At 72.5% G+C, this 57,022-nt stretch carries 52 protein-coding genes, 1 pseudogene and 1 riboswitch (1 of these 54 cut by a window edge); of the genes and pseudogenes, 34 read left to right on the top strand and 19 right to left on the bottom strand.

Annotated features, from left to right (window positions below):
- Positions 1-402 (top strand): ROK family protein (locus AB0958_RS23560; protein ID WP_366892437.1); only part of this gene is annotated, 402 nt, incomplete at its 5' end.
- A gap of 17 nt (positions 403-419) precedes the next feature.
- Here the strand turns inward: AB0958_RS23560 and AB0958_RS23565 are convergent.
- Positions 420-1,154: an SDR family oxidoreductase gene (locus AB0958_RS23565; RefSeq protein WP_366892438.1), complete on the bottom strand. Its 735-nt coding sequence runs from the start codon at positions 1,152-1,154 to the stop codon at positions 420-422.
- 326 nt (positions 1,155-1,480) lie between these two features.
- A riboswitch (FMN riboswitch) is annotated at positions 1,481-1,611 on the top strand.
- A gap of 157 nt (positions 1,612-1,768) precedes the next feature.
- Between AB0958_RS23565 and AB0958_RS23570 the strand changes: the two genes are divergently transcribed.
- The 9 genes from AB0958_RS23570 (at position 1,769) to AB0958_RS23610 (ending at position 9,173) form a co-directional block, all read left to right on the top strand.
- Positions 1,769-2,374, top strand: coding sequence for a riboflavin synthase (locus AB0958_RS23570; RefSeq protein ID WP_366892439.1), 606 nt, complete (start codon positions 1,769-1,771; stop codon positions 2,372-2,374).
- Positions 2,371-3,012 (top strand): nicotinamide riboside transporter PnuC, encoded by a 642-nt coding sequence (pnuC, locus tag AB0958_RS23575; RefSeq protein ID WP_366892440.1) that lies wholly within the window; start codon positions 2,371-2,373, stop codon positions 3,010-3,012. The genes AB0958_RS23570 and pnuC overlap by 4 nt, the downstream gene beginning before the upstream one ends.
- On the top strand, positions 3,009-4,298 hold the full coding sequence (locus AB0958_RS23580; RefSeq protein WP_366892441.1) for a bifunctional 3,4-dihydroxy-2-butanone-4-phosphate synthase/GTP cyclohydrolase II: 1,290 nt from the start codon (positions 3,009-3,011) through the stop codon (positions 4,296-4,298). The genes pnuC and AB0958_RS23580 overlap by 4 nt, the downstream gene beginning before the upstream one ends.
- A 26-nt stretch (positions 4,299-4,324) precedes the next feature.
- A complete protein-coding gene (gene ribH / locus AB0958_RS23585; protein ID WP_366892442.1) occupies positions 4,325-4,810 on the top strand; it encodes a 6,7-dimethyl-8-ribityllumazine synthase in 486 nt (161 codons plus the stop codon).
- A gap of 34 nt (positions 4,811-4,844) precedes the next feature.
- Complete coding sequence (locus AB0958_RS23590) at positions 4,845-5,117, top strand: phosphoribosyl-ATP diphosphatase (protein WP_030946750.1); 273 nt, start codon at positions 4,845-4,847, stop codon at positions 5,115-5,117.
- A 68-nt stretch (positions 5,118-5,185) separates the two neighbouring features.
- The gene (hisG, locus tag AB0958_RS23595; protein ID WP_366892443.1) at positions 5,186-6,034 is read left to right on the top strand and encodes an ATP phosphoribosyltransferase; all 849 of its coding nucleotides are present in this window, start codon (positions 5,186-5,188) and stop codon (positions 6,032-6,034) included.
- Positions 6,035-6,047: 13 nt separating this feature from the next.
- A complete protein-coding gene (locus AB0958_RS23600; protein ID WP_366892444.1) occupies positions 6,048-6,503 on the top strand; it encodes a PH domain-containing protein in 456 nt (151 codons plus the stop codon).
- A 256-nt stretch (positions 6,504-6,759) separates the two neighbouring features.
- A complete protein-coding gene (locus AB0958_RS23605; RefSeq protein WP_366892445.1) occupies positions 6,760-8,088 on the top strand; it encodes a hemolysin family protein in 1,329 nt (442 codons plus the stop codon).
- Positions 8,085-9,173 carry a hemolysin family protein gene (locus AB0958_RS23610; RefSeq protein ID WP_366892446.1) on the top strand — a complete coding sequence of 363 codons (1,089 nt, stop codon included), beginning with the start codon at positions 8,085-8,087 and terminating at the stop codon, positions 9,171-9,173. The genes AB0958_RS23605 and AB0958_RS23610 overlap by 4 nt, the downstream gene beginning before the upstream one ends.
- Before the next feature lie 92 nt (positions 9,174-9,265).
- On the opposite strand, the gene AB0958_RS23615 is transcribed toward AB0958_RS23610, so the two are convergent.
- On the bottom strand, positions 9,266-11,128 hold the full coding sequence (locus AB0958_RS23615; protein ID WP_366892447.1) for an AAA family ATPase: 1,863 nt from the start codon (positions 11,126-11,128) through the stop codon (positions 9,266-9,268).
- A gap of 470 nt (positions 11,129-11,598) precedes the next feature.
- Positions 11,599-12,219, bottom strand: a complete 621-nt coding sequence (locus tag AB0958_RS23620) for a hypothetical protein (protein WP_366892498.1) — start codon at positions 12,217-12,219, stop codon at positions 11,599-11,601.
- Between the two features lie 247 nt (positions 12,220-12,466).
- On the opposite strand from AB0958_RS23620, the gene AB0958_RS23625 reads away from it, so the two are divergent.
- The 5 genes from AB0958_RS23625 to AB0958_RS23645 all read left to right on the top strand — a co-directional run bounded on the left by AB0958_RS23625 (position 12,467) and on the right by AB0958_RS23645 (position 17,522).
- Positions 12,467-13,417, top strand: coding sequence for a hypothetical protein (locus tag AB0958_RS23625; protein ID WP_366892448.1), 951 nt, complete (start codon positions 12,467-12,469; stop codon positions 13,415-13,417).
- A gap of 150 nt (positions 13,418-13,567) precedes the next feature.
- The gene (locus AB0958_RS23630; RefSeq protein ID WP_366892499.1) at positions 13,568-15,022 is read left to right on the top strand and encodes an amino acid permease; all 1,455 of its coding nucleotides are present in this window, start codon (positions 13,568-13,570) and stop codon (positions 15,020-15,022) included.
- 186 nt (positions 15,023-15,208) lie between these two features.
- Positions 15,209-16,594, top strand: a complete 1,386-nt coding sequence (locus tag AB0958_RS23635; protein ID WP_366892449.1) for a peptidase C39 family protein — start codon at positions 15,209-15,211, stop codon at positions 16,592-16,594.
- Between the two features lie 62 nt (positions 16,595-16,656).
- Complete coding sequence (locus AB0958_RS23640) at positions 16,657-16,797, top strand: SCO1431 family membrane protein (protein ID WP_366892450.1); 141 nt, start codon at positions 16,657-16,659, stop codon at positions 16,795-16,797.
- Positions 16,798-16,862: 65 nt separating this feature from the next.
- On the top strand, positions 16,863-17,522 hold the full coding sequence (locus tag AB0958_RS23645) for a TetR/AcrR family transcriptional regulator (protein WP_366892451.1): 660 nt from the start codon (positions 16,863-16,865) through the stop codon (positions 17,520-17,522).
- A gap of 58 nt (positions 17,523-17,580) precedes the next feature.
- Here the strand turns inward: AB0958_RS23645 and AB0958_RS23650 are convergent, their stop codons facing one another.
- Complete coding sequence (locus AB0958_RS23650) at positions 17,581-18,813, bottom strand: glycoside hydrolase family 18 protein (RefSeq protein ID WP_366892452.1); 1,233 nt, start codon at positions 18,811-18,813, stop codon at positions 17,581-17,583.
- Between the two features lie 327 nt (positions 18,814-19,140).
- On the opposite strand from AB0958_RS23650, the gene AB0958_RS23655 reads away from it, so the two are divergent.
- Positions 19,141-20,313, top strand: a complete 1,173-nt coding sequence (locus tag AB0958_RS23655) for an acyl-CoA dehydrogenase (RefSeq protein ID WP_366892453.1) — start codon at positions 19,141-19,143, stop codon at positions 20,311-20,313.
- Here AB0958_RS23655 and AB0958_RS23660 read toward each other — a convergent pair.
- Both AB0958_RS23660 and AB0958_RS23665 read right to left on the bottom strand, forming a co-directional pair.
- On the bottom strand, positions 20,276-20,518 hold the full coding sequence (locus AB0958_RS23660; RefSeq protein WP_165939559.1) for a hypothetical protein: 243 nt from the start codon (positions 20,516-20,518) through the stop codon (positions 20,276-20,278). The two genes, AB0958_RS23655 and AB0958_RS23660, sit on opposite strands and share 38 nt — an antisense overlap.
- Positions 20,519-20,674: 156 nt before the next feature.
- Positions 20,675-21,133 carry a hypothetical protein gene (locus AB0958_RS23665; protein ID WP_366892454.1) on the bottom strand — a complete coding sequence of 153 codons (459 nt, stop codon included), beginning with the start codon at positions 21,131-21,133 and terminating at the stop codon, positions 20,675-20,677.
- A gap of 267 nt (positions 21,134-21,400) precedes the next feature.
- On the opposite strand from AB0958_RS23665, the gene AB0958_RS23670 reads away from it, so the two are divergent.
- From AB0958_RS23670 to fxsA, 4 genes are all read left to right on the top strand, one after another.
- Positions 21,401-21,841, top strand: coding sequence for an Lrp/AsnC family transcriptional regulator (locus tag AB0958_RS23670; protein ID WP_355733233.1), 441 nt, complete (start codon positions 21,401-21,403; stop codon positions 21,839-21,841).
- 68 nt (positions 21,842-21,909) lie between these two features.
- On the top strand, positions 21,910-23,514 hold the full coding sequence (locus AB0958_RS23675) for an amidohydrolase (protein WP_366892455.1): 1,605 nt from the start codon (positions 21,910-21,912) through the stop codon (positions 23,512-23,514).
- A 608-nt stretch (positions 23,515-24,122) separates the two neighbouring features.
- Positions 24,123-24,917, top strand: coding sequence for a polyprenol monophosphomannose synthase (locus AB0958_RS23680; protein WP_366892456.1), 795 nt, complete (start codon positions 24,123-24,125; stop codon positions 24,915-24,917).
- A gap of 122 nt (positions 24,918-25,039) precedes the next feature.
- Positions 25,040-25,603, top strand: coding sequence for an FxsA family membrane protein (gene fxsA, locus AB0958_RS23685; protein ID WP_366892458.1), 564 nt, complete (start codon positions 25,040-25,042; stop codon positions 25,601-25,603).
- Between the two features lie 117 nt (positions 25,604-25,720).
- On the opposite strand, the gene AB0958_RS23690 is transcribed toward fxsA, so the two are convergent.
- The 4 genes from AB0958_RS23690 to AB0958_RS23705 form a co-directional block, all read right to left on the bottom strand.
- The gene (locus AB0958_RS23690; protein ID WP_003977404.1) at positions 25,721-26,095 is read right to left on the bottom strand and encodes an RNA polymerase-binding protein RbpA; all 375 of its coding nucleotides are present in this window, start codon (positions 26,093-26,095) and stop codon (positions 25,721-25,723) included.
- A gap of 294 nt (positions 26,096-26,389) precedes the next feature.
- Positions 26,390-27,736 carry an MFS transporter gene (locus AB0958_RS23695; RefSeq protein ID WP_366892460.1) on the bottom strand — a complete coding sequence of 449 codons (1,347 nt, stop codon included), beginning with the start codon at positions 27,734-27,736 and terminating at the stop codon, positions 26,390-26,392.
- A 36-nt stretch (positions 27,737-27,772) separates the two neighbouring features.
- Positions 27,773-28,540 (bottom strand): glycerophosphodiester phosphodiesterase, encoded by a 768-nt coding sequence (locus tag AB0958_RS23700; RefSeq protein ID WP_366892461.1) that lies wholly within the window; start codon positions 28,538-28,540, stop codon positions 27,773-27,775.
- On the bottom strand, positions 28,537-29,190 hold the full coding sequence (locus AB0958_RS23705; RefSeq protein ID WP_366892462.1) for a hypothetical protein: 654 nt from the start codon (positions 29,188-29,190) through the stop codon (positions 28,537-28,539). Before AB0958_RS23705 ends, AB0958_RS23700 begins: the two co-directional genes overlap by 4 nt.
- A gap of 109 nt (positions 29,191-29,299) precedes the next feature.
- On the opposite strand from AB0958_RS23705, the gene AB0958_RS23710 reads away from it, so the two are divergent.
- Positions 29,300-30,799 carry a PLP-dependent aminotransferase family protein gene (locus AB0958_RS23710; RefSeq protein WP_366892463.1) on the top strand — a complete coding sequence of 500 codons (1,500 nt, stop codon included), beginning with the start codon at positions 29,300-29,302 and terminating at the stop codon, positions 30,797-30,799.
- A 36-nt stretch (positions 30,800-30,835) separates the two neighbouring features.
- Here AB0958_RS23710 and AB0958_RS23715 read toward each other — a convergent pair whose 3' ends face one another.
- The gene (locus AB0958_RS23715; protein WP_366892464.1) at positions 30,836-32,398 is read right to left on the bottom strand and encodes an ABC transporter ATP-binding protein; all 1,563 of its coding nucleotides are present in this window, start codon (positions 32,396-32,398) and stop codon (positions 30,836-30,838) included.
- Between the two features lie 37 nt (positions 32,399-32,435).
- Entirely contained in the window at positions 32,436-32,630 is a 195-nt protein-coding gene (locus AB0958_RS23720; protein WP_046731976.1) for a hypothetical protein, read from the bottom strand.
- Positions 32,631-32,851: 221 nt separating this feature from the next.
- On the opposite strand from AB0958_RS23720, the gene AB0958_RS23725 reads away from it, so the two are divergent.
- Positions 32,852-33,244: an ankyrin repeat domain-containing protein gene (locus tag AB0958_RS23725; protein ID WP_366892465.1), complete on the top strand. Its 393-nt coding sequence runs from the start codon at positions 32,852-32,854 to the stop codon at positions 33,242-33,244.
- Between the two features lie 300 nt (positions 33,245-33,544).
- The gene (locus AB0958_RS23730; RefSeq protein WP_366892466.1) at positions 33,545-34,963 is read left to right on the top strand and encodes a HEAT repeat domain-containing protein; all 1,419 of its coding nucleotides are present in this window, start codon (positions 33,545-33,547) and stop codon (positions 34,961-34,963) included.
- 64 nt (positions 34,964-35,027) lie between these two features.
- Here AB0958_RS23730 and AB0958_RS23735 read toward each other — a convergent pair whose 3' ends face one another.
- A complete protein-coding gene (locus AB0958_RS23735) occupies positions 35,028-35,294 on the bottom strand; it encodes a hypothetical protein (protein WP_366892500.1) in 267 nt (88 codons plus the stop codon).
- Between AB0958_RS23735 and AB0958_RS23740 the strand changes: the two genes are divergently transcribed.
- From AB0958_RS23740 to AB0958_RS23750, 3 genes are read left to right on the top strand one after another with little or no spacing between them, the layout of a single operon-like run.
- Positions 35,196-36,326, top strand: coding sequence for a glycosyltransferase family 1 protein (locus tag AB0958_RS23740; protein ID WP_366892467.1), 1,131 nt, complete (start codon positions 35,196-35,198; stop codon positions 36,324-36,326). The genes AB0958_RS23735 and AB0958_RS23740 overlap by 99 nt on opposite strands.
- Entirely contained in the window at positions 36,323-37,537 is a 1,215-nt protein-coding gene (locus AB0958_RS23745) for a glycosyltransferase (RefSeq protein WP_366892468.1), read from the top strand. The genes AB0958_RS23740 and AB0958_RS23745 overlap by 4 nt, the downstream gene beginning before the upstream one ends.
- A complete protein-coding gene (locus AB0958_RS23750; protein ID WP_366892469.1) occupies positions 37,534-38,385 on the top strand; it encodes an SGNH/GDSL hydrolase family protein in 852 nt (283 codons plus the stop codon). Before AB0958_RS23745 ends, AB0958_RS23750 begins: the two co-directional genes overlap by 4 nt.
- 17 nt (positions 38,386-38,402) lie before the next feature.
- Here AB0958_RS23750 and AB0958_RS23755 read toward each other — a convergent pair whose 3' ends face one another.
- From AB0958_RS23755 to AB0958_RS23775, 5 genes are all read right to left on the bottom strand, one after another.
- A complete protein-coding gene (locus AB0958_RS23755) occupies positions 38,403-39,272 on the bottom strand; it encodes a biotin-dependent carboxyltransferase family protein (RefSeq protein ID WP_366892470.1) in 870 nt (289 codons plus the stop codon).
- A complete protein-coding gene (gene pxpB / locus AB0958_RS23760) occupies positions 39,269-39,886 on the bottom strand; it encodes a 5-oxoprolinase subunit PxpB (protein ID WP_366892471.1) in 618 nt (205 codons plus the stop codon). Before pxpB ends, AB0958_RS23755 begins: the two co-directional genes overlap by 4 nt.
- A gap of 68 nt (positions 39,887-39,954) precedes the next feature.
- Positions 39,955-40,713, bottom strand: coding sequence for a 5-oxoprolinase subunit PxpA (locus AB0958_RS23765; RefSeq protein ID WP_366892472.1), 759 nt, complete (start codon positions 40,711-40,713; stop codon positions 39,955-39,957).
- Positions 40,714-40,732: 19 nt separating this feature from the next.
- Positions 40,733-41,572 carry a putative hydro-lyase gene (locus AB0958_RS23770; RefSeq protein ID WP_366892473.1) on the bottom strand — a complete coding sequence of 280 codons (840 nt, stop codon included), beginning with the start codon at positions 41,570-41,572 and terminating at the stop codon, positions 40,733-40,735.
- On the bottom strand, positions 41,569-42,888 hold the full coding sequence (locus AB0958_RS23775) for an MFS transporter (protein ID WP_366892474.1): 1,320 nt from the start codon (positions 42,886-42,888) through the stop codon (positions 41,569-41,571). The genes AB0958_RS23770 and AB0958_RS23775 overlap by 4 nt, the downstream gene beginning before the upstream one ends.
- A 209-nt stretch (positions 42,889-43,097) precedes the next feature.
- Between AB0958_RS23775 and AB0958_RS23780 the strand changes: the two genes are divergently transcribed.
- From AB0958_RS23780 to AB0958_RS23795, 4 genes are all read left to right on the top strand, one after another.
- Complete coding sequence (locus tag AB0958_RS23780) at positions 43,098-43,793, top strand: GntR family transcriptional regulator (protein ID WP_366892475.1); 696 nt, start codon at positions 43,098-43,100, stop codon at positions 43,791-43,793.
- Between the two features lie 115 nt (positions 43,794-43,908).
- A complete protein-coding gene (locus AB0958_RS23785) occupies positions 43,909-45,435 on the top strand; it encodes a hypothetical protein (RefSeq protein WP_366892476.1) in 1,527 nt (508 codons plus the stop codon).
- Between the two features lie 64 nt (positions 45,436-45,499).
- A complete protein-coding gene (locus AB0958_RS23790) occupies positions 45,500-46,369 on the top strand; it encodes a hypothetical protein (RefSeq protein WP_366892478.1) in 870 nt (289 codons plus the stop codon).
- A 46-nt stretch (positions 46,370-46,415) separates the two neighbouring features.
- Positions 46,416-51,011, top strand: coding sequence for a hypothetical protein (locus AB0958_RS23795; RefSeq protein ID WP_366892479.1), 4,596 nt, complete (start codon positions 46,416-46,418; stop codon positions 51,009-51,011).
- 48 nt (positions 51,012-51,059) lie between these two features.
- On the opposite strand, the gene AB0958_RS23800 is transcribed toward AB0958_RS23795, so the two are convergent.
- A complete protein-coding gene (locus AB0958_RS23800; protein WP_366892480.1) occupies positions 51,060-51,485 on the bottom strand; it encodes a hypothetical protein in 426 nt (141 codons plus the stop codon).
- A gap of 485 nt (positions 51,486-51,970) precedes the next feature.
- Here AB0958_RS23800 and AB0958_RS23805 point away from each other — a divergent pair, with 485 nt between their 5' ends.
- The 4 genes and pseudogenes from AB0958_RS23805 to AB0958_RS23820 all read left to right on the top strand — a co-directional run.
- The gene (locus AB0958_RS23805; RefSeq protein ID WP_366892481.1) at positions 51,971-54,793 is read left to right on the top strand and encodes a nitrate- and nitrite sensing domain-containing protein; all 2,823 of its coding nucleotides are present in this window, start codon (positions 51,971-51,973) and stop codon (positions 54,791-54,793) included.
- Entirely contained in the window at positions 54,790-55,224 is a 435-nt protein-coding gene (locus AB0958_RS23810) for a roadblock/LC7 domain-containing protein (RefSeq protein WP_366892482.1), read from the top strand. The genes AB0958_RS23805 and AB0958_RS23810 overlap by 4 nt, the downstream gene beginning before the upstream one ends.
- Positions 55,225-55,233: 9 nt before the next feature.
- Positions 55,234-55,629, top strand: a complete 396-nt coding sequence (locus AB0958_RS23815) for a DUF742 domain-containing protein (protein WP_366892484.1) — start codon at positions 55,234-55,236, stop codon at positions 55,627-55,629.
- Between the two features lie 24 nt (positions 55,630-55,653).
- Positions 55,654-57,022, top strand: a pseudogene (locus AB0958_RS23820) (hydantoinase B/oxoprolinase family protein); it runs 2,322 nt beyond the window's last position.

Below are 57,022 nucleotides of genomic sequence, written 5' to 3' on the forward strand. Positions count from 1 at the left end.
CGCCCGTCGGGCTCCCTTGTCGACGCCGATGTGTCAGCGCCCGACAGGGGTGCGGGGAACGGCGCGAGCGGCCACGACGTGACCGCACTCGAACACCGGCTCCACCTGGCCCCCCTCGCGGCGTACTCCCGGTTTCTCGATGAGCTCGCCGACCGGATCGCCGTAGGTGTGGCCGCCGTCGTCGCCGTCCTCGACCCCGGCTGCGTGGTGCTCGGCGGAGAGGTCGGGCCGGCCGGCGGCGCGGCGCTCGCCGTACGCGTCGAGGCCCGGCTGCGCCGGATGTCCCCGATGGCCACGGAGGTGCGGGCAAGCACCCTCGGCGGCGCGGCCGTCCTGCGCGGCGCCCTGCTGACCGCCCGGGAGCACGCCCAGGACGACCTGTTCGCGCCCCCCGACCGCTGACCCCGGCCCGCGCACCGTCAGCGCCGGGCCAGGAACTCCTCGAACGTGCCCTTCCCCACGGCCCGTTCCGGCGCCAGATGACCACCGTCCCGCAAGGCCCGGTACACCCCGCCGAACAGTGGCACCCCGACCAGCGCCCGGCGCCGCCCGCTCGCCGCCAGGTACGCCCGCGCCAGCGACTCCAGCGACCGCACCTCGGGCCCGCCCATGTCGGCCACCCGCCCCGCCGGCCCCGCACCGGCCAACTCCGCCAGGCGGCCGGCGACTTCGCCCACCTCGATCGGCTGGCCGGCCACCCCGCGGGGCACCGGCAGCACCGGCGCCTTCGCAAGCCCCTCGAACAGCGTCACCAGCAGATCGTGGAACTGCGTCGTGCGCAGCACGGTCCAGCCCAGCCCTGACTCCTCGACCAGCCGTTCCACCGCGAGCTTCGCCCGGTAGTAGCCGAGCGGCACCCGGTCCACCCCCACGATCGAGATGTACAGGAGATGGCCCACCCCGGCCCGCCGCGCCGCCGCGACCAGGTTCGCCGCCGCCCGCTCGTCACCGCCCCCGGGGGTGCTCGCGCAGTGCACGACCGTTTCCACGCCGGTCAGCGCGGCGTCGAGACCGGCCCCACCTGCGCGCAGGTCCACGGCGTAGGGCCCGGCGTGCCGGCTGAGCACCCGCACCTCGTGGCCGTCCGCCCGCAGCCGCCCGACGACGAGCCTGCCCAGCGTTCCGGTTCCGCCGGTCACCAGGGTCGTGGTCATGTCGTTCCGTCCCTCCGGACACCGGGCGTTCCCGGCCGGAACGCCCCTCCGGCGAGTACGACCCCGCAGGTGCCGGGAGATGTGACATCGGCGCGACCCGGCGACGGGCAAGGGCCGTCGTCACCGCCGCCGGGCCGACCGCACCCTAAATGGACTAGACCAGCGGGGTCAATAGGGTGAATCAAAGTCAAGAATGCGGGCCGGTACGGCCGTTGAGCACATGGCGTCCCTGGTGAGAAGTCCAGCGACACCGACTGTGAGGCAGCCCACACGGTTCCCCTGTATGGACTACCATCGGGCGTGGCACACTGGCGGTGTACCAGAAGCAGCGCACTCCGGGGTCGGTGAAACTCCGAACCGGCGGTTACAGTCCGCGACCCGTCCGCTTCCAGCGGCCGGTTGACCAGGTGGAATTCCTGGACCGACGGTTAAAGTCCGGATGGGAGGCAGTGCGCGGCGGGCGAGCATGTACATGTGCGCGCCGCCGTATCTGGTCTCGTCCGATTACCGGGCGGGACCTTGTCGGCGTCGCCCCGGTGTGCTCACCCGTACATTCTGTCGTCCTTCGACAGGCCCCGGAGTCCGTGCCCCGTTGAGGCAGGAGGACCCGGGAAGTGTTCACCGGAATCGTCGAAGAGCTGGGTGAGATCACCGCCGTCGAGAACCTCGGCGACGCCTCCCGTTTCCGGCTCCGTGGCCCCGTAGTGACCCAGGGCGCACAGCACGGCGACTCCATCGCCGTGAACGGGGTCTGTCTGACCGTCGTGGAGCACGAGGGCGACGAGTTCACCGCCGACGTCATGGCGGAGACCCTCCAGCGTTCCTCCCTCGGCGCCCTGGGCGTCGGCTCCCGCGTCAACCTGGAGCGTCCCACCGCCGTCGGCTCCCGCCTCGGCGGCCACATCGTGCAGGGCCACGTCGACGGCACCGGCGAGGTGCTGGCGCGCACCCCCTCGGAGAACTGGGAGATCGTCAAGGTCTCGCTCCCGGCTCACCTCGCCCGCTACGTCGTGGAGAAGGGCTCCATCACGGTCGACGGCATCAGCCTCACCGTCGTGGAGGCGGCCCAGGACCACTTCACCGTCAGCCTCATCCCCACCACCCTCGACCTGACCACGCTCGGCCACAAGCAGCCCGGCGACCCGGTCAACCTCGAGGTCGACGTGGTCGCCAAGTACGTCGAGCGGCTGCTCGCGAACACGCGGGGAGCGGGCAAGTGAACTGGCTGAACTCCGAGGCGTTCACCCTCCTCCACCAGCGCATCATCTGGTCGGACATGATCGGCAACATCCTGGGCCTGATCACCCTCGCCCTCGGCTGGCGGCGCTCCCTGCTGACCTGGCCGGTGCAGTTCCTCTCCGGCCTGGTCCTGTTCGTCGCCTTCTACGGTCACCTGGCCGGCAGCGCGGGCAAGCAGGTCGTCGTCATGGTGGTCGCCCTGTACGGCTGGTGGCAGTGGAACCGGAACAAGGGCCGGTCCGGCGACGGTCACATCGTCCCCCGCTTCGCCACCTGGCGTGAGCGCGGCGCGATGCTCGTCGCCGCGGCCGTCGGCACGGTCGCCGTCGCCCTGCTCTTCAAGGCCTTCCCGTCCCTGTCCTGGGACCCCTGGCCGGACGCCTACATCTTCGTCGGCACGATCGTTGCGATGTACGCCCAGGCCCGCGGCATGGTCGAGTTCTGGATCGCCTGGCTCCTGGTCGACGTGGTCGGCGTCCCCCTGAACTTCGCCAACGGCTACGCCTTCTCCGGCTTCGTCTACGTCATCTACGGCGCGCTCGTCCTGTGGGGCATGCGCGACTGGTGGCTGCGCTCCCGCCAGGGCTCGCGGCCCGCTCTGGAAGGAGCACCCGCATGACCGCGGCACCCGTTCTCCACCGCACCCACGACATCGACGGACTCACCCTCGACCCGGTCGAGCAGGCCATCGCCGACATCGCCGCCGGCCGCCCGATCGTGGTGGTCGACGACGAGGACCGCGAGAACGAGGGCGACCTCGTCATCGCCGCGGAGAAGGCCACCCCCGAGATCATCGCCTTCATGATGAGCGAGTGCCGCGGCCTGATCTGCGCCCCCATGGAGGGCGACGAACTCGACCGGCTCCGGCTGCCGCAGATGGTCGAGGACAACACCGAGTCCATGAAGACCGCGTTCACCGTCTCCGTGGACGCCTCCGCCGCGCACGGGGTCACCACCGGCATCTCGGCCGCCGACCGCGCCACCACCCTCCAGCTGCTGGCGAGCGGTGCGGCCGAGCCCACCGACCTCGTCCGCCCCGGCCACGTCTTCCCGTTGCGCGCCCGCCCCGGCGGCGTCCTCACCCGCAACGGCCACACCGAGGCCGCCGTCGACCTCGCCCGCCTCGCGGGCCTGCGTCCCGCCGGTGCCATCGTGGAGATCGCCGGCGAGGACGGCCGGATGCTCCGCCTGCCCGAGCTGATCCCGTTCGCCCGCAAGCACGGCCTGACGATCATCTCCATCGCGGACCTGATCACCTACCGCCGGTCCGCCGAACCGGCCGTCCGCCGCGAGGCCGAGGTCAAGCTGCCCACCCGGCACGGCGCCTTCACGGCGTACGGCTACCGCTCCGTCACCGACGGCGTCGAGCACGTCGCCCTCGTGCACGGGGAGATCGGCGACGGCGAGGACGTCCTGGTCCGCGTCCACTCCGAGTGCCTCACCGGGGACGTCTTCGGCTCCGCCCGCTGCGACTGCGGCCCCCAGCTCGACGAGGCGCTCGACCGGATCCAGGCAGAGGGCCGCGGCATCGTCGTCTACCTGCGCGGACACGAGGGCCGCGGCATCGGGCTGCTGTCCAAGCTGCGCGCCTACGAACTCCAGGAACGCGGCCGCGACACCCTCGACGCCAACCTCGAACTCGGCCTGCCCGCCGACGCCCGCGACTACCGCGCGGGCGCCCGGATCCTGGCCGACCTCGGCGTCCACAGCGTCCGCCTGATGACCAACAACCCCGACAAGAGCGACGCGCTGCTCAGCCACGGTCTGAGGATCAGCGGGCGCGAGCCGATGCCCGTGCAGGCGGGCGAGCACAACCTCCGTTACCTGCGCACCAAGCGGGACCGGATGGGCCACGACCTGCCCTGGCTGGACACGGCGGCCGTGGCCACCTGCGCGAACCAGTAGAGACACAGCACTGAGGAGAGACGTACGTGAGCGGCAAGGGTGCACCGGAGTTGTCCGTACGCAATGTCAGCGACCTGCGGGTCGCCGTCATCGCGGCCCAGTGGCACGAGAAGGTGATGGACGGACTGGTGGACGGCGCCCTGCGCGCCCTGCGCGAGCTGGGGATCGACGAGCCCACCCTGCTCCGGGTCCCCGGCACCTGGGAACTCTCGGTCGCCGCGAAGGTCCTCGCCGGACGCGGCTACGACGCGGTGGTCGCCCTCGGCGTCGTCATCCGCGGCGGCACCCCGCACTTCGAGTTCGTGTGCCAGGGCGTCACCCAGGGCCTCACCCAGGTCTCCGTCGAGACCGGTGTCCCCGTCGGCTTCGGCGTGCTCACCTGCGACAACGAGGAGCAGGCCCTGGACCGCGCAGGCCTGCCCGGCTCGAACGAGGACAAGGGCCACGAGGCGGTGACCGCGGCGGTGGCGACGGCGGCCACCCTCCGCTCGGTATCCGAACCCTGGCACTGAGCGAGGCGGCGTTTGGCGTAGTCTGGCGCTCACCATGTCCAACAAGACTTTCGAGGAGCTCTTCACCGAGCTCCAGCACAAGGCCGCCCACGGCGACCCCGCCACGTCCCGCACCGCCGAGCTGGTCGGCAAGGGCGTCCATGCCATCGGCAAGAAGGTCGTCGAGGAGGCCGCCGAGGTCTGGATGGCCGCCGAGTACGAGGGCAAGGAGGCGGCCGCCGAGGAGATCTCGCAGCTGCTCTACCACGTCCAGGTGATGATGGTCGCCCGCGGGATCTCGCTGGACGACGTCTACGCCCACCTGTGAAACCCCTTTCGGACACCCCCCTTTCAACCCTCTTTCAGCCCTCTTTCGAAGCGAAGGAAGCCGACCTCATGCTGCGCATCGCCGTCCCCAACAAGGGTTCCCTCTCAGGCCCTGCGGCGGACATGCTGCATGAGGCCGGCTACCGGCAGCGCCGGGAGTCCAAGGAACTCCGTACCGTCGACCCGGTCAACGACGTGGAGTTCTTCTACCTGCGCCCCCGCGACATCGCGATCTACGTCTCCTCCGGCCGCCTCGACATCGGCATCACCGGCCGCGACCTGCTGGTGGACTCCGGCGCCAACGCCGAGGAGATCCTCCCGCTCGGCTTCGCCCGCTCCACCTTCCGCTTCGCCGCCAAGCCGGGCGCCGCGAGCACCCTGGGGGACCTCAAGGGCAGGACCGTCGCCACCTCCTACGAGGGCATCGTCGCCAAGCACCTCGCCGACAGCGGCGTCGACGCCTCCGTCGTCCACCTCGACGGTGCCGTGGAGACCGCCATCGAGCTGGGCGTCGCCGAGGTCATCGCCGACGTCGTCGAGACCGGCACCAGCCTGCGCAACGCCGGCCTGGAGGTCTTCGGCGAGCCGATCATGAAGTCCGAGGCGATCGTGGTCCGCCGTACCGGTGCCGACGCCGAGGAACCCAAGGTCCAGCAGTTCCTGCGCCGCCTCCAGGGCGTCCTGGTCGCCCGGACGTACGTGATGATGGACTACGACTGCCGGGTCGAGCAGCTGGAGAAGGCCGTCGCCCTCACCCCGGGCCTGGAGTCGCCGACCGTCTCCCCGCTGCACAACGAGGGCTGGGTCGCCGTCCGTGCCATGGTCCCCGCCAAGGACGCCCAGCGGATCATGGACGACCTGTACGAGCTCGGCGCCCGCGCCATCCTGACCACGGCCATCCACGCCTGCCGTCTCTGAGGGCCCGCGAGAGATGTCCGAGCCGCCCACCCTGCCCGTCACCTTCCGGCCGGGCCACACCCGCGCGATCCTGCTCACCGCGGGTGCCGCGATCTTCCTCACCATCTCCGGCGTCGCGCTGCTCCTGGAGCAGCTCGGCCCGGGGGAGAAGCTCAGTTTCGTCCTCACCGGCGCACTGATCTTCTGGGTGCTGGCGCGGCTGGCCCGCGTGAAGGTCGTCGCGGAGGAGTCCGGCGTCACCGTCGTCAACATCGCCGGCGAGCGGCACCTGGAGTGGGCGGAGATCCTCCAGGTGAACCTCCGCCCGGGTGACCCGTGGGTGTTCCTCGACCTCAGCGACGGCACCAGCCTGCCCGCGCTCGGCATCCAGCCGGGCATCGCCAGGCGGCGCGCGATCGCCGACGCCAAGGCCCTGCGAGCCCTCGCCGAGGCCCGCGCGATCCACGACCCCGAGCAGCATCAGGGCTGAGTTCACGCAACTTCGGGGGCGCCTCGGGGCCGTCGGCCCTGCCGCAACGGCCCCGGTCTTGATTAATCTGTTGGCGGAGGCTTTTCACGTCCCGCCTCCGCCCCTGTCGCGCGCCCCGCGCACAGGGGTTCCTGCTACCCGAGGAGTGACCCTCTCCGGCGATGGACGGATCGTCCTGTAGTACCTGCGCCGCCCCCTCCCGACATACCGCGGACCGCTCCGGCCCCGTCCGCGACGAAGCGGAGGCGGCGGCATCATGACCACCCCCCTGCTGCTCCTGGCAGCCGCGTTCCTGCTCATCCTGGCCAACGGCTTCTTCGTGGCCGCCGAGTTCGGACTGGTCACCGTCGAGCGCCCGGAGGCCGAGAAGGCCGCCGTCGACGGCGACAGGCGTGCCCGTACGGTCGTCGAATCGCTGAAGGAGCTGTCCTTCCAGCTGTCCGGCACCCAGCTCGGCATCACCATCACCTCCCTGGTCGTCGGCATGCTCGCCGAACCGGCGCTGGCCGCGCTGCTGCGCGGCCCGTTCACCGCGATCGGCCTCCCCGCGGGCGCCGTCTCCGGTATCGCCGTGGTCGTCGGCATGCTGCTGGCCTCGGCCATCCAGATGGTGATCGGCGAACTCGTACCCAAGAACTGGGCGGTCTCCAAGCCCCTCCAGGTCGCGCGCTTCGTCGCCGGCCCACAGGCCCGCTTCTCCCGGCTCTTCCGCCCGGTCATCGCCGCGCTGAACACGGTCGCCAACCGGCTCGTGCGCGCCCTGGGCGTCGAACCGGCCGAGGAGCTGGCGTCCGCCCGCACCCCCGGCGAGCTGGTCTCCCTGGCCCGGCACTCGGCCCAGGCCGGCGCCCTGGAGCAGGACACGGCCGACCTGTTCGTCCGCACCCTGTCCCTGGGCGAGCTGACCGCCCAGCACGTCATGACCCCCCGGGTGAAGGTCAGCGCGCTCCAGGACTCGGCGACCGCCGAGGACGTCGTCAACCTCACCCGGGCCACCGGCCTGTCCCGCTTCCCCGTCTACCGGGAGAAGATCGACGAGATCGTCGGCATGGCCCACCTCAAGGACGCACTGGCGGTGCCCGTGCACGAACGGCTGCACACCCCGGTGGGCCGCATCGCCCGCCAGGCGCTGCTGGTCCCCGAGACCCTTCCGGTGCAGCCCCTGCTGGCACGGCTGCGCAGCGAACAGCCCATCGCGGTCGTCGTCGACGAGTACGGCGGCACGGCCGGCGTGGTCACCCTGGAGGACATCGTCGAGGAACTCGTCGGCGAGGTCCGCGACGAGCACGACAGCCCGGACGCGCCGGAACTCTCCGCCGTCCCGTCCCAGGACGGCAAGCCGGCCTGGGACGTCGACGGCAGCGTCCGCGTGGACATCCTCCAGCGGATAGGCCTGGACGTGCCGGAAGGCCCGTACGAGACGGTCGCCGGACTGGTCGCCGACCTGCTCGGCCGCATCCCGGCGCCCGGCGACCGCGCGGAGCTGCCCGGCTGGCGGCTGTCGGTCCGCCGGGTCGGCCACTACCGCGCCGAACGCGTCCGCCTGGTCCGGGTCGCCCCCGCAGTGGCGGAGGCCGCCCGATGAGCGTTCTCCAACTGGTCTTCGCCGGGTTGCTGGTACTGGCCAACGGCTTCTTCGTGGGCGCGGAGTTCGCCCTGGTCTCGGTCCGCCGCAGCCAGGTCGAACCGCTGGGCACGGCGCGGGCCCGCCAGGTGCTGTACGGCCTGGAACGCCTCCCGCAGATGATGGCCGCGGCCCAGTTCGGCATCACGGTCTGCTCGCTGACCCTGGGCGCTGTGGCCGAACCGACCGTGGCGCATCTGCTGGAGCCGTTGTTCGAGGCGATCCACCTGCCCGAGGGCGTGATCCACCCCCTCGGCTATGTGATCGCGCTGGCCGGTGTCGTCTTCTTCCACCTCGTCATCGGTGAGATGGTGCCGAAGAACCTGGCGATGGCGGCACCGGAGAAGGCGGCGCTCTGGCTGAGTCCCGGCCTGGTGGCCTTCGCCCGGGTGTGCCGGCCGATCACGGTCGCCCTCGGCGCCTGCGCGCAGGGCATCCTCAAGCTCTTCCGGGTGGAACCGAAGGACGAGGTCGAGGCCGTCGTCACCAGCGAGCAGCTGAACCGGCTCCTGGAGGACTCCGGCCAGGCGGGACTTCTCGACCCCGAGGAGCGGGAGCGCCTGGAGGACGCGCTGGAACTGGGTTCCCGCCCGGTGACGGACGTCCTCCTGCGACGCGAGTCCCTGATCACGGTCCCGCCGTCGGTCACCCCCGGCCAGATCGTCGAGCTCACCGCCCGCACCGGGTACTCCCGTTTCCCGGTGGCGGCCGAGTCCGGCTCCTTCATGGGCTACGTGCACGTGAAGGACGTCCTCGACCTGGAGGACTCGGAGCGGGCGGTGCCGCAGCAGGTGTGGCGCCCGATGACGACGCTCCGGGCGGAGCTCCCGCTGGACGACGCCCTGACGGTGATGCGCCGGGCGGCGACCCACCTGGCGCAGGTGGCCGACGGGAAGGGGCGGGTGCTCGGCCTGGCGGCGCTCGAGGACGTCCTGGAGCTGCTGGTCGGTGAGGTCCGCGATCCGGCACACCGAAACCAGCCGGCGTCCCCGAGGGCACCGGAGCCGCGGGGGAGTGGAGAGCCGGAGGAGGTCATGGCCGGGTGAGGCCGTAGTCCGGCTGCGGGCGCGTGGGGGCTGTTCCTCGGTTCCGTCCCCGGCCTTCGGCCGGGGGCCCGAGCGACACCCCCCGCCCCCAGCTACATACCGGCCGCCGGGTCCTGCGGTCCCCGACCCGACAGGACCTCCCCGTACGCCTGCATCAGGTCCGGCAGCCGCAGCGTCGCCAGGTCGTCCCGCGTCAGCACGCCCGGATAGGCCGACAGCCGCAGATCCCGGTACGCGCAGCTCTTCTCGTACAGCGTCCGCAGGAACCGGCCGTTGCCCAGTTCGTCGATCCAGCCCTGGTCGACCACGTGCCCGGCGATGGAGCGCAGCTCCTCCAGGGCCTCCTCGTCCCACGCGTCACCGTTCTCGGCGGCCAGCACCTCCCCGATGGAGGTCAGCTCCGACGGACGGTAGGACGGGAAGTCGACGCGGGTGGTGAAGCGGGAGGAGAGCCCGGGGTTGGCGGCCAGCAGGCGGTCCATGCCCTCCGGGTAGCCCGCCAGGATCACCACGAGGTGGTCGCGGTTGTCCTCGGCCCGCTTCAGCAGCACCTGGAGCGCCTCGTCGCCGTACGCGTCGCCCTTGCCGTACCCGGAGTTGGACAGGGAGTAGGCCTCGTCGACGAACAGCACACCGCCGATCGCGGAGTCGATCAGTTCGTTGGCCTTCACCGCGGTCTGGCCGAGGTACTCGCCCACGAGATCGGCCCGCTGGGCCTCCACCAGGTGGTCCCCGCCCAGCAGTCCCAGAGCGTAGAACACCCGGCCGAGGATCCTGGCGACGGTGGTCTTCCCGGTGCCGGACGGCCCGGAGAAGACGAAGTGGCGTTTCGGCGGCTGCACCGGCAGCCCCTGCCCGGCTCGCAACCGGGCCATGTTCAACTGCGCGGACAGCGCCTTGACCTGCCGCTTCACGGGCTCCAGCCCGACCATGCGCTCCAGTTCGGCGAGCGCCTCCTCGAGTAACGCGGGGTCGGTCGGCCCGGTCGGCAGGGGTGGCGCCGCGGCCACCTTCTCGCGTACCGCCGGGTCGATCACCGACGGCATCGCGCCGGCCGGCGGCTCCGCCTCCCCGAACCGCAGGTCGCGTCCCTCCGTGCCGAACAGCGGGTCGAGCAGGTCGGGCCCGTCCACCATGTCCTGGCCGGCGCCGGTGAGGGTGATCGCCGCGAGGTCGGCGGTGTCGTCGTACCCGTCGCCCTCCGCTATCGCCGCCAGCCGGGCGGAGGTGTCCATGAAGGCCGGGTCCACCCGGTGCACGGCCCGGTACAGGGGGAGCGCGGCGGCGCTGCGGCCGGTGCCCTCGTGCGCCCGGGCCAGCCAGTAGCGCAGCTCCTTGCGCTGCGGCTGCTCGCTGCGGCACCGCATCAGCGCGGCGGAGAGCAGGGGTTCGGCCTGCCCGTACATCTCGAGACGGACGCGGGCCATGCCGCCGAAGAGACCCGCCTCGATGCCGAGCAGGGGATCGTCGAGAAGCGGGTCGGTGTGCCGTACCAGTTGCTCCCAGTCCTTGACCAGATAGGCCCGGCAGGAGTGCAGGAAGCGGACGTGGGGGTCGGCGTCGACGGGCGGCAGTCCGGCCAGGGCCCGGTCGAGTTCCGGGACGTGCCTGCCGTCCAGCCAGTGGGAGGCGTGGGCGAGCAGCAGGTCACGGGGGCTCTCCAGGACCGGCTGCACCCACCAGCCGAGCCAGTACCAGGAGTTGAGCGTGCGGCGGTGCCGGCCGCGCTGTTCGCCGAAGCGGTCCCGGTGCCGGAACATCCGCAGCAGCGCGGTGGTCGTGTCCACCCGCAGCGCGTGCAGGCCGAGCCACGCGTCGGCCATCCCGGGATCCATCCGCACCGCGGTGCGGAACTCCTCCTCGGCCTGCGGATAGGCGCCCATCGTGTAGGCGTCCACGCCTCGCAGCCAGGCGAGGTCGGCCGGGGCCTCGGGGCCCTGCGTGCCGAATTCCATCACGTCCCCCACAAACCGTGCCCCCGTGGTCCAGGCGCCTCCGATGCGGTCCGGTCCACCTGACACCCCCTCGCCCCCGGGCTCCCCCCGATGGCCGCCGTTGGTCGAACCGCTGTGCCGCGGACCGGAGTTGCAGGTGCGCGAAGCAGCCGTTCGAAGGTCGCACCGAGGGCATCGTACCTGCGGTTCCGGTGCCCGCCGAAGGGTGCCGCACAGGCCGTTTGGCGAGGTGGGAGCAGACGGGGCGCACACCGGTCGGTGACCCAGCGTGAGAGCGAGGGCGCGCGCGGCGCACGCAAAAGGGATAAAGGGCAGAACGAAGCCCCCGATCACGGGGGAACAACCGGGGGCTTCGCGTCTGTGGGGCGGCTTCCTGGAGCCGCTCCTTGAGAACGTAAGACCTGTACGACCCTTGGGTCAAGCCGAGTTGAGGTACTCGGGCAACTTCTTCGGGGCGCGTCTTCACAAGTTCAGCACACTGCCGACGGCCCGTCACCGTGGGTGACGACATGGTCCGGTCCAATCGTCTTCGTGGGCCCCGGCAGTACCTCGTACCCCTGCTGCGACTGTGTCACCAGAAGGTCGGCGTACGGTCGGGACGGGTCCTCGGCGAAGTGTTCGCGTTCCTCCTCGACCCACCGGACCCAGAAGTCCCGTTGTTCCGCGCCGTCCCGCGCCCTGCCCCGGGTCCAGGACTCCTCGTGCGGCAGCTCCATCCACAGCAGCCGCGCCAGGTGGGGGCGCAGGGCCCGGCGGCCGGCGCCGACCCCCTCGACCAGGACCACGGGGGCGGGTGGCAGCGGGCGGGAGGGGCCGAAGCGGCGGGTCCGCCAGTCGTAGGGGGAGTAGTGCGCCGTCTCGCCGCGGCCGAGCGGCTCGATCACCTGGGTCAGCAGGCGGCCGGTCCAGCCGAACAGTTCCTCGTGGCTGGCGATGTCGTCGAGGTGCAGCACCGGCGCCCCGCCCAGCGCGCCGGCCAGCCGCCCGGCGAACGTGGTCTTTCCCGAGCCGGCGTGCCCGTCGACGGCGACGAGCCGGACCGGACCGCAGGAAGGGGGCAGGTTGCGGAGTGCGGAGGCGAGGTGGTGAATGACGATTCCCGAGGTGTGCCGCGATGTGGGGTGTTTGCCGGAAACATTCTAGTGGTGCGGCACACGGCGCCCGTTTGTGCCCCCGGAAAGTCACGGCTTGAACTAATTTCGAGTCCGTCTTCGGCAAGGGCCGTCAATATTTCCGCGGCGGCTGACCGATATGTCGAATTCGGACGTTCCCGCCCTCCCCGGCCGTGAGTAAGGTGCCTTCAGCGTGCACGCGTCGCACGGGGACGGACAGGGGAAGATGGCCGCGGAGTTATTCGAGGGGCAGTACGTATGGCATCCGGCGGCCGACGACCGCTTCCTCGCGAGTGTATGCGTGGACGTGCGCGCCGGAAGATATCTGAGCGCCCGCGAGGCACTCGCCGAGACGCGTTCCGACTTCGCCCTGCGTGCCCACCGCTCCCTGGTCCTGGCCTCCGAGGCGGCCGGCACCGACCTGGTCGAACGCTGGCTCGCCGAGGAACCGGGCCCCGAGTCCGCGCTGATGTGGGCCCGCGTCGCCGTGCAGCGCGCGATCCGGGCGGCCGACGCCCGGGACGAGCGGGCCGAGGCGCTGGAGCGGATCGCCCTCACCGCCTGCGAGCGCGCCGCCGCCATGAACCCCGCCGACCCCACGCCCTGGGCCGCCAAGCTGGCCATGGCCCGGCTGCACCGCCCGCACGACGCCGCCCCCGGCGGCCTGCTGACCTCGCCGCCGGGGCCCTGGCGGCTGTTCGCGCACACCCTCAGCCTCGACCCCTGGCACCGCGAGGCGCACCACCGCTTCCTGTCCTTCTTCTTCACCCGCCACGGCGGCTCGGTGACCGCGGCCTGGGACGTCGCCGCCTTCCTCGCCCAGCGGGCCCCCGCCGACTCGGCGCTACGGCTGCTGCCCCTGGTCGCGCTGGTGGAGAGCCACAACCCCACCCAGCTGCTCGCCGAACGGGTCTGGGAGCAGCCCCAGTGGCGCGCCACGGCGCTGGCGATCTACCGCAACTGGCTGCCCGCCGTGGCCGGCTACCGCTTCACCCCGGTGCTCGACCTGGCCTATCTCGCGCACGCGCTGGTCATGGCCCAGCGCGAGTTCGAGGCCCGGGCGGTCTTCACGGCCATGGGGCCGTACGCCTCCCGGATGCCCTGGAGCGTCTTCGGCGAGCCCGCCGAGCAGCTCTCCCGCGCCCGCCGCGCCTGCGGCCTGTCCGTCCCCTCCTAGTCCCCTCGGTCCCCCTCGGTCCCCCTCGGTCCCCCTCGGTCCCCCTCGGTCCCCCTCGGTCCCTCCTGGTCCCTCCTGGCGAAAGGTCGGCAAGTGTCAGAACGCACAGCGGATCCGATCGTGCTCGACGACGACGCGACCCTGCACGCGATGGGATATCCGCGGAAACTCACCCGCCGATTCAAGGCGTTCGACAATTTCGCGATCTCCTTCACCATCATCAATATCCTTTCAGGAATCTTCTCGTCCTTCGGATTCGGTATGAACGCGGGCGGCCCCCGTATTCTCGTGTTCGGCTGGATCGGTGTCTGCGTGCTGGTGCTGTGCATCGGCGCCGCCATGGCGGAGGTCGCCTCCGCCTATCCGACGAGCGGTGCGCTGTATTTCTCCGCGGGCAAACTCGCCAAACGGCACAAGGGCGCCTGGTCCTGGTACACGGGCTGGCTCAACTTCGTGGGCCAGATCGGCGGTACGGCCGCCACCGGATACGCGGCGGCCACCTTCGTCCAGGCGTTCGTCGCTCTCCAGTGGACCTCGTACACGCCCACCGCCCACCAGACGGTGCTGATCACGGCGCTGATCATCGTGCTCCAGGGGCTTGCCAACACCTACACCGTCCAACTCGTCGCCGTGCTGAACCGGATCTCCGTGTGGTGGCTCCTGATCGGACTCGTGGTGATCGTGAGCACACTGACCGTGCTGCCCGACCATCACCGGTCGGCGTCCTTCGTGACGCATTTCGTGAACAACACCGGCTTCACGAACGGCCTTTACGGCGGCATGCTCGGTCTGCTGGTCACCAGCTGGACCTTCACCGGCTTCGACGGCAGCTTCCACATGTCCGAGGAAACGGTCCAGGCGACCGTGAACGCCCCCAAGGGCATCATCCGTTCCATCGGCTATTCGGCGATCACCGGTCTGGTCCTGATGCTGGCCCTCGTCTACAGCATCGGCGACTACGCCAGGGTGGCGAGTTCCTCCGCGCCACCCGTCCAGATCCTCATCGACGGGCTCGGCATGGGCTGGGCCAAGGCGATGCTGCTCGTCGTCATCGGCGCCATGCTCTTCTGCGGCCTCGCCAACCTCACCAGCAACACCCGGCAGATCTTCGCATTCTCCCGGGACGGTGCCATGCCGGGCTCCCGGCTCTGGCACTCGGTATCACCCCGCACCCGGACGCCCGTCAAGGCCGTATGGCTCGCGGTGGCCTGCTCGCTCGCCCTGGTGGTGCCGGGCTGGTGGTCGCACACGGCGTTCACCGCGATCGTCAGCGTCAACGTCGTCGGCCTGTTCCTCGCCTATGCCGTGCCGGTGTTCCTGCGGCTGCGCCTCGGTGCCGAGTTCCAGCCGGGGCCCTGGAACCTGGGCCGCTGGAGCAAGCCGGTCGGCTGGCTCGCGGTGGTCTGGATCCTGCTCAGCAGCGTCCTGTTCATGCTGCCGCAGGCCTCGCCCATCACGGTCGACTCCTTCAACTACGCGCCGATCGCACTCGCCGTCGTCCTGGTCGTGGCCACGGCCTGGTGGTTCGCCACCGCCCGCCGCCGCTTCCAGGGGCCGGTCAGCTACGGCGGCCCCGACGAGGTTGCCGCGATGGACCTCGTCTGACCCTGGGCCCGGTGCCCCGGAGCCTGCCGCCGGGGCCGGCGCCGGGGCCTTTCAGTGGACAGGACCGATATCGGTGGGCGTGGCACGCGCGGAAGTGCTGGTGGGGGCAGGGCGCCTGTTCCATAGTGGGCGCACAGTCCCGCACTCGGACCAGCCACGACGTGCACCCCTGGGGGTCTTCCACCCATGAGCAGAGCCGAACAGCCGTCCCGCAGAACCGTGCTGGCCGCCGCCGTCCGCGTCGCCGCGGCCGCCGTGGCCCAGGGGGCGGTCGCCGCCGTCCCCGCGGCCGCGGCACCGGAGACCGACGCCGAGGCCGGGACCGCCGGCCGGGCCCAAAGTGCCCTGGTCGACTACTGCTCCTGGACCACCTACGACGACTGGCGGACCGGCACCGCCAAGGGGGCCGAGGCCGTCGCCGGCGACCGCCCCGGCGTGGTCGTCGCCACCCCGGCCGGGACCACCACCTACACCGATCCCCACACCGGCAGGACCGCCGACTGGGAGTACGCCACCTGGACCGGCCCGGTGCACCGGCTCGCCGTCCCCGCCACGGAGGCCGTCGCCTCCTGGAACGCGGACACCCCGGCCGGCACCTGGATCCAGGTCGAACTGCGCGGCACCTACTCCGACGGCACCGACACCCCCTGGTACGTGATGGGCCGCTGGGCGGCCGGCGACCAGGACATCAAGCGGACCTCGGTCGACGGCCAGGGCGACGGCAGGAGCAGCATCTCGACGGACACCTTCGCCGTCGGCGACCCCGCCAGCGGGCTGCGTCTCGCGTCGTACCAGCTGCGCCTGACCCTCTACCGCCGGCCCGGTACCGACCTGACCCCGACGGTCTGGCGGCTCGGCGCCATGGGCTCCGACGTCCCCGACCGCTTCACCGTCCCGGCCTCCACGCCCGGCCTCGCCCGGGAACTCCTGGTCCCGCGGTACTCGCAGGAGATCCACAAGGGCCAGTACCCGGAGTACGACAACGGCGGCGAGGCCTGGTGCAGCCCCACCTCCTCGCAGATGATCGTCGAGTACTGGGGCGGCCGGCCCACTCCCGCCCAGCTGGCCTGGGTCGACCCGTCCTACGCCGACCCGCAGGTCTGCCAGGCGGCCCGCTGCACCTACGACCACCAGTACGGGGGCTGCGGCAACTGGCCGTTCAACGCGGCCTACGCGGCCACGTACAAGGACCTCCAGGGCGTGGTGACGCGGCTCGGTTCGCTGACCGACCTGGAGACCCTGATCGCGGCCGGCATCCCGGCCATGACCTCGCAGTCGTTCCTGGCGAGCGAGCTGACGGGCGCCGGTTACGGCACCTCGGGGCACCTGATGACGGTGATCGGCTTCACCGCGGACGGCGACGTGATCGCCAACGACCCCTGCTCGCCCACCGACGACGCGGTCCGGCGGGTCTACCGGCGGCGGGAGTTCGAGAACATCTGGCTGCGCACCAGGCGCTACAACGCCGACGGCAAGGTGACCTCCGGCACCGGTGGGATCTGCTACCTGTACTTCCCGGCCTTCCCGACGCCGGACCAGACCACGGCGCTCGCGGCGGTCGGTGTGCGCTGACCTGGGCTCCTGTGACCAAGCTCTCCGTCGCAAAAGCCGCGATCGGTGGCATGGTGGACGTCATGACCACGCACCCCGCCACCGCTGCCCGCGCCCGTACCGGCGGCCCGAAGGAAGACGGCCCGAAGGTCCTGGAACAGGTCATGGGCTGGACCCTGGTCGTGGTCGTCGCCATGCTGGTCACCCAACTCGGGCTGCTGTGACCTGACGCGCGACCCGAGCTGACATACTGCGGATGTCCCGCAGCCCGTTGAGACCAGGGTCGAAATTGAATATCAGTCAACAGCGTGCCGCCGCCCGCCCGCAGGCGCGCGGCACCGAGCGCTCGGTGGCCCGTCGTGCCGAACTCATCGCCATCGGGCGCAAGTTGTTCGCCGACACCTCGTACGACGCGCTCTCCATGGACGACATCGCCAAGCAGGCGCATGTCGCCAAAGGGCTGATCTACTACTACTTCCAGTCCAAGCGCGGTTACTACCTGGCGATCATCCAGGACTCGGTCGCCGACCTGGTCACGTACGCCTCGAGCGGTCTGGAGCTGCCCCAGGTGGACCGCGTCCACCGCACCATCGACAGCTACCTGCGCTACGCCGAGCACCACCAGGCCGCGTACCGCACGATCGTCAGCGGCGGGGTCGGTTTCGACACCGAGGTGCATGCCATCCGGGACGGAGTGCGCGAGGCGATCGTCGCGACCATCGCCGAGGGCGCCTACGGCCGTACCGACATCGCCCCGCCGGCCCGGATGGGCCTGCTCTCCTGGCTGTGCAGCGTGGAGGGCGCCACCCTCGCGTGGATCGACCGTCCCGAACTCTCCCGCGACACCATGTGCGAACTGCTGGTCAAGACCCTCGGCGGCACCCTGCGCGCGATCGAGGAACTCGACCCGTCCTACCCCGCCCCGGCCCCGGCCCGCCGGGACACGTGACGTGCGCGGGGCGGAGGTCTCGTGGCACCCCCGCCCCGCGCCCCCCGTGGTGGGGGGGCTACTTGATGGCCCTGATCAGCTCACCGTTCACGGTGTCGCCGCTCAGCTCCCAGAAGAAGGTGCCGCCCAGGCCCTGCTGGTTCTTGTAGGTCATCTTGGTCCCGATGGTCGCCGGGGTGTCGTAACTCCACCAGTCGCTGCCGCACTTGGCGTACGCCGTGCCGGCCACCGTGCCGGTCGCCGGGCACTTGCTCTTGAGGACCTTGTAGTCGTCGATGCCCTGCTCGTAGGTCCCCGCCGCCGGTCCGGTCGCCGTGCCGCCGGGGGCCGCCTGGGTGACGCCGGTCCAGCCGCGGCCGTAGAAGCCGATGCCGAGCAGCAGCTTGGCCGCCGGTATGCCGAGCCCCCTGAGCCTGGCGATGGTCGCCGAGGTGTAGTAGTTCGCCGTCGGGATCCCGGAGTAGGAGTTCAGCGGCGAGTGCGGGGCCGTCGGTCCGGTCGAGGCCCAGGCGCCGAAGTAGTCGTAGGTCATCGGGTCGTACCAGTCGACGTACTGCGCCGCGCCTGCGTAGTCGGCCGCGTCGATCTTGCCGCCACCGGTGGCATCGGCCGTGATCGCCGCCGTGACGAGCGAGCCGCTCCCGAACTTCGAGCGCAGCGCCGCCATCACCTTCCTGAAGGCGTCCCGGCCGCTGGTGTCACAGGTGTTGCCGCAGGCGTTCGGGTACTCCCAGTCGATGTCGATGCCGTCGAAGAGACCCGCCCACTTCGAGTTCTTCACCAGGTCGTAGCAGGACTGCGCGAAGGCGGCGGGGTTCTTGGCGGCCTCGCCGAACCCGCTCGACCAGGTCCAGCCGCCGAAGGACCACAGGATCCTGAGGTTCGGGTGCTTCTTCTTCAGCTTCAGCAGCTGGTTGAAGGTGCCGCGCAGCGGCTGGTCCCAGGTGTCCGCGACGCCGTCCACGGACTCGGCGGCGGTGTAGGCGCGGTCGGTCGCCGCGTACGCGTCGCCCATCGCGCACTTGCCGCCGGTCACGTTGCCGAAGGCGTAGTCGATGTGGGTGAGCTTCGCTGCCGAGCCTGAGGTCTCGACGTTCTTGACCAGGTAGTTGCGCTGGTACGTGCCCCATTCCGTGAAATAGCCGACGACCTTGGAGCCGGCCTTCACCTGGGGAGCGGGCGGGGCAGCCGCCGAGGCGGTGCCGGCGCCGGCCAGCAGCCCGGCGCCGAGGACGGCGCAACAGGCCGCGGACAGCAGCGCCCGGAACCGGGAGCGGTGGGAGAGGTGCATCGGGTGTCTCCTCCTGGGGGAGAGGGGAACGCGCGCCGATTGGCATGAACGCGGTAAAGCGTTGGTCATGAACCCTAGGAGGACTAGACCAGTCGGGTCAATGGTGCGGACCAATTTCGGTGCGTTCGGGTGGTGGCTCGGAAATCTGAGTAAGCGGTCGTTAACTGGTGACGGAAGGTCCCCGATCGGGCATACTCACTGCGCAGCCGCAGGTCAGCAGCTTCCGAGACCCGGAGGTGCCCACCTCGGCCGCACCCGACGACAGGCGGAGCCGCCCCCACCCGTGGGCCGCGACCGCCGGTGCCCGACAGGGAGGAGACCGACGCCATGTCCGACCGCGACCCGCAGCCGGTGGAGCGTCAACTGCCCACGGAAGAGGCGAGAGACCTGCTCTCGCTGGTCCGGGACATCGCCCGGCAGGAGATCGCGCCCCGGGCGGCCGAGGAGGAGGACGCCGGACGCTTCCCGCGGGGGATCTTCACCCTGCTCTCCGCATCAGGCCTGCTCGGCCTGCCGTACGACGCCGAGTACGGCGGCGGCGACCAGCCCTACGAGGTCTACCTCCAGGTCCTGGAGGAGTTGGCCGCGGCCCGCCTCACCGTCGGCCTCGGGGTCAGCGTGCACACCCTCGCGAGCTACCCGCTCGCCGCCTACGGCAGCAAGGAGCAGCAGGTCGAGCACCTGCCCGCGATACTCGGCGGCGGCCTGCTCGGCGCCTACTGCCTCTCCGAACCGGCCTCCGGCTCGGACGCGGCCTCCCTGCGCACCAGAGCCGTCCGCGACGGCGACTCCTGGGTGATCAACGGCACCAAGGCCTGGATCACGCACGGCGGCATCGCCGACTTCTACACGGTGATGGCCCGCACCGGCGGGGAGGGCTCGCACGGCATCACCGCCTTCCTGGTTCCCGGTGACGCCCCGGGCCTGTCCGGCGCGGTGCCGGAGAAGAAGATGGGCATGAAGGGCTCACCCACCGCCCAGGTCCACCTCGACGACGTCCGGGTCCCCGACGAGCGCCGCCTCGGAGAGGAGGGGCAGGGCTTCGCCATCGCCCTGTCCGCGCTGGACTCCGGCCGGCTCGGCATCGCGGCCTGCGCGATCGGTCTGGCCCAGGCCGCCCTGGACGAGGCGGTCGCCTATGCCACCGGACGGCGGCAGTTCGGGCACCCCATCTCCGACTTCCAGGGCCTGCGCTTCATGATCGCCGACATGGCCACCCAGATCGAGGCAGGCCGCGCCCTCTACCTCGCGGCGGCCCGGCTGCGCGACGCCGGCCGCCCGTTCGCCCGGCAGGCCGCCATGGCCAAGCTGCACTGCACCGACACGGCGATGAAGGTCACCACGGACGCCGTCCAGATACTCGGTGGCTACGGCTATACGGCGGACTTCCCGGTCGAACGCTACATGCGCGAGGCCAAGGTCCTGCAGATCGTCGAGGGGACCAACCAGATCCAGCGGATGGTCATCGCCCGTCATGTGGCAGGGCCGGAAAGTCGCTGAACTGCCCGCGTGCGACCGTCGGCGCCGCCAGCCTGACCCACTCCGGGTCGTGGCGGCCCGGCAGGGCGCGGCCCCGGTCGGCCCAGATCCGCATCAGCTCGCGGTAGATCGGCGGGTCCTGCGGCGTGGGCGGCGGAAGTGACGAGGCGGGCGGGGGCACGAAGATCCGGCGCTGACGGCCGAGGGCGGAGTACGTGGTCGTCATGCCCGGCCAACGCGGCGCCGCCCGCCCAGGTCACCGGTGCCCCGATTCGCGCGTGAGTTCGCGGGCGTCCGGTTGCGGATCCGGACGCGCCGATCCTGCACCACGGCAGTCCGCGCGCCATGGTGCAGGGCGACCACCGGAGTGCGGTGCGCCGGCTCAGGCGGCCTGACGGCCGAGGACACCGCCGCCGAAGCGCATCGCCGGTACGCGCATCGGGCGGGAGCCCGGGCCGCCGACGTGCGAGAAGGGCTGCGTCCGCCAGTCCAGACCCTGGGGCAGGGTGAGCAGGAGGGCCGTGTCCTGCTCCTGCGGCTCGGCCGACTCGTCCGCGGACGGGGCGTCGGCCGCGGCGCGGCCCGTACCGGCACAGACCGTGAGGCCGAACGGGTTCCACGGCGAGGCGCACAGCGCGTGCTCCGGCAGGAACTCCTCGTCCGCCAGCAGGGCGATGGGCTGCGCGCAGTCCGGGCAGATCACCCGGAACATCTCGAAGGTGTCGTAGGCGTCCGGTTCCTCGGCCTCGTAGAGGTCGGGTTCGACGCCCTCCGGCTCGGGCTCGACGACCAACTGCGGGCGCTTGGGCACGGAACGACCAGGGCGCTTAAGACTCTGCATGGGTACTCCCCCTCGGGCTGGGCCGGGACGGCACTGCGGCCTCGACCACAGCAAGCACTTCCCGTCCGGTCTCGGCGGTAATCACGAGACCGTCACGGAGCCGGTGCGAGGGCTGTGTCCTTCGTCACATGCCATTCGCAGGTGCCCGCTGCGGTGGCTTTGTCCCCCCGCGTGCGCCGCGGCGCGCCCTCCGTGACCTCAGGAACCGGCCATGACCTGCGTCGCCGAGGTATCCCGGGAGATCAGGCGCACGGTAGCTTTTGCGCCATGGAGGAGCTGGACCGTCACATCGTGCAGCTGCTCGTCAAGGACGGGCGGATGAGCTACACGGACCTGGGCAAGGCCACGGGTCTTTCCACGTCGGCCGTGCACCAGCGGGTGCGCCGGCTGGAACAGCGCGGCGTCATCCGCGGTTATGCCGCGGTCGTCGACCCGGAGGCCGTCGGGCTGCCGATGACGGCGTTCATCTCGGTGAAACCGTTCGACCCGAGCGCCCCCGACGACATCGCGGACCGACTGGCCGGCGTCCCCGAGATCGAGGCCTGCCACAGCGTGGCCGGGGACGAGAACTACATCCTCAAGGTGCGCGTCGCCACGCCCCACGAGCTGGAGGAGCTGCTGGCGCGGCTGCGCAGCCTGGCGGGGGTGTCCACGCGGACGACGGTGGTGCTGTCGACGCCCTACGAGGCCCGGCCGCCGAAGATCTGAGCGGTGGGGGCACGTTCACGTGGCCCCTCGTGACCGTGTGATCGGCGTGAGGGGCGAGACTGTTCCCCATGAGTGAGCGCACCGAGCAGTCCCGAACCGTCCTCCTCCGCCGCGGCGAGGTGCACAGCCCCGCCGATCCGTTCGCGACCGCGATGGTCGTGGAGCGGGGACAGGTCGCCTGGGTCGGGTCCGAGGGTGCCGCCGACGCGTTCGCCGACGGAGTCGACGAGATCCTCGACCTGGACGGCGCTCTCGTCACGCCGGCCTTCACGGACGCCCATGTCCACACCACGTCCACCGGGCTCGCGCTCACCGGCCTCGACCTGTCGGGGGCCACCTCGGTCGCCGAGACCCTCGCACTGGTCAGGGACTTCGCCGCCGCCCGCCCGGACGACCGGGTGCTGCTCGGACACGGCTGGGACGCCTCCCGCTGGTCCGGCGGCCGCCCGCCGAGCCGCGCCGAGCTGGACGCGGCCACCGGCGGACGCCCGCTCTACCTCTCCCGGATCGACGTCCACTCGGCCGTCGTGACCACCGCCCTGCTGGACCTGGCCCCGGACGCGGCGACCCGTCAGGACGCGCCGCTGACGGGCGACGACCACCACGCCGTGCGCGCCGCCGCGTTCGCTGCCGTGACGCCCGCCCAGCGTGCCGAGGCCCAGCGCACCGCCCTCGCGCACGCCGCCGCGCTCGGTGTCGGCACGGTGCACGAGTGCGGCGGTCCGAAGATCTCGTCCGAGGACGACTTCACGGATCTGCTGCGGCTCGCGGCCGAGGTGCCCGGCCCCCGGGTCGTCGGCTACTGGGCCGAGGAGAACGCCGACAAGGCGCGGGAGCTGGGCGCGCTCGGCGCCGCCGGTGACCTGTTCGTCGACGGTGCCCTCGGCTCGCACACCGCCTGTCTGCACGAGCCCTACGCCGACGCGGACCACGCCGGCGCCGCCTACCTGGACGCGGCGGCCGTCGCCGCGCACGTCGTCGCCTGCACCGAGGCGGGCCTCCAGGCGGGCTTCCACGCCATCGGCGACGCCGCCGTGACCGCCGTGGTGGAGGGCGTGCGTGCCGCCGCCGAGAAGGCCGGCCTCGCCCGCGTACGCGCCGCCCGGCACCGGGTCGAGCACGCCGAGATGCTCACCCCCGACCACATCGCCGCCTTCGCCGAACTCGGTCTGATCGCCTCCGTGCAGCCCGCCTTCGACGCCCTGTGGGGCGGGGCGGACGGCATGTACGCCCAGCGCCTCGGCGCCGAGCGGGCCCGCGCCCTGAACCCCTACGCGGCCCTCCTGAAGGCCGGGGTCCCGCTCGCCTTCGGCTCCGACAGCCCGGTCACCCCGCTCGACCCCTGGGGAACCGTCCGCGCGGCCGCCTTCCATCGCACACCCGAGCACCGCGTCTCCGTCCGCGCCGCGTTCACCGCGCACACGCGGGGCGGCTGGCGGGCGATCGGCCGGGACGACGCCGGTGTCCTGGTGCCCGGCGCGCCCGCCGACTACGCGGTGTGGCGCACCGACGAACTGGTGGTGCAGGCCCCGGACGACCGGGTCGCCCGCTGGTCCACCGACCCCCGCTCGGGCACCCCGGGGCTGCCCGACCTGACCCCTGGCCGCGCGCTGCCGGTCTGCCTGCGCACGGTGGTCGGCGGCCGAACGGTGTTCGTACGACCGGGCGAGTGACCGGGCCGCATTCGTACGGCCGGGCGAGTGATCTCCCGGGGTGGCGCGGCCGTGATCACCGGCCGCCGCCGCGTCGCGCGACCTGCGCATCCTCCGCTCTGACCAGGGGTTTGAGGGCGTCTGTGCAGGTCAAACGGCTGTTGACAGCCGACGGCAGCAGGCCGGTAGGTTCGGCGGAGTCCACCACCGGACGCCCGACCGGGGAGCAGTTCGCGCACTCGTCGCAGCGCCGCTGGGTCAGGGACGGTGCCCCGCACCGGGGCACCGTCACTGGGAGCCAGGCTCAGCGCCCGCGCCGACGAGGGAATGTTCCGGCCGGTCGGGAGGTGTGACCCGGGTGGGGCCCGGAGCTCAGTAGACAACGGCTTTCGGTCGACCCGCAGCCAGCGGGCCCCAGGTCGGCCCGAAGGGCACCGGGCCCCCATCCGCAGGGGAACGGATCGGCGGTCCGGGGGAACACGGTGTCGAAAGCGCGGATGACGGCCACCCGAAACGGGCATCCTTACCCCGTTCTTGTGCAATCGACACCGCCATACGAATGAGCTGTCACGTCTCCGCAGGCCGTGGCCACTATGGTGGTCCCCTGCGTACGACATGAAGGGGCAGCAGTGAACGACGGCGACGGGACCCTCGCGGCAAAGGCCCAGGGTAGGCAGTTCGGTCCGCTCGGCACGGCCTTGGTGATCATTCCGACCTACAACGAGGCGGAGAACATCAAGCCCATCGTCGGCCGGGTGCGCAAGGCCGTCCCCGAGGCGCACGTTCTGGTGGCGGACGACAACAGCCCCGACGGCACGGGCAAGCTCGCCGACGAACTGGCCGCCGAGGACGACCACGTCCATGTCCTGCACCGCAAGGGCAAGGAAGGCCTCGGCGCGGCCTACCTCGCGGGCTTCCGCTGGGGCATGGACAACGGCTACGGCGTGCTCGTCGAGATGGACGCCGACGGCTCCCACCAGCCGGAGGAGCTTCCCCGGCTGCTGACCGCGCTGAAGGGTGCCGACCTGGTGCTCGGCTCCCGCTGGGTGCCCGGCGGCAGGGTCGTCAACTGGCCGAAGTCCCGCGAGTTCATCTCCCGGGGAGGCTCGCTGTACTCCCGCCTCGCCCTCGACCTGCCGCTGCGCGACATCACCGGCGGCTACCGCGCCTTCCGCCGCGAGACCCTGGAGGGCCTGGGCCTGGACGAGGTCGCCTCCCAGGGCTACTGCTTCCAGGTGGACCTGGCCCGCCGCGCGGTCAAGGCAGGCTTCCACGTCGTCGAGGTACCCATCACGTTCGTGGAGCGCGAGCTGGGTGACTCCAAGATGAGCCGGGACATCCTGGTGGAGGCCCTGTGGCGGGTCACCTCGTGGGGCGTCACCGAGCGGGTGGGCAAGATCACCGGCAAGGGCGGGCAGTCCTAGCGGACTCGGCGCCCGTCCCGGAGTGCGGGCGGCGGCCGCCACCGTCGAGGCCCGGAAACCTGACAGATCCGGCTGATCATCCCCTTATCCCGCGCTGAGCCGGGCCCAGGCACACTGGGTGCATGACGACTGGCGCGCAGACCCCTCCGTACACCGACCGGCCCCGGCGTTCGCGGCTCGCCCGGTATCTGCCGCTGGGCCTCGCGGCATGGCTCGTCCTGGAGATCTGGCTGCTGACCGTGGTCGCCGGCGCGGCCGGCGGCACGACCGTGTTCCTGCTGCTCGTGGCGGGCTTCGTCGGCGGCGCCGTGGTCATCAAGCGGGCTGGCCGACGTGCCTTCCAGAGCCTCAACGAGGCGATCCGGCGCGGCGGCTCCCCGGAGCGCGGCGGTGGCAACGGCCTGATGATGCTGGGCGGCCTGCTCCTCATGATCCCGGGCCTGGCCTCCGACGCGCTCGGCCTGCTGCTCCTGCTGCCCCCGGTCCAGAAGGCCGTCTCCCGCCTCACGGAACGCACCATCGACCGCAGGCTCCGCGCGGCCGCCCCCGGCACCCTGGGCAACGCTTTCCAGCAGGCCCGGATGCACCGCCAGGACGGCCAGGTGGTGCAGGGTGAGGTGATCAGGCACGCGGGCCCCGACCGGGGCGACGAGCCGACGGGGGAGCGGCCGCCGCTGACGCGGTGACCCACCTGCCGCGGTGACCCTCCGCGGTCCCGTCCGGTAACACGAAAACCGAGGGCGCCGTACGTTCACAGAACGTACGGCGCCCTCGATGGGTTGTCGGCTTCCCGTTACACGGAACTATGCGGACTTGCGGCTGTCCCTCGGGTGAACCGCGATGTTCATCGCCCCGGAGCGCAGAACCGCCAGACGCTCCTCGAGGACCTCTTCGAGTTCCTCACGGGTGCGCCGCTCCATCAGCATGTCCCAGTGGGTACGCGCGGGCTTGGCCTTCTTCTCTTCAGGGCCGTCGCCGTCCACGAGGAGTGCCTGGGCCCCGCAGACCTTGCACTCCCACTCCGGCGGGATCTCCGCCTCGACCGAGAAGGGCATCTCGAAGCGGTGCCCCTTCTCGCATGCGTACTCCACGGCCTGGCGCGGGGCCAGGTCGATACCGCGGTCCGTCTCGTAGCTGGTCACCACGAGGCGCGTACCGCGAAGAGCTCGCTCACTCATGAATCGTGCCTCCCGGGCTTGTCGCCCACAGGACAGGTGTCGCTGTCGTCGTCATCCGGTCAACGTCCGGTCGGCGGTAAAGATTCCCGTTCAGGGTCATGCGTCGCCGTCGTAGCCGCCCCTTGTTGTACCCACCAGTGCCCGGTTTGTCACATCTGCTAACAGATGTCACCCAGCGTTTCGGCATCTTTGACGCGCAGTAACGGTACGCCTGGCAGGCCAAACGCGTACACTACCGCCCTTTCGCGTTGAACGCTAAATCTTCCCCGCTCGATCTTCCCTTGGATCTTTACGCTAGATCTTCCGCGGAACCGGGTTGCCCGCCTCGTCGATCGCCCGCCGTACCGGCACCCGCGCGAGCAGCGCGAACCCGATGACGAAGAAGGCCACCAGCGAGATGATCGCAGAACGGTAGCTTCCGCTGAGCTGGTAGGTGATCCCGAACAACAACGGTCCCAACCAGCTCATCCCCCGATCGCTCATCTCGTACGCCGCGAAGTACTCGGCTTCTTTGCCGGGCGGCACGAGATGGGAGAACAGCGAGCGCGACAGGGCCTGGCTGCCGCCGAGGACGAGACCGATGCCGCCCGCGAGGACGAAGAACCACACCGGTGCCCCGGCGGGCAGGAAGTACCCCGCCGCCAGCGTCACCGTCCACGCCACCAGCGACCCCAGGATCGTGCGCTTCGCCCCGTGGACCCGCGCCAGCCGCCCCATTCCCAGGGCGCCCGCCACCGCCAGCACCTGCACCATCAGGACCGCTCCGATGAGCGTCGACTGGCCCAGCCCGAGCTCCTCCGAGCCGTACACGGACGCCTGCGAGATCACGGTCTGGATGCCGTCGTTGTAGATGAGGTACGCCAGCAGGAAGGACAGCGTCAACGGGTGACGGCGCATGTCCCGGACGGTCGCCGACAGTTGACGCAGCCCAGGCGCCGTCGCCCCGGCACTCCGGCCGCCGCGGTCGCGCAGCCGACGCAGCGGCACGAGGGCGAAGGCGCCCCACCACAGACCCGCCGCGGCCAGACAGATGCGGACCGCCTCCGTCTCCGACAGGCCGAAGGAGTCGTGCGCCGAGTAGAGGACCAGGTCGGCCACGAGCACCAGCGAACCGGACGCGTAGCCGAAGGCCCAGCCCCGGGAGGAGACGGTGTCGCGTTCCTCGGGCGCGGCGATCCCCGGGAGATAGGAGTTGTACAGCATCAGCGCCACGGACTGGGCGGCGTTCGCGACGACCAGCAGCAGGCCGCCGAGCAGATAGCGGTCGCCGTCCAGGAAGAACATGCCGGTCGTCGCCGCGGCCCCGGTGTACGCGGCGACGCCCAGCAGACGCTTCTTACGGCCCGTGCGGTCGGCCGCGCCGGCCACCAGGGGCATGAGGACGACCGCCAGGACCACCGACAGGGAGACCGAGTAGGCGAAGAACGAGCCGGCCCGGACCGGGACGCCGAGCGGGTGCACATAGCCGTCGGCGTCCGCCGCGTGGTCGGCCACCGAGGTGAGATAGGGGCCGAGGAACACGGTGAGGACGCTCGTCGAATAGACCGAGCACGCCCAGTCGTAGAAATACCATCCGCGCTGTTCGCGCCGCAGTCCGGCAGCCTCGTCCAAGGCCCCCGTCCGCACGGTCTCCGTGCCCACCCGTGCCCTCGCCCTTCCCGCGGCGCCGCGCGCGTCTCAGACCCAGACGCCCCGGTCCGTCATGACCTCGCGCAGCGTGTCGATGTGATCGGTCATGATGCCATCGACACCCAGGTCCAGGAGCCGGTGCATCCGCGCCGGTTCGTTGATCGTCCACACGTGGACGTGCAGCCCGCGCGCGTGGGCGGCGCGCACGAAGCGCCGGTCCACCACCGGGACCCCCGACTGGGACTCGGGCACCTGGGCCGCAACCGCCGACCGGCGCACCGCCGCGGGCAGCCCCCAGGAGCGCAGTCGCAGCCCGACCACACCACGGGTGCCGAACGAGGTGGCGAGCCGGGGTCCGGCCAGCCGCTGCGCCCGCAGCACCCGCGCCTCCGAGAAGGAGCCGACGCAGACGCGGTCGTAGGAGTCCGTCTTCTCGATCAGGTCGAGAAGCGGGCGGAGGGCCGGCTCGGCCTTGGCGTCCACGTTCCAGCGGACGTCCGGGAACTCCTCCAGCAGCTCCTCGAAGAGGGGCAGCGGTTCGCGGCCCGCCACGCGCGCGTGCCGTACGTCGTCCCACGGCAGGTCGGCGATCCGGCCGGCGCCGTCGGTGACCCGGTCCAGCGTGTCGTCGTGGAAGGCGACGAGCCTGCCGTCCGCGGTGGCGTGGACGTCGGTCTCGATGTACCGGTAGCCGGCCTCCACCGCGCGCCGGAACTGCGCCACGGTGTTCTCCAGGCCGTCCGCGGCCCCGCCCCGGTGGGCGAAGGCGATGGGGCCGGGGTGGTCCAGGTACGGGTGGCGTTTCGGCGTGCTCACTCCGGCAGTATCGCGTGTTCCGGTGACCCCGTGGCAACGACGGTGCTGCGGCCGGATGCCGCCCGGACGGCGAACGCCTTCAGGAACAGCTGCGCGAGCGGCCCGATGGACACGGCGTACAGGAGCGTGCCGACGCCGACGGTCCCGCCGAGCACGAAACCGGTGACCACGACGGCCACCTCGATCCCGGTCCGGATCAGCCGGATCGAACGTCCGGTACGACGGTGCAGCCCCGTCATCAGACCGTCCCGGGGCCCCGGCCCGAAACTCGCCGCGATGTACAGGCCGGTCGCCGCCCCGTTCAGCACGATTCCCGCCGCCATCAGCGGCACCCGCAGGGCGAACCCGTGCACCGCCGGGACGACGGCGAGCGTGGCGTTCATCGCGAGGCCGATGACGAAGACGTTGGAGATCGTGCCGAGCCCCGGCCGCTGGCGCAGCGGGATCCACAGGACCAGTACGGCCGCGCCCACGATGATCGCCACCGTGCCGATGTCGATCCCGGTGTGCCTGGCGAGGCCCTGGTGCAGCACGCCCCAGGGCTCCAGGCCGAGACCGGCCACGACGAGAAGCGCGGAGCTCACGCCGTACAGCGTGAGTCCCACGTAGAGCTGGACCAACCGTCGTGCGAGACGGCCGTGCGTGGACAAGTGGACACCCCCGAGGGGAGAGGTGGAAAAGGTGGCCTGACCCGTGTCACTCTGTGGCTTGGGAGGAAGAGCCATCCATGGCCAATTCGGGGAAGGTGGACTGATTCTCATGGCGCAGTGGACGTCGGCGGTGGGGGCCGCGCAGCTCGCCCGGCTGCTCAACTCGCAGCAGGACCGGCTGGCCGGCCCCGGCACCCGGCGCCCGCCCGCCTACCGCGCGCTGGCCGACGGCATCCGGCTGCTCGTGCTCGAAGGCCGCGTCCCGGTCGCCGCCCGGCTGCCGGCCGAACGGGAACTGGCGCTCTCCCTGTCCGTCAGCCGGACGACCGTGGCGGCGGCCTACGAGGCGCTGCGCGCGGAGGGGTTCCTGGAGTCCCGGCGCGGCGCCGGCAGCTGGACCGCCGTCCCGGCGGGCAACCCGCTGCCCGCCCGGGGCCTCGAACCGCTGCCCCCCGAGGCGCTCGGCTCGGTGATCGACCTCGGCACCGCCGCCCTGCCCGCCCCCGAGCCCTGGCTGACCCGGGCGGTCCAGGGCGCCCTGGAGGAGCTCCCGCCCTACGCCCACACCCACGGCGACTACCCGGCCGGCCTGCCCGTGCTGCGCGCGATGATCGCGGAGCGCTACACCGCGCGCGGCATCCCCACCATGCCCGAGCAGATCATGGTCACGACCGGTGCGATGGGCGCGATCGACGCGATCTGTCATCTCTTCGGGGGCCGCGGCGAGCGCATCGCCGTCGAGTCGCCGTCGTACGCCAACATCCTCCAGCTGATGCGGGAGGCGGGCGCCCGGCTGGTGCCGGTGGCGATGGCCGAGGGGCTGGGCGGCTGGGACGTGGACCGCTGGCGCCAGGTGCTGCGGGACGCGGCACCCCGGATCGCGTACGTGGTCGCGGACTTCCACAACCCCACCGGGGCGCTCGCCGACGACGACCAGCGACGCCGGCTGGTGGACGCGGCGCGCTCGGCGGGGACGGTGCTGGTCGCCGACGAGACCATGAGCGAGCTGTGGCTGGACGAGGACGTGACCATGCCCCGCCCGGTCTGCGGCTTCGACCCGGCCGGTTCCACGGTCGTCACGGTCGGCTCCGCCAGCAAGGCCTTCTGGGCGGGCATGCGCATCGGCTGGGTACGGGCGGCCCCGGAGGTCGTCCGCAGTCTGGTCGCCGCGCGCGCCTACGCCGACCTGGGCACCCCGGTGCTGGAGCAGCTGGCGGTGAACTGGCTCTTCAGCACGGGGGGTTGGGAGCAGGCCGTCGACCTGCGCCGGGCTCAGGCCAGAGAGAACCGGGACGCCCTGGTGGCCGCGGTGCGCCGGGAGCTGCCGGACTGGGAGTTCGAGGTGCCGAAAGGCGGCCTGACGCTGTGGGTCCGGACCGGCGGGCTGTCCGGCTCGCGGCTCGCGGAGGCGGGGGAGCGGGTCGGCGTGCGGGTTCCGTCCGGTCCCCGCTTCGGGGTGGACGGGGCCTTCGAGGGGTATGTGCGGCTGCCGTTCACTGTGGGGGGAGCGGTGGCGGAGGAGGCGGCGGCACGGCTGGCCGCGGCGGGGCGGCTGGTGGCGTCGGGGGCGAGCGGGGGGAGCGAGGGGCCGAGGTCGTTCGTGGCGTAGCGGCCCTGCCGCGACCGGCCTTCCCCGGCCCCCGCCTCAGCCCTCGGCCACCGCGGCTTCCATGGGCGGCGCTCCGGCCTGCTCCACCACCCCGCTGCGCGGCGGCAACAGGGCCAGTACCGCCTCCCGGTCCACCTCGCTCGTCGCGTCGTCGTACGGGTCCGGTGTCGCCGGCACCTGAAGGCGCAGTACCGGCCCGTGCCCCAGCCGGGCGTAACCCCGCCCCGGCGGCACCTGGGCCAACGGCGTGGTGTGCGGCGGTGCCCCCAGCACCGCCGTCAGCTCGTCCGGCAGCGCGGGTCCCAGCACGACCCGCGCGCGCGTGTGCTGTCGTACCGCCTCGCTCAACGTGTCCGCGCTGTCGAGGTGTTCCGCGACCGCCACGGTGACGTTCGCCGCGCGGCCGTGCCGGAGGGGGACCTGGAGGAGCGACTGCGGGTCCTCCTGGCCGTCCGCCGAGGCCAGGTGGACGAACGCGCTCGGGCGGTCCAGCAGGATCCACAGCGGACGTCGGCAGTCCTCCGGCGGAGTGTGACCCGCCTGCCGCGCGAGGTTGAGCGCGATGAGCCGCCGCTCCGTCTCGTGCGCGGCCCACTCCAGGCTGGCCAGCGCCCCGGCCAGGCCGCACTCCACGGCGAGCACCCCGTCCCGGCCGCTGAGGCAGGCGTACTCGCCGGTGCCGCCGCCCTCGACGACGAGCACGTCGCCGTACTGGAGGGCCTGCAGGGCGACGGAGCGCAGCAGGGTCGAGGTGCCGCTGCCGGGCCGGCCCATGATCAGCAGGTGGGGTTCGGTGGAGCGGGCGCCGGTGCGCCAGACGACCGGCGGCACGTCCCGCTGCTCCTCGCCGTACCCGAGCGGGAGCGTGCGCAGGACCTCGGTGGGGTCGGTGAAACCGAGGACCGTCTCGCCCGGCGTGGTGACGAAACGCTGGGCGGCGATGTCGGTGGGCAGCGGGGCGAGGACGGTCACCGTGAGCTGGTTGGCCTCCTCGTCCCACGCGAAGTGGTACTCGCGGCCCCGGCCGGACTTCGCGGTGAGCAGGTGCTCGATCCCCGCGCGGGCCGCGGGGTCGCCGTCCGGGAAGTACGCGGGGTAGCGGATCACCAGCTGGCCGATCCGGCCCGTGTCGTCGAACTCGTGGGCGAGGAAGGCCTTGTCCCACTCCCCGCCGTGTGCGTACAGCGGCGCCGGGTCCTCGGCGGCCGAGAAGTACGGCACCAGGGCCTCGTACAGGGACCGGAGTCGCTCGGTCTGGGACTCGTCGGGGCCCTCCGGCGGGGGCGGGGTGCGGTCGCGGCCCTGCCAGGCGCTCGCCGCCATCAGGGTGATGACGGCGAGCAGTGGTCCGTACGGCACCAGTGCCACGACCAGGACGGCCGAGGCCGCCAGGAAGAGCAGTGGCCCGCGCTTGTCCTTGGGCGTGTCCGCCCACCTGCGCCGTCCGGCCGAGGCCAGCCGGCTCAGCCCGCGGGTGACGGTGATGAGCGGGTGGAGGACGTCGGTGGCGTTGTCGGCAGCCGTCCGGGCCAGCTCCCGGCTTCGGGCGAGCTGCGCGGTGCCGTTGCTCAGAATGCGGGGGAGGGGGCGCCGGGCCACTGCTGTCTCCTGATGGTGCGTACGGGCGGGACGAGCGTCAGAACTTGATACCGCCGAGCAGGCTCGCCAGGCTCTCGCCGCCGGCCTTGATGCTCGGCGCGATGGCCGTGCTGGCGAGGTAGAAGCCGAAGAGTGCCGAGACCGTGGCGTGCGAAGGCTTCAGGCCGTCCTTGCGGAAGAAGAGGAAGACGATGATGCCGAGCACGATGACGCCTGAGATGGAGAGGATCATTGAGATCTCCTGGTGTCGAGGGGGGACAGTCACCATGAGTTCTTCCAGCATCACAGATGGTATCCATACGATTAAAGGTGCAATTGGGTGAATCTCGGTATATTTCACTCTGCTGGTGGATCACTCTCGACCGGAGCTGACCGGATTGCCCGCCCATCCCGAACCAGTACGCTGTCGATTCACTCGTACGTCCCGCAGCACACAGAGAGGCGGTCCCGGCGATGACCGAAGCCCCCGACCCCGAGGTCGTGGAGCTGGCGACCAAGATCTTCGATCTGGCCCGGCAGGGCGGGACCGAGGCGCTCGTGGCGTACCTCGACGCGGGCGTTCCGGCCAACCTCACCAACGATCGCGGCGACTCCCTCGTGATGCTCGCCGCCTACCACGGGCACGCCGAGGCGGTACGTGAGCTGCTCGCCCGGGGCGCCGAGGCGGACCGGGTCAACGACCGAGGTCAGACACCACTCGCCGGAGCGGTCTTCAAGGGCGAGACGGAAGTGATCAGAGTGCTCCTGAAAGCGGGCGCGGACCCGGCGGCGGGCACTCCGTCGGCCGTCGACACCGCGCGCATGTTCGGGAAGGCGGACCTTTTGGAACTGTTTGGTACCCACTGACCCATCTGTTCTGACCAGCTAAAACACACAAAACGGGGGAGGCGGTACAGGGCCGCCGAAATTTCGGTCGCGGCAGGTCGAAGTGCCGAGTCATCATGACGTCGTGATTCACGGACGCGATGGCTGGGCAGGTGTTGCCGCACCGCGCGGGCCGTGATCGGCCCGCGTGGGCCACTGACGAGAGGCAGAGAGAAATGGTCTACAGCAAGCAAGAGACGGCGGGCGCCCCGACGTTGTGTCACGCGGCCAGGTAATGCGTGTTCCCCGGTTGTGTCGACGCTTGATGTGAGGCTGTTTCCCATGTTCGATCCGGTCATAGCGCCCAGCGGTACGCTGCTCGGCCTGCTCCAGCGGGGCCGAGGCGACGGCACGCTGCACGCGCTCACCGCCCCGCGCGCCGAGGCGCTCGCGGCTCTGAACCACTGTGTGCTGAGCGACCCCCGCCACGACTGGCAGGTGGAGAACCGCTCCCTGTACTACGCCCGGCTCTACCTCGACCTGAACGGCGAGCTGGACGCCATCGAGGCACACCTCTTCGATCCCGAGGACGTCCTCGATCCCGAGGAGTCCCGCACCGGCCTCGCGCTGGCCGTGCTCGGGCATCTCGCCTCCTACGGCAGGAGGGACGCCCTCGAACTGCTGCGCAGGTACGCGGCGTGCGGCGCCAACTGGGCCTGGGCCCTGGACGAGCTGGCCCTGCGGGACGACGACGCGGGCCTGCGCGCCCTCGCCGCCCCGGTGCTCGCCCGCTTCGCCGCCGACGCCGAGGGCGAGGCCGAGCTGGCCGCCGCCGTACGGGACGCCTTCGAGCCACGGCCCTGGCGGCTGTGGGCCGAGGACCCCCGCGAATCGATCGCCACGCGCGTGCGTGCCGCGCAGGAGACCGGCTGCTTCGATCGCTGGCAACGCCAGATGCGACCTGCCGGGCCCCGTCCGGGGTGGAGTGTGCGGGCGGTCTTCGAGTGGGCCCAGCAGGGCATCGAGCGGGGTGCGGCACTCCATGTGCCCGCCGCCCGGTGTCTGGTCGCCGTCGCCGGACCCGAGGACCGGCCGGAGATCCTCCGGGCCGCCCAGGACGGCACCGACGGAGCCCGCTGCACCGCGTTGCGCTACCTCGCCGACAGCAACGACCCCGCCGCGCCGGACCTGATCGAGGCCGCGGTGGCCGACGGTACGGCCACCGTGGTGGAGGCCGCCGTCGACGCCTTCGAGCGCATGCGCAGCATCGCCGCCGTCGACCGCGCCCGTGGCTGGGCCCGCCGCCCCGACGCGCTCGGTGCGGCCGCCGGCCGGATGCTCGCCTGCCGGGGCGGCGCCCAGGACAGCGAACTGGTCCTCGCGGCGCTCCGGGAGGCCGTACGCGGGGAAGGCCCGGACGCACCGACCCTCTGGACGCTCGTCGACGGCGCCGGACGGCTCGGCATCGCCTGCGCCGCCCCCGTCCTGCGGCACGTCTACCGCGAGACCGCCTCGTCCCACCTGCGGGGCCGCACCGCCCGCGCCCTGGCCGCCACCGACCCCTCCTTCGCCACCGGCTTCGCCGTCGAATGCCTGTGGGACTGCGAGGAGACCACCCGCGAGATCGCCGCCCGGCACGCCGAGACCGGTGACGCCCGGGTCGTGGAACAGCTCCGCCGGCTCGCCGCCGACCCCGCCGAGGAGGCCGAGGTCCAGACGGCCGTACGCAGCCGCATCGGACCGGACGCACCCGCCATGTGACACGGGACAACGGGGGACACGGCGGCATCGGCATCACGGGAACCACGGGGGACCGTCACACGTTTCAGGTGCGGACGACTGCCCGCCGGGTGAACGAGCGGTGACCGGCAGACCGGCCGGACATGGACACCGGCTGACCCGCTCGGGTGTGCAGAGCAACGCTCATGGGACGTTTAACATCCGGAAAGATCCACTTTGACGCGGCCACGTCCAGCACGGCGACAACACCGGTATGCGTGTCGTCATCGTGACCGAATCCTTTCCCCCCGATGTGAACGGCGTGGCCCACTGCGCGCTCCAGACCGCCCGACACCTCGTCGATCGCGGTCACGCTCCCCTCGTCGTCGCTCCCGCTCCCGCTCCCGGAAACAGGCTCGCCGCGGCCGAAGCGCCCTGCCCTGTCGTCCACGTCCCCTCCCTCCCGCTTCCGGGCTATCCGCAGGTCCGCGTGGCCCTCCCCAGCCGCAGACTCGCGGCCGCGCTGATCGGGCACCGCCCCGACGTGGTCCACCTGGCCAGCCCCTTCATCCTCGGCGTCCGCGGCATGGCCGCCGCCGCCCGGCTCGGCATCCCCGCCGTCGCCGTCTACCAGACCGACCTGGCCGGATACGCGCGTACCTACGTGGGCGCCGGCGAGGCGGCCGCCTGGCGGCGGATCCGGTCCGTCCACGGTGCCGCCGACCGCACCCTCGCCCCGTCCACCGCCTCGATCGGCGACCTGGAGGCGCACGGCGTCCCCCGGATCCAGCTGTGGCAGCGCGGCGTGGACACCGTCCGCTTCCGCCCCGAGTTCCGCGACGAGGCGCTGCGCCGCGAGATCGCCCCGAACGGCGAGGTGATCGTGGGCTACGTCGGCCGTCTCGCCCCCGAGAAGCAGGTCGAACTCCTCGCCGGGGTCTGCGCCCTGGAGGGTGTGAAGGTCGTGATCGTGGGCGACGGGCCCGCTCAGGCCCACCTCACCGAGGCGCTGCCCGGCGCGGTCTTCCTCGGCCGCCGCACCGGCGACGACCTCGCCCGGATCTTCGCCTCGTTCGACGTCTTCGCCCACACCGGCCCCTTCGAGACCTTCTGCCAGACCGTCCAGGAGGCCATGGCCAGCGGGGTCCCGGTCGTCGCCCCCGCCGCCGGCGGCCCCATCGACCTGGTCGACCACGGCCGCACCGGTTTCCTGGTCCCGCCGCGCGACGCCGGGGCCGTACGGGAGGCCGTCGCCTCCCTCGTCGCCGACGCCGGCCTGCGGACCGCGTTCGGCGCCGCCGCGCGGGCCACCGTCGAGGGCCGCACCTGGGCCGCGGTCGGCGACCAGCTGATCGGCCACTACGAGGACGTGCTCGCGGCACGCCGGCCGGTGGTGGCGGCATGAGCGCCTCCCCGTCCGTCCCGCCGGCGCCGCTGCGCATCGTCCGGCTGGCGAACTTCGTCGCCCCCGCCTCCGGGGGGCTGCGCACCGCCCTGCGCGAACTCGGGAAGGGCTTCGTCGCGGCAGGTCACGACTCCGTCCTGATCGTGCCCGGCGAGCGCTACTCGGACCGGGACGAGGAGCAGGGCCGGGTCATCACCCTGCCCGGCCCGCTGCTGCCCGGCACCGGCGGTTACCGCGTCCTCGTCGACAAGCGCCGGGTGCAGACCCTGCTGGAACACCTCGCGCCCGACCGCCTGGAGGTGTCCGACCGCACCACCCTGCGCTGGACCGGCCGCTGGGCCCGGCGCGCCCGGATACCCGCGGTGATGGTCTCCCACGAGACCGCCGACGGCGTCCTGCGCACCTGGGGCATGTCCGAGAACATGTCCCGCCGCACCGCGGACGCGCTCAACGCCCGCACCGCGCACACCTACGCGCGCGTGGTGTGCACCACCGAGTTCGCCGAGCGCGAGTTCGTCCGCATCGGCGCCCGCAACGTCGTCCGCGCGCCGCTGGGCGTCGACCTGGTGAGCCGCCACCCCTCGCTGCGCGACCCCGACCTGCGGGCCCGCTACGCCCGCGAGGACGAGACGCTGCTGGTGATGTGCTCGCGGCTGTCCGTGGAGAAGCGGCCGGGCACCGCCCTCGACGCCGTGGACGCGATGGTGCGGCGCGGGCGGCGGGTGGTCCTGATCGTCGCCGGTGACGGGCCGTTGCGCGAGCGTCTCGAACAGCGGGCGCGGGAGCGCAGGCTGCCGGTCACCTTCCTGGGACACGTCTCCGACCGCGGCACCCTGGGCGCACTGCAGGCGTCCGCGGACGTGTGCCTGGCGCCCGGGCCGGCGGAGACCTTCGGGCTCGCCGCCCTGGAGGCCATGGCCTGCGGGACCCCCGTGGTCGCCAGCGCGTCCTCCGCGCTGCCCGAGGTGATCGGATCCGCGGGGGCCACCGCGGCCGACCGCGGAGAGGCGTTCGCCGACGCCGTGGAGACGATCCTGGAGCGGTCCGCCGCCGAACGCCGGGACACGGCGCGTGCGCGTGCGGAGTGCTTCGGGTGGCGAACGGCCGTGGAGGCGTTCCTCGACGCCCACGACGCGCCGCTGACGTGCCGCCGGGACGAGGACCCGGCGACGGCACCGGCCCGCCGTGTCGTGCCGGAGGGCGTGGCATGAGGACCGTACGGTTCGTGGCGCTCGGGGACTCGCTGACCGAGGGCGTGGGCGACCCCGCGGGCGACGGGTGGCGCGGCTGGGCCGCGCTGCTGGCCGGCGGACTCGCCGCGCAGGACGTGGACTTCACGAACCTCGCGGTCAGCGGGGCGCAGACCCGGGACGTGCTGGAACGCCAGACTCCGGCCGCCCTGGAACTGCGCCCCGACATCGTCGCGGTCGTCATAGGCGTCAACGACACCCTGCGCTGCACCTTCGACATCCACGCGGTGGCCGAACGGCTGGACAAGGTCTACGCCGCCTTCACCGCGTCGGGCGCGACCCTGCTCACGGCCTGCCTGCCCGATCCCGGTTCGATGCTCGGGCTGCCGGGTGCCCTGGCCCGCCCGCTGGCCCGCCGGCAGCGCGCGGTCAACACGGTGGTGCACGCGCTGTCCGAACGGTACGGCGCCGTCCATCTGCACGCGGCGGAGGGCGCCTGGCTCACCGACCGCGCGATGTGGAGCGCTGACCGGCTGCACCCCGGCGAGCGCGGGCACCGGCAGCTCGCCGTCCGCTTCCACGCCCTGCTCGCCCCGTTGGGCAAGGCGACCGGGACGGCGCCGTCGTCCGAGCCCGAGTTCCCGGCGCCGACCAGGAAGGCGAGCCTGCTCTGGCTGGCCACCGCCGGTACCGCCTGGGTGATCAGGCGCTGCCGCGACCTGCTGCCCCAGCTGCTGCGGCTGGCCGTCGACGAGATGTGGCACCGTCGCAAGGGCACCAGCGCCCGTCTGGACCTGAGCGCGTCGGCCGCCGTCTCCGCCGCACTGGCCGCCCTCCAGCCACCGGAGCGCCCGGCCGACGCCGCGTGACGGGGCGCCCGGACGGTTCAGCGGCGGCGTACGGTCACGAAGCGCACCGGGGTGCCCGGGACCGCCTGGGCCGCCGCCGGGAGGTCGGCGGCGCGGACCACCGCGATCACCGGGTAGCCGCCGGTGGTCGGATGGTCGGCCAGGAACACCACCGGGCGGCCGTCCGGGGGGACCTGCACGGCGCCGAGCACCATGCCCTCGCTGGGGAGTTCACCGGGCCGGGCCCGCTCCAGGGCCGGCCCCTCCGTGCGCAGCCCGATGCGGTTGCTCGCCGACGACACACGGTACGCACGCGTGGTGAACACCCGGGCGGCCTCGGGTGTGAACCAGTCGGCCCGCGGACCGGGCGTCACCCGCAGCACCAGCTCCGTCGGCGGGGACGGCTGCGGTACGACGTCCACGCGCGCGTACGGGCCCGCCGGAGTGCCCAGCGGCAGCACGGTGCCGTCCGCCAGCGGTGCGGGTCCGAGCCCGGAGAGCAGGTCCGTGGCCCGGCTGCCCAGCACCTTATCGACGGCGATCCCCCCGGAGACGGCCACATAGCTGCGCACCCCGGACAGCGCCGCCCCCACTTCCAGCAGCTCTCCGGCCGGCACCACGACGGGCGCGCCCCACGCGGCCGGCCGGCCGCCCACCGCCACCGGGCACGGCGCGCCCGTGACCGCGACCACCACCGCGGAACGTGCCCGCAGGGCACAGCCGTCGAGGGTGGTCTCCAGGACGGCCGCCTCGGCCCGGTTGCCGACCAGGCGGTTGGCGAGGGCGGCGGCAGGCGCGTCCAGGGCTCCGGAACGGGGCACCCCGAGATGCGCGTACCCGGGCCGCCCCCGGTCCTGCACGGTGGTCAGCGCCCCGGCCCGTACGACGACCAGCGCACGATCGGTCATACGTCCCCCACCGGTACGAACCGGACCCGTGTCCCCGGCGCGAGCAGCGCGGCCGGCACGCGCGCGTGGTCCCACAGCACCGCCTTTGTTGTCCCGATCAGCTGCCAGCCGCCCGGCGAGGAGCGCGGGTAGACGCCGGTGTACGGCCCGGCCAGCGCCACCGCCCCGGCGGGCACGGCGGTGCGCGGGGTGGCCCGGCGTGGCACGTCGTAGCGGTCCGGCAGCCCGGTCAGGTAGCCGAAGCCGGGCGCGAAGCCGCAGAAGGCGACCGTGAACTCGGTGCCCGCGTGGATACGGGCCACCTCCCGTTCGGTCACCCGCCAGTGCGCGGCGACATCGGCGAGGTCCGGACCGTCGTACCGCACGGGGAGTTCGACCGCGGCCCGCACGCGTGGAGGAGTGCGACGGAATTCTGCGGTGGTCAGCTCGGCGGCCCGGCGGGCGGGGTCGTCGACGCCGTCGAGCAGGACGGTGCGGGCGGCCGGCACGATCTCGCGGACCGTCAGCGAGCCCTCCGCGCGGCGGCGCACCAACTCGTCGTGCAGCCACTGCGCCTCGGTGCCGGAGCCGACCTCCACGAGGAGGGCGTCGTCACCGACGGGACGGACGGTCATCGGCAGCGGGGTGCCGCTTGCCGCTTCCGGGCGCACGCGAAGGCTGTCGCTCCGGGGACGGCCGCCGCTCACGCGAAGGCCGCCACGGTCACGCCCGCGTCCGTGAGCCGTGCGCGCACCCTGCGCGCCAGCTCCACGGCGCCCGGGGTGTCGCCGTGCAGACAGAGCGAGCGGGCGCGTACGGCGATGCGCGCGCCGGAATGCGCGGTGACCGCGCCGGAGCGCGCGAGTTCCACCGAGCGCTCCACGACCGCCTCCGCGTCGCTCACCACCGCCCCCTCCCGCCCGCGCGGGACGAGCGTGCCCTCGTCCGTGTACGCACGGTCCGCGAACGCCTCCGTGACAGCCGGCAGCCCCGCCTTCGCCGCCAGGGCCAGCAACCGCGAACCGGGCAGCCCGAGCACGGGCAGCGAGCCGTCCGCGAGGAGCACCCCGTCGACCACCGCGGCGGCCTGCTCCTCGTCGTGCACCACCCGGTTGTAGAGCGCGCCGTGCGGTTTCACATAGGCCACGCGCGAGCCCGCGGCGCGGGCGAACACCTCCAGCGCGCCGATCTGGTAGGCCACTTCGGCCGCCAGCTCCGCGGGCGGCACGTCCATCGCGCGCCGCCCGAACCCGGCCAGGTCCCGGTAGGACACCTGGGCGCCGATCGTCACCCCGCGCCCCGCCGCCAGCTCGCACACCCGCCGCATGGTGGCCGCGTCCCCCGCGTGGAAACCGCAGGCCACGTTGGCGCTGGTGACGACGGACAGCAGCTGCTCGTCGTCGGTGAGCCGCCAGCGGCCGAAACCCTCGCCGAGGTCGGCGTTCAGATCGATCGAGGTCATGGATCGGCTGTCTCTCCTGTCAGGCCACGCGGAACTGCTCGTCGCGGGCGTCGCTGATGAACATCTGTCCCGGCGCGTGGGTGATGGCGAACGGCGGCCGGGAGGCCGTCACCGCAGCCTGCGGGGTCACCCCGCAGGCCCAGAACACCGGGATGTCGTCCGCTTCGGCGTCCACCGGGTCGCCGAAGTCGGGCCGGCCGAGGTCGTCGATGCCGAGCGCCGCAGGATCGCCGCAGTGTACGGGGGAGCCGTGCACCGCCGGGAGCAGGCTGCTCTCCCGGATCGCGGCCGACAGGTGCTGCGGCGGCACCGGGCGCATCGACACCACCATCGGCCCGCGCAACCGCCCCGCGGGGCGGCACGGACGGCTCGTCACGTACATGGGCACGTTCCGGCCCTGCTCGACATGCCGGATCGGCACCCCGGCCGCGGCCAGCGCCCACTCGAACGTGAAACTGCAGCCGAGCAGGAACGACACCAGGTCGTCCCGCCAGTACGCCCGCACGTCCGTCGGCTCGTCCACCAACTCCCCGTCCCGCCACACCCGGTAGCGAGGCAGGTCGGTGCGCAGGTCCGCGCCCCGCGCGAGGACCGTGCCGGTGGCACCGGCGTCGGTGACGTCGAGCACCGGGCAGGGCTTGGGGTTGCGCTGGCAGAACAGCAGCATCTCGTAGGCCCAGTCGGCCGGCACCGAGATCAGGTTGGCCTGGGTGTGACCGGCCGCGACCCCGGCCGTGGCACCCGTGAGGCCGGCCCGGAAGCGGGCCCGGGCGGCTTCCGGGCGCCACGCGTGCGCGTGCCCGTCGGTCAGGACGACAGGGCGGTCCTCGGCCGAGAGGACGGGTTCCGTGCGCTTCACGCCAGTTCCTTTCCGCGCGTCTCCGGCAGCCCGAGCAGTGCCAGGGCCGCGAGTCCGTAACCGGCCGCGCCGAAGACCAGCGCGCCGCCGACGCCCCAGCTGTCGGCCAGGAAGCCCACCAGGGTCGGGAAGACCGCGCCGACCGCGCGTCCCGCGTTGTACGTGAAGCCCTGCCCGGTGCCGCGCACCTCCGTCGGGTACAGCTCGCTCAGGTACGAGCCGAAGCCGCTGAAGATCGCCGACATGCAGAAGCCGAGCGGGAAACCGAGCACCAGCAGCAGGGTGCCGGCGCTGCCGGGAATGTGCGCGTATGCCAGCACACAGACCGCCGAGAGCAGCGCGAACAGCCAGATGTTGCGCCGTCGGCCCAGCCGGTCGGTGAGGTACCCGCCGGTCAGATAGCCGAGGAAGGCCCCGGAGATCAGGAAGGCCAGATAACCGCCGGTGCCGACGACCGACAGACCGCGCTCGGACTTGAGGTACGTCGGGATCCAGGTCGCCAGCGTGTAGTAGCCGCCCTGGACGCCCGTGGACAGCAGACCCGCGAAGACGGTGGTGCGCAGCAGCCCCGGGGCCCCGGCCGTACCCGGCCGGAAGATCGCCGCGAACGAGCCGCGTGCCGCGCTCCGTTCGCGCGCGGCCGTCGCCTGCGGGGCGTCGTGCACCCGGCGCCGCAGCCACACCAGGAGCAGCGCGGGCAGCGCACCGGTCCAGAACATCACCCGCCAGGCCAGGTCGTCGCCGACGAACGAGAAGACCAGCGTGTAGACGATCGCCGCGAGGGCCCAGCCGACGGCCCACGCGCTCTGCACCGCGCCCAGGGTGCGGCCCCGGTGCCGGGCGCTCGCGTACTCGGCGACCAGGATGGCGCCGACCGCCCACTCGCCGCCGAAACCGAGGCCCTGCAGGGCGCGGAACACCAGCAGGGTCTCGTAGTCGGGCGCGAAGCCGCAGGCCACCGTGAAGACCGCGTAGGTGGTCACCGTGATCATCAGGGCCCGGACCCGGCCGACCCGGTCCGCGAACACGCCCGCCGCGGCGCCGCCGACGGCGGAGACCACCAGGGTGACCGTGGTGAACAGGCCGGTCTGGCCGCTGTCCAGGCCGAAGTACGCCGCGAGCGCGACCATGCTCAGCGGCAGGGTGAAGTAGTCGTACGAATCCAGGGCATAGCCGCCGAAAGCGCCGGCGAACGCGCGCCGGCCGCGGGGGCCGAAGGCGGGCAGCCAGCCGAACGCGCCCTCGCGGGAGGGGTGTCCACCTCCGGCCGGGTGGGTGTCGGAGGTGACGGCTTGGGGTGGCGGGGTCGTGCTCATGGGCACCTCGCAGATGAGGGACGGAGGGTGCGGGGACCGAGCAGTGCGGAGCCGTTCCATGAGGAGCGCGGTGGGGCGCGGTGGGGCGCGGTGGGGCGTGGTGGAGCGTGATCGAGCGCGGAGGAGCGTGATGAGCACCGTAGGGGATTGTTCAACGATCCTTCAATAGCTACGTTGTCTCGTCCTTGGGTCTGCGGTTGAATTCGGGCATGACAGAGCAGCTGACGGGACTGGCCGACGACCGCGCCCTCCTCGGGCGGACCAGCACCGCCGAACGCGTCTCCGACATCCTCAGGAGCCGGATCGCCGACGGCTACTTCCCGCCGGGCACCCGCCTGTCGGAGGACGGCATCGGCGGCGCCCTCGGCGTCTCCCGCAACACCCTGCGCGAGGCGTTCCGGCTGCTCACCCACGAACGCCTGCTCGTCCACGAACTCAACCGGGGCGTCTTCGTCCGGGTCCTGACGGTCGAGGACGTCGAGGACATCTACCGCACCCGCGTCCTCGTCGAGTGCGCCGTGGTCCGCGGCCTCGGCGAGCCGCCGTACGCCCTGGACGCACTGGCGGCGGCGGTCACCGAGGGGCAGTCGGCGGCGGCCGGAGATGACTGGAAAGCAGTGGGTACGGCCAATATCCACTTCCACCGCGAACTCGTCGCCCTGGCCCGCAGCGAACGCACCGACGAACTGATGCGCAGCGTCTTCGCCGAACTCCGCCTGGCCTTCCACGTGGTGGACGACCCCCACGCCCTGCACGAGCCGTACCTGGCCCGGAACCAGGAGATCCTCCAGGCGCTGCGAACCGGTGACCGACACGGCGCGGAACACCTGCTGGAGACGTACCTCACGGACTCCCTGGAACGAGTGGTGGACGTCTACCGCCGCAGGGTCGACAGCGCCCCATGAGTCCGGCCGGTACGACCCTCACTGCTACGGACCACCCGCGGTCGCCCGGCGCTCGTGGCGGAGCCGTCCCGCGTCGTTTGGGCCGTTGTCAGACCAAGGACCTAGTCTGTGCACCGTGACTTCGCCTGCACTGACGGACAGCGTTCCGCCCCAGCTCAGCGCGGGGCCGCGCCCGGCGCCGGGCCCGGCCGCGGACGAGGGGCTGGCGCGGCGGCTGCGCGCGCTCGCCTGCACCGCGCCGCTGCACGACCTGGACGCCCGCAAGGCGAACCTGGCCGGCGAGTACTCGGTGTACGGCATGGCCGAGGTGGCGCTCTCCGCCATCGACCTGGTCACGCTGAACATGGACTTCGACACCGGCGCCGACCACGAGCAGATCGTCGCCCGGCTCATCCCGCGCATCTCCGCCCAGACCCCGCACCGTCCCGCCGCCGAGCACGAGCGGGTGGCCCGCTGGGTCCTGGAGAACCTGATCAACGTCGGCAGCGTCGACCGCGGCTTCCGCGCGGTGTACGGCACCTTCGCGCCCGACGGCTCGTACGTCCGCCGGGACTACGACTTCAAGCTGATCGAGGAGGTGCCGGGCCCGGGCGGCACGGTCTACCTCCGCACGACCGACGAAGCGGTCAACGTCCTGGTCGGCGCCCTCGACACGGACGTCACCAGCGCCCAGATCGCCGCCGAGGTCAAGCTGGAGGTGCTGATCAACCGCGGCCGGCTGGCCGACGCCCAGCTCGCCGCCGAGCAGGCCCGCTACCGGACCGTGCAGTACTCGGAGAGCCTGCGCCGCGCCCTGGAGGCCACCCGGCGCAACGTCCGCGCGGTGGACTGGCTCAACGCCGTGCCCGACATGATCGCCGAGGCGCTGGACCACGTCGCCGACCGGTACCGGCACGAGAACGCGATCCTCACCAACATCCGCAAGGCCCGCGACGAGACCGAGGACGCCGAGAACAAGCGGCGCGCCGCCGAACTCGTCGACATCGTCAAGGACTGCATCCGCCGGCACACCCAGTTGCAGTCGCGACTGCTGGAGGCCGGCCCGCTGTTCCGCGCGGAGCAGGACCGGCAGGCGTTCGCGACGCCCATGACGACGTCCGGGATAGACCTGTACGGGCATCTCGTCGCGCCGGTCCTGCCGTTGCCGCTGGAACAGGCGAGCCGGGTCACCGGGGCGTTCTTCGCGCGGGGGACCGGGCTGCGGACACCGGTCGCGGTGCGGGTGGGCGACCTCGTCGACATACTGCTGACCCCGCCCGTGGAGCGGGAGCACCTGGGTGCGGAGATGCCGGAGCCGGACCTCATCGCCACACCGGACGACAGCCGGTTCAGCGAGTCGCAACTGGCGGCCGCGATGGAACTGCTCGACCTGCCGGCCGACGCGCCGCGGCGGTTGTCGGGGCTGCTGGCCGAGGCGCGCCGCACCGATCCCGAGCTGCCTTACCTGGTGGCTCTGTTGGCGGTGCACGCGGCCAGCCCCGCGGTCGGCACGGCGTACCGGCAGGGTGAGGAGAAGCTGCTGTTCGCCGTGGACGACGGGACGGAACTGGACGATCCCGAGTTCGGCGGGGCGGATCTGATCGTGGGCACCGCTCTGCTGGACGCGGCCGGGATGGCCGCGGACCGGACCGAGGCCGCGTGATGTCGGGTGTCGGGTGTGAGCCCCGAAAGTCCCTCCCAGTTGCTGAGTTCGAGGAGTTGTCGTTGTGAGCGAGTACGTCGAGGCCGAGGTGTCTGCCGGGGCGGCGCCCGCCGCCGTCACGCCGGCCGACGCCGCCGATGCCGCGCGGCTCGTCGCCTTCGGTCTGCAGCCCAAGGTGCAGCCCGCGCGAGACCAGGAGTACACGGAGCTCCTGCGGCGCTACCGGGAGGACCCCGCCTTCGCGCGGCTCGCGGACGCCGTGGCCGCCGGGCTGGGGCTCGTGGTCCTCGAGGTGTCGCCCCGCGCGGGGATGGCGGTGACCGCCGCCGAGGACTCCGTGTTCGCGGTTCGCATGGGCGACTACGCGCGTCGTACCTCCGCGGACGGCGGCGACCGGTTCCTGCACGGGCTCGCCCATCTCGCCGTCGCCGCGCTGGCCTTCCCCCGCCCCGAGGACCTGGCCGACGACGGCTACATCGGACGGATCACGGTCAACGGCGTCGACGCCTTCGTCCGGCAGGCCTGCCGTCGCCTGGAGGAGCGGGCGGAGGAACGGGGGGAGAACACCGACCCGGCCACCGACGCGCCCGGCCTGGAGGCCGCCTGGCGGATCTGGGCCAGGCGGAGCGCGACCGGTGCCACCAAGGACGCCCGCAGGCTCGCCGGTTCCACCACGGGCATCATCGGCAAGGCGGTCGCCTTCCTCACCGACTCGGGTTTCCTCCAGCGCACGGGGGACGACCAGGGCGGCACCTACCGCACGACGGCCCGCTATCAGCTCCAGGTACGGGACATGGCAGGCAGCGCCGCCATGGCCGAACTGCTCGAACTGGGGGTCGTCCCGGTCACCGACGGCACGGCCAGCCTGATGCCCGCCGAGCACACCGAGGACCTGGACCTGGTCGCCGACGCCGGGCTGCCGTTCCACTCCTGATCCTGAGCCCTCCGAACCCCTTTCCCACGTCTTACGAGAGTCCGCCATGTACGAGCTGTCCCGGGTCCGCCTCTACTCCATCGGGCCGGCCGGTGCGCGCTACGCCGACACCGTGCTGGACCTGCGGGGTGTCGGCGAGCCGGTGCCCGACCCCGCCCCCACCCAGGCGGAGTTCTTCGAGGAGGAGCCGGTCGGCCCGCCGCGCCGGCCCGCGCCCGCCGGCGTGCTCTTCCTGGAGAACGGCGGCGGCAAGTCGGTGCTGCTCAAGCTGATCTTCTCGGTGATGCTGCCGGGGCACCGGAACACCCTCGGCGGCGCCAGCTCGGGTGTGCTGCGCAAGTTCCTGCTCGCCGACGACTGCGGGCACGTCGCCCTGGAGTGGCAGCACACGCTCACCGGCGAGTGCGTGGTCGTCGGGAAGGTGAGCGAGTGGCGCGGGAGGCAGGTCTCGAACGACCCGCGGAAGTTCGCGGAGGCCTGGTACTCGTTCCGGCCCGGCCCCGGACTCTCGCTCGACAGCCTGCCCGTCGCCGAGTCCACCGCCGTACGGCCGCCCGTGGAAGGCGCCTCCGGGGCGCAGGGACGGCGTCGCACCATGAAGGGGTTCCGGGACGCCATCACCGAGGCGAGCAAGGTCTACCCGCACCTGGAAGTGCACTGGGAGGAGATCCACGACCGCTGGATCGAGCACCTCGGTGACCTCGGCCTGGACCCCGAACTCTTCCGCTACCAGCGGGAGATGAACGCCGACGAGGGCGAGGCGGCCGGCCTGTTCGCGGTGAAGAAGGACTCCGACTTCACCGACCTGCTGCTGCGCGCCGTCACCGACACCCGGGACACCGACGGACTGGCCGACCTGGTGAGCGGCTTCGGCAACAAGCTGGGGCGGCGTGCCGAGCTGATCGCCGAACGGGACTTCACCGCCGGCTCGGTGGACCTGCTCGGGCGGATCGTGGAGGCCGCCGGGGCACGCGCACGGGCGCGTGACATCCACGCCGGAGCCGAGCGCCGCACCCGCACGCTGGCGCGGCGCCTGTCCGCGCGGGGCGTCGAGGAGCGGACACGCGCCGGCGACCTCGCCCAGCAGGTCACGGCCGCCGCCCACGCCGTCACCCACTCCGAGGACGCCCGCGAGCGCAGCGCCCTGATCGCCGCCGAACTCGCCTACCGGCACGCCTCGCTGGCACTGGCCGTCGGTGAGAAGTCCGCCGCCGCGCAGAAGCGCGAACTGGCCGACGCGCGCACCCTGCACTCCGCCTGGCAGGCCGCCGAGGCCGTGCTGCGCCACCGCGCCGCCGCCGACCGTGTCGCGCGCGTGGCCGCCGCCATCCAGGAGGCCGAGCGCGACGCGGCCCCCGCCCTCGCCGCCCGTGCCAGGGCCGCCGTCGACCTGGTACGCGCCCTGCACGCCGCCGCCGAGAGCGCCGAGCGCCTCGCCAACGAGGAGGAGGAGCGGTCCGCCGCCCTCCAGGAGGTCAGCGACGCCGCCTACCGGGACTCCACCGCCGCCGCCACCGAGGCCCAGCGAGCCCGCAGCGAGGTGGGGCATCTGCGCCAGCGCCTCGGCGAGGTCGAGCAGGAGACGGCCGAGGCGGTCCGCGCGGGCTGGCTCGACGACAGTGCCCCCGACGCCGACCCGGCCCGGGCCGCGCTTGCCGCGAGCGACGCCGAGAAGACGGCCGTGGCCGCCTGGGACACCGCCCGCGAGGCCTCCCGCAAGGCGAGCGAGCACGCCCGCGAGGCGGCCGCCGCCGAGTCCCGTGCCGAACTCACGGCGGCCCGCGCCGCGGACGCGGCGACCGCGGCGGAGCGGACGTACGAGGCCGAGAAGCGGCTGGCCGAGAGCCTTGCGGCGGAGGACCGGCTGGCCGAACTGCTGGGCCTCACCGGTTCCCGTACGGTCATCCCGCGGCCCCGGCACGAGGACGGCGACGACACGCTCGGTCCCGAGGAACTCGATCGGTTCGCCGACGAGTTGCGCGAACTGCTCGACGACGCCGTCGGCTCCGCCGAACGTCACCTGTTCGACCTGCGGACGGCGGCCGCCGACGACTCCCGGATCCTCGGCGCCCTGGGTGACGGCGGTCTGCTGCCGCCCGGACCGGACGTGCTGGCCACCGTCGAGTTCCTCGGCGAGCACGGCATCCCGGCCCTGCCCGGCTGGCGCTACCTCGCGCAGGCCGTCGACCCCGCCGACCACGCGCGCGTGCTGGCCGCCCGCCCCGAACTCGTCGACGGCGTCATCATCACCGACCCCGGCACACACGCCCGGGCCCGCGAGGCACTGAGCGACGCGGCCCTGCTGCCGCGCTCCGCCGTCGCCGTCGGCACGGCCGCCGCCCTGCTCGCACCGACCCCGCCCGCCGACGCCACCCCGGGCGACGTGTTCCTCGTACCGCCGAACCCCGCCATGCACGACGAGCACGCCGCCGACGAGGAACGGCAGGCGCTGCGGGCCCGGGCGACCGAGCGGGACGAGGAGATCCGCACCCTCGCCGCGCGGCTCGGCAAGGACCGCGAACTGGCCGCCCGGCTCGCCTCCTGGCGCACCGGCTGCCCCGCCGGACGGCTCGTGGAGCTGGCCCGGGCCGCCCAGGAGGCGCGCGCGTTCGCCGAGGAGGCCGAGGCCGAGCTGGCCGAGGCGCGGACCGTGCGGGCCGAGGCCGAGGAGGCCGCCGCCGAGGCCGCACAGGTACGCGACGAGCGGCAGGAGGCCGCACAGAAGGCCCGGCGCGCCGCCGACGCCCTGGCCGGCCTCGCGTTCCGGCTGCGCGAGCGGGCCGGCTGGCAGGTCAAGCTCCGTGAACTGGCCGACGAGGCGACCGAGTCCGAGGCCCGCGCCCAGTCCTGTCTGGAGCGCGCCCGCGCCGCCGACGAGGACCGGCGCGGCGCCCAGCGTGCCGCGGACGACGCCCGCCGCACCGCCCGCGCCCTGCGTGCCGAGCGCTCCGAGATCGCCGGCGCCCCCGACGACGTCCCCGACGCGGACGAGGACGCCCCGAAGGCCTCACTGCCCGCCCTGCGCGAGGCCTACCGGACCGCTTCCCAGGTGTACGAGAAGGTCGGCGTGGGCGCCGATCTGCGTGCCGAGCAGGCCCGCGCGGAGAGCGACGACAGCGCCGCCCTCGCCGAGCTGAACCGGCTGAGCAACAAGGTCCGCACCCGCGCGGAGCAGCTGCTCCAGTCACCGGACGGCTCCGACGGCCCCTCCCGGCAGGCCGCCGCCGCCCGCGCGGAGGAGCTGGTGCAGCTCCTGGAGACCCGGATGTCCACCGCCAGCGAGCAGCTCGGACGGCTGCGCGGCGAAGCCGAACGGCACGCCCCGCAGGACGGCGGGGCCCACACCGAACTCCCCGAGGAACTCCAGCCGCGCGACGCCGAGCACGCACAGGCGCTGCTGCGCACGGCGACCGCCGAACTGGCCTCCCGCACCGAGGCGCTGGCCCAGGCGCGGGAGGCACACGCCGAGCTGCTGGCGGCCCACCGAGCGGCCGAGGACGCGGCGAGCGGCTTCGACGAACTCGCGGCCATGCTCCGCGACCTGCTGCGCGAACACACCGCCGAGGACGAGCAGGGGGAGCCGGAGCCCTACCCCGGCAGTCCGGAGGAGGCCCGGCAGTCCGCCGCCGAGGCCCGCAGGTCGCTGCGGGGCTGCGCCGGTGACCTGTCCGCCGCCGAGGCCGCCGTACGGGAGGCGAGCGACGTGCTCGTACGGCACGCCAACTCGACCCGCTACGAGGCCGTACGCACCCCCGCCCGGCAGCAGATCCGCGAACTGCCCGCCGCCGCCCTGCCCGAGCACGCCCAGAAGTGGGCCGACGCCTTCGCTCCCCGGCTGCGGGTCCTGACCGACGAACTGGCCCAGCTGGAACGGAACCGGGACTCGATCGTGGACCGGCTGCGCGGGCTGGTGGAGTCCGCGCTGGCCACCCTGCGGTCCGCGCAGCGGCTGTCCCGGCTGCCCGAGGGGCTCGGCGAGTGGTCCGGGCAGGAGTTCCTGCGCATCCGGTTCGAGGAGCCGGACCAGGCCACCCTCACCGAACGCCTGGGCGAGGTCATCGACGAGGCGACCCGGGCCGCCGTGAAGAAGAACTCCGATCTGCGCCGGGACGGAATGTCCCTGCTGCTGCGAGGGGTCGCGGCGGCGCTGCAGCCGAAGGGCATCGCCGTGGAGATCCTCAAGCCGGACGCCGTGCTGCGCGCGGAGCGGGTGCCGGTGGGTCAGATGGGCGACGTGTTCTCCGGCGGCCAGCTGCTGACCGCCGCGATCGCCCTGTACTGCACGATGGCCGCCCTGCGGTCCAACGACCGGGGACGGGACAAGCACCGGCATGCCGGAACGCTCTTCCTCGACAATCCCATCGGCCGGGCCAACGCCACCTACCTGCTGGAGCTCCAGCGAGCGGTGTCGGACGCGTTGGGCGTGCAACTCCTCTACACGACCGGGTTGTTCGACACCACCGCGCTGGCCGAGTTCCCGCTGGTCATCCGGTTGCGCAACGACGCCGACCTGCGAGCCGGGCTGAAGTACATCAGCGTGGAGGAACATCTCCGGCCCGGGCTGCCGCAGCAGCCCCAGGCGGGTGAGGCCGTGCACAGCGAGATCACCGCCACCCGGATGTTCAGGAAGCCGTCGGCCTGACAGCTCCCTCGTCGACGCGTGGGCGCGGTGTCCTCGCGCGGGGTGCCCTCAGGGGTGGGACAGCTGCCCGGCCTGGCCGCCGCGCCCACGTATCCGCTTCTGTTCGCGCGCGGCGGTACGCTCCTGCCGCCGCGCCGCGCGCCGCTCGCGGCGCAGTTCCCGCGCCGTGCTGCTCGGCTCGGAGACCACGCCGTTGCGCTGGTTCCACACCTGGCGGGTCACCCAGACGTCCACCACGCTCCAGGTGGCCGCCACCGTGCTCGCCACGCTGCTGATCACCATCGGGAACGCCAGCCAGGACTCCGCCATCGTGCAGAAGAACGCCACCATGGCCTGGATCAGTGTCACCGAGATGATGATCAGCGCCCGTACTGCCGCGGTGCGCACCGGGTCCGGCATCCGGTACCGCTTGGCGGGCTCCTCGACCCACAACGGCCGGTACTGCTCGTGCGGTTGCGCCGTCGCGCGCGCCACCGCACCGTCCTCGGGCGCCAATCGCCGCTGAGCCGTCCCTGTCAACGTGTCACTCCCCACCGCCGGCAGAACCTCACCCCGGAGTCCGACGACCCCGGCTCCCCAGTGGCTGCCCGGCTTACGTTGTTTTACGCAGCCCGGATACGGGATTCGGCTCCTGTGGCCGATTCCGCACCCATTGCCCACCAACAAGGACGAACGAACTCGCCCGATGATTCCCGACCAGCGAAAAATTCCGGCCAACTGATCCTTCGTACCGGTCCCGCCCCACTCGCGCGAAGTCGACGCGATCGCGGTGGCAATCTCCCGCAATGCCCGGACAACTCCTCCTGTCCGTTCCCGTCCGTCGGCCATGCCTCGCCGCAGATGCGGAAGTTCACCGTCCAGACCGTTCTTCGAGTTATCCCTGTGGCGGTAGTAGGCTCGCGCCGTTTGTTGACGCACATATGTACCCCCGCCCCGCGGGGGTCGAGCTGGGGGAGGCCATGCGCTTTCGCGGGAAGTCGATCCGCCGGAAGATCGTGGCGCTGCTTCTCGTGCCGCTGGTGTCCCTGACGGCCGTCTGGGGCTTCACCGCCGTCCTCACCGGGCGTGAAGTCAGCCGGCTGTTCCAGGTGTCGGCCGTGGTCGAGGACATCGGATACCCCACCGACGACACCATCCAGGTGCTCCAGCAGGAACGCCGGCAGACCCTCGTCTATCTCGCCGATCCGCGCGCCGCCGACGCGCTCGCCGCACTGCGCCGTACCCGCACCGCCACCGACGATGCCGTCGCCAGGCTTCGCGCGAACGCCCGGAAGGGGGACGTCCGCGACGCGGTGAACGCGGACGACGGCGACCGCCTCACCGCCGTGCTCGACGCCTTCGACGGCATCGCCCCCCTGCGCCGCAGCGTCGAGGCGGGCACTGTCAGACGCTCCCAGGCCTTCGACCTGTACAACCGCCTCGTCGAACCCTGCTACGCGCTGCTGACCAGTCTCGACGGCCTGGACGACGTCGAGATGGAGAAACAGGGCCACGCCCTCGACAACCTCACCCTCGCCAGGGAACTCCTCTCCCGTGAGGACGCCCTGCTCGGCTCGTCCCTGGTGGTCGGGAGGATCTCCCGCGACGAGACCCGTGAGATCTCCGACCTGGTCGCCCAGCGCACCCTCCTCTACGACACCAGCCTGCCGCTGCTCCCGGCGCCGGAACGCGACCGCTTCGACCGCTACTGGAAGGACGCCACCAGCGCTCCGCTGCGGGCTGCGGAGCAGTCCGTCATCGCCCTGGGCACCGGCACACCCGACGACGTCAGTGCGAAGAGCTGGGACACCGCCGCCGGCAGCGCCCTGAAGGAACTGGGCACGCTCGACGACCAGGTCGCCGACGGCTACCAGAACCGCATCCGGCCCGTCGCCGTCGACGTGATCGTCCAGGCGGCCGTGGTCGGAGTCCTCGGACTGGTCGCCGTGCTGTTCTCGCTGATCATGTCGGTCCGGGTCGGCCGCGCCCTCATCCGTGACCTGCGGCTGCTGCGCCAGGAGGCGCACGAGGCCTCCGGGGTTCGGCTGCCGAGTGTGATGCGCCGGCTGTCCGCCGGGGAACTGGTCGACGTCGAGACCGAGGTCCCGCGCCTGGAGTACGACAAGAACGAGATCGGCGAGGTCGGCCAGGCCGTCAACACCCTCCAGCGCGCCGCCGTGGAAGCCGCCGTCAAGCAGGCCGAACTGCGCTCCGGCGTCTCCGAGGTCTTCGTCAATCTCGCCCGCCGCAGCCAGGTCCTGCTGCACAAGCAGCTCACCCTGCTCGACACCATGGAACGCAGGACCGAGGACACCGACGAACTCGCCGACCTCTTCCGCCTCGACCACCTCACCACCCGGATGCGCCGCCACGCCGAGGGCCTGGTGATCCTCTCCGGCGCCGCACCCTCGCGCCAGTGGCGCCGGCCCGTCCAGCTGATGGACGTGGTGCGCGCCGCCGTGGCCGAGGTCGAGGACTACGAGCGCATAGAGGTGCGCCGGCTGCCCCGCGTCGCCGTCACCGGCCCCGCCGTCGCCGACCTCACCCACCTCGTGGCCGAACTCCTGGAGAACGCCACGGTGTTCTCGCCGCCGCACACCGCCGTGCAGGTCCTCGGCGAACGCGTCGCCAACGGCTTCACCCTGGAGATCCACGACAGGGGTCTCGGCATGGCCGCCGAGGCGCTGCTCGAAGCCAACCTGCGGCTTGCCGAGACACCCGAGTTCGAACTCTCCGACACCGACCGGCTCGGGCTGTTCGTGGTCAGCCGCCTCGCCCAGCGCCAGAACGTACGCGTGTCGCTCCAGCCGTCCCCCTACGGCGGCACCACCGCGGTCGTCTTCATTCCCGACGTGCTGCTCACCGACGACGTCCCCGACACCAACGGCATCGGCTTCCGCCTGGACCGCGACCACCTCGCCCCGCAGGCAGAGGCCGAGAGGAGCCGGGCCGCCGCCCTGAGCCAGGTCCCTTCGCACCGGACCGGGACGTCCGCCGCGCCGCTCGACGGGCCGGTCGAGCTGGAGGCGCCGGCCGACCAGGACACGTTGGACGGCTTCCCGGGCGCCCTCACCGGCGCCGACAGCGAACGCGGCGGACTGTTCCACCCCCGCCGCACCCTCACCCGGGCCGGTGACGACCCCGTGCCCACCGTGAGCGAGCCTCATCGGAGCGCGCCCGGGACCGCGGACGCCCTCCAGGACGAACGCCCCGGCGGACCCGTGGCGCTGCCCAGACGGCATGCGCCCAAGCTGGTCAGCTCGCACGGCAAGCCCGTCACCGAGCCGCGCGACCGCCGTGCCGAGTCCGACGAGCCGGAGCAGGCGGGCCCGGCCCGCCCCGAGCCGGGGCGACTCGCCCCGCTGCCGTCCCGCCGCCGCACCGACGCCTCCGGGCACCGCGCCACCGGCTCGGCCGAACGGCCCGGGGAAGACCCGGCGTACCCGTCCGAACCCGCCGGACCGACCGCCCTGCCCCAGCGCGACCGCCGCTCCGAGATCACCACCGGCAGCGGCCCCGATGACTCCGTCCCGCTCCTCGGCGGCACGTCCCCGGAGGCCGAACCCGGCACCCGGCCGCTGCCCAGGCGGGTACGGCAGGCCAACCTGGCCCCACAACTGCGACAGGACCCCGCACGACCCGCCCCGCGCGAACCGGAACCCGTCGAGCGTGACGCCGACGAGGTCCGCAGCCGGATGGCCTCGCTCCAGCGCGGCTGGCAGCGCGGGCGGGCGGAGAACGCCACGGGCGACGGGGCCCGGCAGGGCACAGCACAAGGAACGACTAAGGGGGACGGTCGATGACCGATCCGATGGCGACCGGCCGCGCGGCGACGAACAAGGGTGAGCTGAACTGGCTCCTGGACGACCTCGTGGACCGGGTGGCCAGCATCCGCAAGGCCGTCGTGCTCTCCGGCGACGGCCTGCCCACCGGGGTCTCCAAGGACCTCACCAGAGAGGACAGCGAGCACCTGGCGGCCGTGGCCTCCGGCTTCCACAGCCTGGCCAAGGGCGTGGGCCGCCACTTCGAGGCGGGCAGTGTCCGGCAGACCGTCGTCGAGCTCGACGACGCGTTCCTGTTCGTCACCGCCGCCGGCGACGGCAGCTGCCTCGCCGTCCTCTCCGACGCCGACTCCGACGTCGGCCAGGTCGCGTACGAGATGACCCTGCTGGTCAAGCGGGTCGGCGTACATCTGGGGTCCGCTCCGCGCACCGATCTGCCCGCAGGCGGGTAGTGGGATGACATGAGCGCAGACGGTGAGGGAACAGGTCGCTGGTTCGACGACGAGGCCGGACCGGTCGTCCGTCCGTACGCCATGACGCGCGGGCGCACCACCAGTCCGGCCCAGCACCGCCTCGACCTGATCGCGGTGGTCGTCACGGAGCCCCACGCGGACGATCCCGAGGCCGACCGGACGCTGTCCCCGGAACACGTCGACATCGTGGAGCTCTGCCGCGACGTACCGCAGTCGGTCGCCGAGCTGGCTTCGGAACTCGATCTGCCCATCGGAGTCGTCCGGGTCCTCGTCGGCGACCTCGTCGCCGGGGAACTCGTCCACGTCAACCGGCCGGTGCCGCCGGCCGAGCTGGTGGACGAGAGTATTCTGCGCGACGTGATCAACGGCCTCCGGGCGCTGTGACCGGCGTGGAAGCGGAGTGGTGACGTGACAGGCTGGCAGTTCTGGGTCGACCGCGGCGGGACGTTCACCGACGTCGTCGCCCGGCGCCCGGACGGCCGGCTGCTCACCCACAAGCTGCTCTCCGACAACCCCGCGCGGTACGCCGACGCGGCCGTGGCGGGCGTCCGTGAACTCCTCGCCGACTCCGGCGACCCCGTGGACGCCGTCCGCATGGGCACCACGGTCGCCACCAACGCGCTCCTGGAACGCAAGGGCGAGCGCACCCTCCTGGTCGTCACCCGCGGCTTCCGCGACGCCCTGCGCATCGCCTACCAGAACCGCCCGCGCATCTTCGCCCGCCGCATCGACCTGCCCGAGCTGCTGTACGAACGCGTCGTCGAGGCCGACGAACGCATCGCCGCCGACGGCACCGTCCTGCGCGCCCCCGACCTCGACGCCCTGGCGGCCCCGCTCCGGCAGGCGTACGACGACGGGATCCGCGCGGTCGCCGTCGTCTGCATGCACAGCCACCTGCACCCCGCCCACGAGCGGGCGATCGGCGAGCTGGCCGCCCGCACCGGCTTCCCGCAGATCTCGCTGTCCAGCGAGGTCAGCCCGCTGATGAAGCTCGTCCCGCGTGGCGACACCGCCGTCGTCGACGCCTACCTGTCGCCTGTCCTGCGCCGTTACGTCCGCCGGGTCGCCGACGAACTCGAAGGCGTGCGACTGATGTTCATGCAGTCCAACGGCGGCCTCGCCGAAGCCGGGCAGTTCCGCGGCAAGGACGCCGTCCTGTCCGGGCCGGCCGGAGGCATCGTCGGCATGGCGCGGATGTCGCAGCTCGCCGGCTTCGACCGCGTCATCGGCTTCGACATGGGCGGCACCTCGACCGACGTGTCCCACTTCGCCGGCGCGTACGAGCGGGTCTTCACCACCCAGATCGCGGGCGTCCGACTGTGCGCCCCCATGCTGGACATCCACACCGTCGCCGCGGGCGGCGGCTCGGTGCTGCACTTCGACGGCTCCCGCTACCGCGTCGGCCCGGACTCGGCAGGCGCCGACCCCGGCCCGGCCTGCTACCGCGGCGGCGGCCCGCTCACCGTCACCGACGCCAACGTCATGCTCGGCCGTATCCAGCCCGCCCACTTCCCGCACGTCTTCGGCCCCGAAGGGAACCGGCCCCTGGACGCCGACCTCGTCCGCGCCCGGTTCACCGGCCTCGCGCGGGAGATCCGCGAGCGGACCGGCGACGACCGCTCCCCGGAACAGGTCGCCGAGGGTTACCTGAGCGTCGCCGTCGCCAACATCGCGGGCGCCGTGAAGCGGATCTCCGTCCAGAAGGGCCACGACGTCACCCGCTACGCCCTCACCACCTTCGGCGGGGCCGGCGGGCAGCACGCGTGCCCGGTCGCCG

The sequence above is a fragment of the Streptomyces sp. NPDC006655 genome (genome assembly GCF_040703965.1).
In the GTDB taxonomy this organism is placed as follows: domain Bacteria; phylum Actinomycetota; class Actinomycetes; order Streptomycetales; family Streptomycetaceae; genus Streptomyces.

Coding starts and splice junctions, on each gene's coding strand:
- hisG (WP_366892443.1), top strand. CDS start 5,186: ATGCTGCGCATCGCCGTCCCCAACAAGGGTTCCCTCTCAGGCCCTGCG.
- AB0958_RS23720 (WP_046731976.1), bottom strand. CDS start 32,630: ATGATCCTCTCCATCTCAGGCGTCATCGTGCTCGGCATCATCGTCTTC.
- AB0958_RS23590 (WP_030946750.1), top strand. CDS start 4,845: ATGTCCAACAAGACTTTCGAGGAGCTCTTCACCGAGCTCCAGCACAAG.
- AB0958_RS23635 (WP_366892449.1), top strand. CDS start 15,209: ATGAGCAGAGCCGAACAGCCGTCCCGCAGAACCGTGCTGGCCGCCGCC.
- AB0958_RS23765 (WP_366892472.1), bottom strand. CDS start 40,713: ATGACCTCGATCGATCTGAACGCCGACCTCGGCGAGGGTTTCGGCCGC.
- AB0958_RS23805 (WP_366892481.1), top strand. CDS start 51,971: ATGCGCTTTCGCGGGAAGTCGATCCGCCGGAAGATCGTGGCGCTGCTT.
- AB0958_RS23740 (WP_366892467.1), top strand. CDS start 35,196: ATGCGTGTCGTCATCGTGACCGAATCCTTTCCCCCCGATGTGAACGGC.
- AB0958_RS23580 (WP_366892441.1), top strand. CDS start 3,009: ATGACCGCGGCACCCGTTCTCCACCGCACCCACGACATCGACGGACTC.
- AB0958_RS23775 (WP_366892474.1), bottom strand. CDS start 42,888: ATGAGCACGACCCCGCCACCCCAAGCCGTCACCTCCGACACCCACCCG.
- AB0958_RS23615 (WP_366892447.1), bottom strand. CDS start 11,128: ATGGAATTCGGCACGCAGGGCCCCGAGGCCCCGGCCGACCTCGCCTGG.
- AB0958_RS23660 (WP_165939559.1), bottom strand. CDS start 20,518: ATGACGACCACGTACTCCGCCCTCGGCCGTCAGCGCCGGATCTTCGTG.
- AB0958_RS23815 (WP_366892484.1), top strand. CDS start 55,234: ATGAGCGCAGACGGTGAGGGAACAGGTCGCTGGTTCGACGACGAGGCC.
- AB0958_RS23565 (WP_366892438.1), bottom strand. CDS start 1,154: ATGACCACGACCCTGGTGACCGGCGGAACCGGAACGCTGGGCAGGCTC.
- AB0958_RS23640 (WP_366892450.1), top strand. CDS start 16,657: ATGACCACGCACCCCGCCACCGCTGCCCGCGCCCGTACCGGCGGCCCG.
- AB0958_RS23670 (WP_355733233.1), top strand. CDS start 21,401: ATGGAGGAGCTGGACCGTCACATCGTGCAGCTGCTCGTCAAGGACGGG.
- AB0958_RS23655 (WP_366892453.1), top strand. CDS start 19,141: ATGTCCGACCGCGACCCGCAGCCGGTGGAGCGTCAACTGCCCACGGAA.
- AB0958_RS23675 (WP_366892455.1), top strand. CDS start 21,910: ATGAGTGAGCGCACCGAGCAGTCCCGAACCGTCCTCCTCCGCCGCGGC.
- AB0958_RS23610 (WP_366892446.1), top strand. CDS start 8,085: ATGAGCGTTCTCCAACTGGTCTTCGCCGGGTTGCTGGTACTGGCCAAC.
- AB0958_RS23665 (WP_366892454.1), bottom strand. CDS start 21,133: ATGCAGAGTCTTAAGCGCCCTGGTCGTTCCGTGCCCAAGCGCCCGCAG.
- AB0958_RS23605 (WP_366892445.1), top strand. CDS start 6,760: ATGACCACCCCCCTGCTGCTCCTGGCAGCCGCGTTCCTGCTCATCCTG.
- AB0958_RS23600 (WP_366892444.1), top strand. CDS start 6,048: ATGTCCGAGCCGCCCACCCTGCCCGTCACCTTCCGGCCGGGCCACACC.
- AB0958_RS23755 (WP_366892470.1), bottom strand. CDS start 39,272: ATGACCGATCGTGCGCTGGTCGTCGTACGGGCCGGGGCGCTGACCACC.
- AB0958_RS23780 (WP_366892475.1), top strand. CDS start 43,098: ATGACAGAGCAGCTGACGGGACTGGCCGACGACCGCGCCCTCCTCGGG.
- AB0958_RS23690 (WP_003977404.1), bottom strand. CDS start 26,095: ATGAGTGAGCGAGCTCTTCGCGGTACGCGCCTCGTGGTGACCAGCTAC.
- AB0958_RS23730 (WP_366892466.1), top strand. CDS start 33,545: ATGTTCGATCCGGTCATAGCGCCCAGCGGTACGCTGCTCGGCCTGCTC.
- pxpB (WP_366892471.1), bottom strand. CDS start 39,886: ATGACCGTCCGTCCCGTCGGTGACGACGCCCTCCTCGTGGAGGTCGGC.
- AB0958_RS23810 (WP_366892482.1), top strand. CDS start 54,790: ATGACCGATCCGATGGCGACCGGCCGCGCGGCGACGAACAAGGGTGAG.
- AB0958_RS23650 (WP_366892452.1), bottom strand. CDS start 18,813: ATGCACCTCTCCCACCGCTCCCGGTTCCGGGCGCTGCTGTCCGCGGCC.
- fxsA (WP_366892458.1), top strand. CDS start 25,040: ATGACGACTGGCGCGCAGACCCCTCCGTACACCGACCGGCCCCGGCGT.
- AB0958_RS23750 (WP_366892469.1), top strand. CDS start 37,534: ATGAGGACCGTACGGTTCGTGGCGCTCGGGGACTCGCTGACCGAGGGC.
- AB0958_RS23725 (WP_366892465.1), top strand. CDS start 32,852: ATGACCGAAGCCCCCGACCCCGAGGTCGTGGAGCTGGCGACCAAGATC.
- AB0958_RS23625 (WP_366892448.1), top strand. CDS start 12,467: ATGGCCGCGGAGTTATTCGAGGGGCAGTACGTATGGCATCCGGCGGCC.
- AB0958_RS23630 (WP_366892499.1), top strand. CDS start 13,568: ATGGGATATCCGCGGAAACTCACCCGCCGATTCAAGGCGTTCGACAAT.
- AB0958_RS23745 (WP_366892468.1), top strand. CDS start 36,323: ATGAGCGCCTCCCCGTCCGTCCCGCCGGCGCCGCTGCGCATCGTCCGG.
- AB0958_RS23710 (WP_366892463.1), top strand. CDS start 29,300: ATGGCGCAGTGGACGTCGGCGGTGGGGGCCGCGCAGCTCGCCCGGCTG.
- AB0958_RS23795 (WP_366892479.1), top strand. CDS start 46,416: ATGTACGAGCTGTCCCGGGTCCGCCTCTACTCCATCGGGCCGGCCGGT.